Origin of the sequence: Kitasatospora setae KM-6054 (assembly GCF_000269985.1) — a bacterium.
Lineage (GTDB): Bacteria > Actinomycetota > Actinomycetes > Streptomycetales > Streptomycetaceae > Kitasatospora > Kitasatospora setae.
This window is the reverse complement of the sequence record NC_016109.1, coordinates 2,922,075-2,979,745: the sequence shown is the minus strand read 5'-3', so window position 1 is coordinate 2,979,745 and position 57,671 is coordinate 2,922,075. Positions and strand designations below refer to the sequence as shown.

At 72.7% G+C, this 57,671-nt stretch carries 47 protein-coding genes, 2 tRNA genes and 1 riboswitch (2 of these 50 cut by a window edge); of the genes, 36 read left to right on the top strand and 13 right to left on the bottom strand.

Annotated features, from left to right (window positions below):
* Together KSE_RS13110 and KSE_RS13105 are read left to right on the top strand one after the other, a co-directional pair.
* Positions 1–111 carry the final stretch of an ABC transporter ATP-binding protein gene (locus tag KSE_RS13110; protein WP_014135795.1) on the top strand. 831 nt of this gene lie to the left of the window's left edge, so only the last 111 of its 942 coding nucleotides appear in the window; its start codon lies off the left edge, out of view; it ends in the stop codon at positions 109–111.
* Between the two features lie 11 nt (positions 112–122).
* Positions 123–788, top strand: coding sequence for an ABC transporter ATP-binding protein (locus KSE_RS13105; protein ID WP_081539849.1), 666 nt, complete (start codon positions 123–125; stop codon positions 786–788).
* Positions 789–821: 33 nt separating this feature from the next.
* On the opposite strand, the gene KSE_RS13100 is transcribed toward KSE_RS13105, so the two are convergent.
* A complete protein-coding gene (locus KSE_RS13100) occupies positions 822–1,652 on the bottom strand; it encodes a patatin-like phospholipase family protein (protein ID WP_014135793.1) in 831 nt (276 codons plus the stop codon).
* 139 nt (positions 1,653–1,791) lie between these two features.
* Between KSE_RS13100 and KSE_RS13095 the strand changes: the two genes are divergently transcribed.
* The 4 genes from KSE_RS13095 to KSE_RS13080 all read left to right on the top strand — a co-directional run bounded on the left by KSE_RS13095 (position 1,792) and on the right by KSE_RS13080 (position 6,338).
* Positions 1,792–4,425, top strand: coding sequence for a sensor histidine kinase (locus tag KSE_RS13095; protein ID WP_014135792.1), 2,634 nt, complete (start codon positions 1,792–1,794; stop codon positions 4,423–4,425).
* The gene (locus KSE_RS13090; protein WP_014135791.1) at positions 4,422–5,102 is read left to right on the top strand and encodes a response regulator; all 681 of its coding nucleotides are present in this window, start codon (positions 4,422–4,424) and stop codon (positions 5,100–5,102) included. Before KSE_RS13095 ends, KSE_RS13090 begins: the two co-directional genes overlap by 4 nt.
* A gap of 88 nt (positions 5,103–5,190) precedes the next feature.
* Positions 5,191–5,601 (top strand): OB-fold nucleic acid binding domain-containing protein, encoded by a 411-nt coding sequence (locus KSE_RS13085; protein WP_014135790.1) that lies wholly within the window; start codon positions 5,191–5,193, stop codon positions 5,599–5,601.
* Entirely contained in the window at positions 5,598–6,338 is a 741-nt protein-coding gene (locus KSE_RS13080) for a DUF3159 domain-containing protein (protein WP_014135789.1), read from the top strand. Before KSE_RS13085 ends, KSE_RS13080 begins: the two co-directional genes overlap by 4 nt.
* A 66-nt stretch (positions 6,339–6,404) precedes the next feature.
* Here KSE_RS13080 and KSE_RS13075 read toward each other — a convergent pair whose 3' ends face one another.
* Entirely contained in the window at positions 6,405–7,061 is a 657-nt protein-coding gene (locus KSE_RS13075; RefSeq protein WP_014135788.1) for a potassium channel family protein, read from the bottom strand.
* A complete protein-coding gene (locus KSE_RS13070; RefSeq protein ID WP_014135787.1) occupies positions 7,061–7,729 on the bottom strand; it encodes a potassium channel family protein in 669 nt (222 codons plus the stop codon). The genes KSE_RS13075 and KSE_RS13070 overlap by 1 nt, the downstream gene beginning before the upstream one ends.
* 244 nt (positions 7,730–7,973) lie before the next feature.
* Here KSE_RS13070 and KSE_RS13065 point away from each other — a divergent pair, with 244 nt between their 5' ends.
* From KSE_RS13065 to KSE_RS42795, 9 genes are all read left to right on the top strand, one after another.
* Positions 7,974–10,067: an APC family permease gene (locus tag KSE_RS13065; RefSeq protein WP_014135786.1), complete on the top strand. Its 2,094-nt coding sequence runs from the start codon at positions 7,974–7,976 to the stop codon at positions 10,065–10,067.
* A gap of 569 nt (positions 10,068–10,636) precedes the next feature.
* Complete coding sequence (locus KSE_RS13060) at positions 10,637–11,950, top strand: class I SAM-dependent RNA methyltransferase (RefSeq protein WP_033258304.1); 1,314 nt, start codon at positions 10,637–10,639, stop codon at positions 11,948–11,950.
* Between the two features lie 137 nt (positions 11,951–12,087).
* Complete coding sequence (locus KSE_RS13055) at positions 12,088–13,941, top strand: TerD family protein (protein ID WP_014135784.1); 1,854 nt, start codon at positions 12,088–12,090, stop codon at positions 13,939–13,941.
* Positions 13,942–14,109: 168 nt separating this feature from the next.
* Positions 14,110–14,346 carry a toxin-antitoxin system HicB family antitoxin gene (locus KSE_RS13050; protein ID WP_014135783.1) on the top strand — a complete coding sequence of 79 codons (237 nt, stop codon included), beginning with the start codon at positions 14,110–14,112 and terminating at the stop codon, positions 14,344–14,346.
* A complete protein-coding gene (locus tag KSE_RS13045) occupies positions 14,343–14,756 on the top strand; it encodes a hypothetical protein (RefSeq protein WP_014135782.1) in 414 nt (137 codons plus the stop codon). Before KSE_RS13050 ends, KSE_RS13045 begins: the two co-directional genes overlap by 4 nt.
* Positions 14,757–14,891: 135 nt before the next feature.
* Positions 14,892–15,722 carry a putative RNA methyltransferase gene (locus KSE_RS13040; RefSeq protein WP_014135781.1) on the top strand — a complete coding sequence of 277 codons (831 nt, stop codon included), beginning with the start codon at positions 14,892–14,894 and terminating at the stop codon, positions 15,720–15,722.
* A gap of 180 nt (positions 15,723–15,902) precedes the next feature.
* Positions 15,903–17,279 carry an AAA family ATPase gene (locus KSE_RS13035; protein WP_148283093.1) on the top strand — a complete coding sequence of 459 codons (1,377 nt, stop codon included), beginning with the start codon at positions 15,903–15,905 and terminating at the stop codon, positions 17,277–17,279.
* Entirely contained in the window at positions 17,276–17,632 is a 357-nt protein-coding gene (locus tag KSE_RS13030; RefSeq protein ID WP_014135779.1) for a nucleotide pyrophosphohydrolase, read from the top strand. Before KSE_RS13035 ends, KSE_RS13030 begins: the two co-directional genes overlap by 4 nt.
* A gap of 301 nt (positions 17,633–17,933) precedes the next feature.
* Entirely contained in the window at positions 17,934–18,836 is a 903-nt protein-coding gene (locus KSE_RS42795) for a DUF6099 family protein (RefSeq protein ID WP_014135778.1), read from the top strand.
* Positions 18,837–19,133: 297 nt separating this feature from the next.
* Here KSE_RS42795 and dapD read toward each other — a convergent pair whose 3' ends face one another.
* Positions 19,134–20,123, bottom strand: a complete 990-nt coding sequence (gene dapD / locus KSE_RS13020) for a 2,3,4,5-tetrahydropyridine-2,6-dicarboxylate N-succinyltransferase (protein WP_014135777.1) — start codon at positions 20,121–20,123, stop codon at positions 19,134–19,136.
* Between the two features lie 101 nt (positions 20,124–20,224).
* On the opposite strand from dapD, the gene KSE_RS13015 reads away from it, so the two are divergent.
* From KSE_RS13015 to argF, 3 genes are all read left to right on the top strand, one after another.
* A complete protein-coding gene (locus KSE_RS13015) occupies positions 20,225–21,832 on the top strand; it encodes a 3' terminal RNA ribose 2'-O-methyltransferase Hen1 (RefSeq protein WP_014135776.1) in 1,608 nt (535 codons plus the stop codon).
* Positions 21,829–24,432 (top strand): polynucleotide kinase-phosphatase, encoded by a 2,604-nt coding sequence (locus KSE_RS13010; RefSeq protein WP_014135775.1) that lies wholly within the window; start codon positions 21,829–21,831, stop codon positions 24,430–24,432. Before KSE_RS13015 ends, KSE_RS13010 begins: the two co-directional genes overlap by 4 nt.
* A 163-nt stretch (positions 24,433–24,595) precedes the next feature.
* Positions 24,596–25,597, top strand: coding sequence for an ornithine carbamoyltransferase (gene argF / locus KSE_RS13005; protein WP_014135774.1), 1,002 nt, complete (start codon positions 24,596–24,598; stop codon positions 25,595–25,597).
* Positions 25,598–25,757: 160 nt separating this feature from the next.
* Here argF and KSE_RS13000 read toward each other — a convergent pair whose 3' ends face one another.
* The 4 genes from KSE_RS13000 to KSE_RS12985 form a co-directional block, all read right to left on the bottom strand.
* On the bottom strand, positions 25,758–26,312 hold the full coding sequence (locus KSE_RS13000; RefSeq protein WP_014135773.1) for a hypothetical protein: 555 nt from the start codon (positions 26,310–26,312) through the stop codon (positions 25,758–25,760).
* 183 nt (positions 26,313–26,495) lie between these two features.
* A complete protein-coding gene (locus KSE_RS12995; protein ID WP_014135772.1) occupies positions 26,496–26,900 on the bottom strand; it encodes a type II toxin-antitoxin system VapC family toxin in 405 nt (134 codons plus the stop codon).
* An 18-nt stretch (positions 26,901–26,918) separates the two neighbouring features.
* Complete coding sequence (locus KSE_RS45780; RefSeq protein ID WP_014135771.1) at positions 26,919–27,800, bottom strand: hypothetical protein; 882 nt, start codon at positions 27,798–27,800, stop codon at positions 26,919–26,921.
* Positions 27,801–27,862: 62 nt separating this feature from the next.
* A complete protein-coding gene (locus KSE_RS12985) occupies positions 27,863–28,384 on the bottom strand; it encodes a SigE family RNA polymerase sigma factor (RefSeq protein WP_014135770.1) in 522 nt (173 codons plus the stop codon).
* A gap of 403 nt (positions 28,385–28,787) precedes the next feature.
* On the opposite strand from KSE_RS12985, the gene acnA reads away from it, so the two are divergent.
* The 5 genes from acnA (at position 28,788) to KSE_RS12960 (ending at position 36,739) form a co-directional block, all read left to right on the top strand.
* Entirely contained in the window at positions 28,788–31,448 is a 2,661-nt protein-coding gene (gene acnA, locus KSE_RS12980; protein WP_014135769.1) for an aconitate hydratase AcnA, read from the top strand.
* 169 nt (positions 31,449–31,617) lie between these two features.
* Positions 31,618–32,949 (top strand): glycoside hydrolase family 18 protein, encoded by a 1,332-nt coding sequence (locus KSE_RS12975; RefSeq protein ID WP_014135768.1) that lies wholly within the window; start codon positions 31,618–31,620, stop codon positions 32,947–32,949.
* A 374-nt stretch (positions 32,950–33,323) separates the two neighbouring features.
* Positions 33,324–34,715: an N-acetylglucosamine/diacetylchitobiose ABC transporter substrate-binding protein gene (ngcE, locus tag KSE_RS12970; protein WP_014135767.1), complete on the top strand. Its 1,392-nt coding sequence runs from the start codon at positions 33,324–33,326 to the stop codon at positions 34,713–34,715.
* A 127-nt stretch (positions 34,716–34,842) separates the two neighbouring features.
* Entirely contained in the window at positions 34,843–35,775 is a 933-nt protein-coding gene (locus KSE_RS12965) for a carbohydrate ABC transporter permease (RefSeq protein WP_014135766.1), read from the top strand.
* A gap of 10 nt (positions 35,776–35,785) precedes the next feature.
* On the top strand, positions 35,786–36,739 hold the full coding sequence (locus KSE_RS12960; RefSeq protein WP_014135765.1) for a carbohydrate ABC transporter permease: 954 nt from the start codon (positions 35,786–35,788) through the stop codon (positions 36,737–36,739).
* 121 nt (positions 36,740–36,860) lie between these two features.
* Here the strand turns inward: KSE_RS12960 and pepN are convergent, their stop codons facing one another.
* Positions 36,861–39,446 carry an aminopeptidase N gene (gene pepN / locus KSE_RS12955; protein ID WP_014135764.1) on the bottom strand — a complete coding sequence of 862 codons (2,586 nt, stop codon included), beginning with the start codon at positions 39,444–39,446 and terminating at the stop codon, positions 36,861–36,863.
* Between the two features lie 180 nt (positions 39,447–39,626).
* Between pepN and KSE_RS12950 the strand changes: the two genes are divergently transcribed.
* Positions 39,627–40,262 (top strand): mycothiol-dependent nitroreductase Rv2466c family protein, encoded by a 636-nt coding sequence (locus KSE_RS12950; protein WP_014135763.1) that lies wholly within the window; start codon positions 39,627–39,629, stop codon positions 40,260–40,262.
* Between the two features lie 63 nt (positions 40,263–40,325).
* Here KSE_RS12950 and KSE_RS12945 read toward each other — a convergent pair whose 3' ends face one another.
* On the bottom strand, positions 40,326–41,711 hold the full coding sequence (locus KSE_RS12945; RefSeq protein WP_014135762.1) for an amino acid permease: 1,386 nt from the start codon (positions 41,709–41,711) through the stop codon (positions 40,326–40,328).
* 276 nt (positions 41,712–41,987) lie between these two features.
* Here KSE_RS12945 and KSE_RS12940 point away from each other — a divergent pair, with 276 nt between their 5' ends.
* The 5 genes from KSE_RS12940 (at position 41,988) to KSE_RS12920 (ending at position 46,882) form a co-directional block, all read left to right on the top strand.
* Positions 41,988–42,584, top strand: coding sequence for a biotin transporter BioY (locus tag KSE_RS12940; RefSeq protein WP_014135761.1), 597 nt, complete (start codon positions 41,988–41,990; stop codon positions 42,582–42,584).
* Between the two features lie 71 nt (positions 42,585–42,655).
* Positions 42,656–43,141 (top strand): ribose-5-phosphate isomerase, encoded by a 486-nt coding sequence (locus KSE_RS12935; RefSeq protein WP_033258263.1) that lies wholly within the window; start codon positions 42,656–42,658, stop codon positions 43,139–43,141.
* A gap of 326 nt (positions 43,142–43,467) precedes the next feature.
* Positions 43,468–44,679, top strand: a complete 1,212-nt coding sequence (locus KSE_RS12930) for a PP2C family protein-serine/threonine phosphatase (RefSeq protein WP_014135759.1) — start codon at positions 43,468–43,470, stop codon at positions 44,677–44,679.
* Between the two features lie 469 nt (positions 44,680–45,148).
* Positions 45,149–45,343 (top strand): hypothetical protein, encoded by a 195-nt coding sequence (locus KSE_RS12925; RefSeq protein ID WP_014135757.1) that lies wholly within the window; start codon positions 45,149–45,151, stop codon positions 45,341–45,343.
* A 361-nt stretch (positions 45,344–45,704) separates the two neighbouring features.
* Positions 45,705–45,857: riboswitch (cyclic di-AMP (ydaO/yuaA leader) on the top strand.
* A 5-nt stretch (positions 45,858–45,862) separates the two neighbouring features.
* Entirely contained in the window at positions 45,863–46,882 is a 1,020-nt protein-coding gene (locus KSE_RS12920; protein ID WP_014135756.1) for a M23 family metallopeptidase, read from the top strand.
* A gap of 151 nt (positions 46,883–47,033) precedes the next feature.
* On the opposite strand, the gene KSE_RS12915 is transcribed toward KSE_RS12920, so the two are convergent.
* Positions 47,034–47,107: transfer RNA gene (locus KSE_RS12915), tRNA-Gly, on the bottom strand.
* 151 nt (positions 47,108–47,258) lie between these two features.
* Here KSE_RS12915 and KSE_RS12910 point away from each other — a divergent pair.
* The 5 genes from KSE_RS12910 to clpX all read left to right on the top strand — a co-directional run bounded on the left by KSE_RS12910 (position 47,259) and on the right by clpX (position 52,141).
* Positions 47,259–47,332: transfer RNA gene (locus tag KSE_RS12910), tRNA-Pro, on the top strand.
* A 254-nt stretch (positions 47,333–47,586) separates the two neighbouring features.
* On the top strand, positions 47,587–48,981 hold the full coding sequence (gene tig / locus KSE_RS12905) for a trigger factor (RefSeq protein WP_014135755.1): 1,395 nt from the start codon (positions 47,587–47,589) through the stop codon (positions 48,979–48,981).
* A 268-nt stretch (positions 48,982–49,249) separates the two neighbouring features.
* Positions 49,250–49,867 carry an ATP-dependent Clp protease proteolytic subunit gene (locus tag KSE_RS12900; RefSeq protein WP_106437920.1) on the top strand — a complete coding sequence of 206 codons (618 nt, stop codon included), beginning with the start codon at positions 49,250–49,252 and terminating at the stop codon, positions 49,865–49,867.
* Between the two features lie 44 nt (positions 49,868–49,911).
* Entirely contained in the window at positions 49,912–50,574 is a 663-nt protein-coding gene (locus tag KSE_RS12895) for an ATP-dependent Clp protease proteolytic subunit (protein WP_014135753.1), read from the top strand.
* Between the two features lie 280 nt (positions 50,575–50,854).
* Complete coding sequence (clpX, locus tag KSE_RS12890; protein WP_014135752.1) at positions 50,855–52,141, top strand: ATP-dependent Clp protease ATP-binding subunit ClpX; 1,287 nt, start codon at positions 50,855–50,857, stop codon at positions 52,139–52,141.
* Positions 52,142–52,225: 84 nt separating this feature from the next.
* On the opposite strand, the gene KSE_RS12885 is transcribed toward clpX, so the two are convergent.
* Both KSE_RS12885 and KSE_RS12880 read right to left on the bottom strand, forming a co-directional pair.
* Entirely contained in the window at positions 52,226–53,044 is an 819-nt protein-coding gene (locus KSE_RS12885; protein WP_014135751.1) for a hypothetical protein, read from the bottom strand.
* Between the two features lie 81 nt (positions 53,045–53,125).
* The gene (locus KSE_RS12880) at positions 53,126–54,055 is read right to left on the bottom strand and encodes a hypothetical protein (RefSeq protein WP_014135750.1); all 930 of its coding nucleotides are present in this window, start codon (positions 54,053–54,055) and stop codon (positions 53,126–53,128) included.
* 159 nt (positions 54,056–54,214) lie between these two features.
* Here KSE_RS12880 and KSE_RS12875 point away from each other — a divergent pair, with 159 nt between their 5' ends.
* Entirely contained in the window at positions 54,215–56,854 is a 2,640-nt protein-coding gene (locus tag KSE_RS12875) for a valine--tRNA ligase (protein ID WP_014135749.1), read from the top strand.
* 278 nt (positions 56,855–57,132) lie between these two features.
* A protein-coding gene (locus tag KSE_RS12870; RefSeq protein WP_014135748.1) for a hypothetical protein crosses the window boundary here: on the top strand, positions 57,133–57,671 show its 5' portion. 16 nt of this gene lie beyond the right edge of the window; 539 of the gene's 555 nt are visible here — the first part of the coding sequence; the start codon lies at positions 57,133–57,135; its stop codon lies beyond the right edge, outside the window.

The window sequence follows — 57,671 nt, the reverse complement described above, 5'->3', positions numbered from 1 at the left end:
CAGCTGCCGCCGGACTTCACGGAGGCGCTGCGGTTGAGCCGCCGGGTGCGGTTGGCGCTGGAAGAGGACCACATCGGGGTGTGGCGGGCCGAGGAAGAGGTGCACGGGTGAGTGACGGCGCGATGGTGGTCGTGGAGGACGTGCACCGGACGTTCGGGGAGGGCGACCGGGCGGTGCACGCGGTGCGCGGGGTGTCGTTCACGGCGCGGGCCGGCGAGCTGACGGCGCTGCGGGGCCGGTCGGGCTCGGGCAAGACGACGCTGCTGAACCTGGTGGGCGGGCTGGACACGCCGTCCTCGGGGAGCATCAGCATCGCCGGGACGGACCTGGCGGGGCTGGACGAGGCGGGCCGGCTGGAGCTGCGGCGGGACCGGATCGGCTTCGTGTTCCAGTCGTTCGGGCTGATCTCGGTGCTGACGGCGGCGGAGAACGTCGGGGTGCCGATGCGGCTGCGCAAGGTCGCGGTGAAGGAGCGCGAGGAGCGGGTCCGGACGCTGCTGGCGATGGTGGGCCTGGCGGAGCACGCCGAGCAGCGGCCGACCGAGATGTCGGGCGGCCAGCAGCAGCGGGTGGCGGTGGCGCGGGCGCTGGCGAACGAGCCGGCGCTGCTGATCGCGGACGAGCCGACCGGCCAGCTGGACTCGGACACCGGGCTGGCGATCATGCAGCTGCTGCGCGCGGTGGTGCGCAGCGAGGGCGTGACGGCGCTGGTGGCGACGCACGACCCGCAGCTGATGGAGCTGGCGGACCGGGTCGTGGAGCTGCGGGACGGTCGGATCGTCGAGTAGGGCGCGGGCCGGGGGCGGGGGAGGCCGGGGCGGTCAGACCGTCCAGAGGTCGCGGACCAGGTCGGCGATCCGGTGGCCCTGGGCCCGGCCGGCCTCGGCGGAGGGGGTGCGGACGGCGGTGTCCAGCGGGTTGGGGCCGGCCGCGGCGAGCGAGTCCTCGTCGGGGCTGACGGCGAGGACCCGGCCGGTGGTTTCGAGCAGGGCCAGTTCGGCGGCGAGGAACGGGTCGGCCATCGGGGCGAGGACCAGGACGGCCTGCCGACCGGCCATCAGGTCGGCGTTGTTGGAGCTGCGGATGCCGCCGTCCATGTAGCGGCGGCCGTCGATCTCGACGGTGGGCCAGAGGCCGGGGACGGCGCAGCTGGCGGCGACGGCGTCGAGCAGCGGGACACCGCTGTGGCGGTCGAAGGTGCGGGGTTCGCCGCTGTCGGCATCGACGGCGGTGAGGGTGAGCGGCCAGGCGGGCCAGTCGCGGCCGGGGAGCCGGGCGGCGATCACGGCGAGCCGGTCGGCGGCCGGGACGGTGTCCGCGGCGAGCGCGAACTCGCCGACGCGGCGGCGGAGTTCGGCGGGGTCGGTGATCTCGGCGATCATGCGCTGGAAGGTCTCGAAGAGGGGGCCGACGACGTCGAGGGGCGGGACGATCTCGGGGTTCTGGGCGTCCGGGTCGGTCTGCCGCCGGTAGAGCTCGGCGAGCGGGAGGCCGGAGGCGAGCTGGCCGGCGACGGTGGCGCCGGCCGAGGTGCCGAGGACGTGGTCGGCGGTGCCGGGGACGTCGATCCCGGCTTCGGCGAGGCCGTGCAGCAGGCCGGTCTCCCAGGAGATGCCGGCGAGTCCGCCGCCGCCGAGTACGAGTCCGCGCATGGTGGTTGCCCTTCTGGTCCGTTCGATTCCCCGGCATTCTGGCCCAAAGGGCGGCGGGGGGCGTCAAGAACGCGACAATTCTCCACCAGGACCCGTCTGATCAGCGGATATTGCGATCGGTGGCCGTAGTCTCGGTGCCATGGTGCACACGGCCCGCGGCAGGCTGCGGATCTACCTCGGGGCGGCCCCGGGCGTCGGCAAGACCTACGCGATGCTGGCCGAGGCGCACCGCCGGATCGAGCGCGGCGCGGACGTGGCGGTCGGCTTCGTCGAGACCCACGGCCGGGCCCGCACCGCCGAACTGCTGACCGGCCTGGAGACCGTGCCGCGCCGGACGATGACCCACCGCGGCGCCGAGTTCACCGAGCTCGACCTGGACGCGGTGCTGGCCCGCGACCCGGCGGTGGCGCTGGTCGACGAGCTGGCCCACACCAACGTGCCGGGCGCGCGCAACGCCAAGCGCTGGCAGGACGTCGAGGAGCTGCTGGCCGCCGGGATCGACGTGGTCTCCACCGTCAACATCCAGCACCTGGAGTCGCTGGGCGACGTGGTCGAGGGGATCACCGGCGTCCGGCAGCGGGAGACCGTCCCGGACGAGGTGGTGCGCCGGGCGGACCAGATCGAGCTGGTCGACATGTCCCCGCAGGCGCTGCGCCGCCGGCTGGCGCACGGCAACGTGTACGCGCCGGAGAAGGTGGACGCGGCGCTCGCGCACTACTTCCGGCCCGGCAACCTGACCGCGCTGCGCGAGCTGGCGCTGCTGTGGACGGCCGACCGGGTCGACGAGTACCTCCAGCGCTACCGGGCCGAGCAGGGCATCCAGGGCACCTGGCAGGCCCGGGAGCGGATCGTGGTCGGCCTGACCGGCGGCCCCGAGGGCGCCACGCTGGTCCGCCGGGCGGCCCGGATCGCGGCCCGCAACAGCGCGGGCGAGCTGCTGGCGGTGCACATCTCCCGCTCCGACGGCCTGTCCGGCTCCTCCCCGCAGGCGCTGATCGAGCAGCGCGCCCTGGTGGAGAGCCTGGGCGGCAGCTTCCACACCGTGCTCGGCGACGACCCGGCGGCCGGCCTGTTGGACTTCGCGCGCGGCGTCAACGCCACCCAGATCGTGATCGGCACCAGCCGCCGCAAGGTCTGGCAGTACGTGTACGGGCCGGGCGTCGGCTACACGGTGACCCGGGACTCCGGCGACATCGACGTCCACATGGTCAACCACGAGCACGCGGCGCGCGGCCGCGGCCGGATCCCGATCCGCCGGGTGACCGACCTGGGCCGGACCAGGACGGTCGCGGGCTGGGTGATCGGGGTGGCCGGGCCCCCGCTGCTGGCGCTGCTGCTGACCCGGCTCGGCGGGCCCGGGCTCTCCACCGACATGCTGCTGTTCCTGGCGCTGACGGTGTGCGCGGCGCTGGTCGGCGGGCTGTTCCCGGCGATCGCCTCGGCGCTGGTCTCCTCCTCGGCGCTCAACTACTACTTCGCGCCCCCGATCCACACCTTCACCATCGCCCAGCCGGAGAACATCGTCGCGGTGGCGATCTTCGCGGCGGTCGGCATCGCGGTCGCCACCGTGGTCGACGTCGCGGCCCGGCGCAGCCACGTCGCGGCCCGGGCCCAGGCCGAGGCGCAGACGCTGTCCGCGCTGGCCGGCACCGTGCTGCGCGGCGCGCCCACCGGCGAGGGGGTGCTGACGGCGCTGCTGGAGCAGGTCCGGGAGACCTTCCAGCAGGAGGCGGTGGCGCTGCTGGAGCGCACCGACGCGCACGGCCCGTGGCAGGCCGCCGCCGCGGTCGGGCCGCGCCCGCCGGCCGGGCCCGAGCAGGCCGACGCGGACGTCCCGGTCGGCGAGCGCCTCGCGCTGGTGCTGCGCGGCCGGGTGCTGCCCGCCGCGGACCGGCGGATGCTCGGCGCGTTCGCCAACCAGGCGGCCGTCCTGCTGGAGCGCCGCCGGCTGGCCGGGGAGGCGGCCGCGGCCCGCCGGGAGGCCGAGGGCAACCGGATCCGCACCGCGCTGCTGGCCGCCGTCTCGCACGACCTGCGCACCCCGCTGGCCGGGATCAAGGCCGCGGTCTCCTCGCTGCGCGCCGAGGACGTCGAGTGGGACGAGGAGGACGAGGCCGAGCTGCTGGCCGGGATCGAGTCCGGCGCGGACCGGCTCGACCACCTGATCAACAACCTGTTGGACATGAGCCGCCTGCAGACCGGCACCGTCACCCCGCTGCTGCGGCCCACCGACCTGGACGAGGTGGTGCCGTTCGCGCTCGGCGGCGTGCCGCCCGGCAGCGTGCGCCTCGACGTGCCGGAGTCGCTGCCGATGGTCCGGGCCGACGCCGGGCTGCTGGAGCGGGTGCTGGCCAACCTGGTGGAGAACGCCGTCAAGTACGGACCGCCCGGTTCACCCGTCCTGGTGAAGGCGGATCTGCTGGAGCGCTCCGGACGGGTCGAGCTGCGGGTGGTCGACCGCGGCCCGGGCGTCCCCGAGGAGGCCCGGGAGCGGATCTTCGCCCCCTTCCAGCGCTACGGCGACGCCCCGCGCGGCGCCGGCGTCGGCCTCGGCCTGGCGGTGGCCCGCGGCTTCGCCGAGGCGATGGGCGGCGCCGTCACCGCCGAGGACACCCCCGGCGGCGGCCTGACCATGGTGGTCGCGCTGCCCGCCGCCCCGTCCGGGCCGCACCCCGACGAACGCACCGAACGCACCGAACGCACCGAACACGCCGAGCGCGCCGAGCAAGGCGGGCGCACCGAACGAGACGAGCGAAAGGCCGGTCCCGCATGACCCGGGTCCTGGTGGTGGACGACGAACCGCAGATCGTCCGCGCCCTGGTGATCAACCTCAAGGCCCGCAAGTACGAGGTCGACTCCGCGCACGACGGCGCGAGCGCCCTGGAGCTGGCCGCCGCCCGCCACCCCGACGTGGTGGTGCTCGACCTCGGCCTGCCCGACATGGACGGCGTCGAGGTGATCCGCGGCCTGCGCGGCTGGACCAGGGTGCCGATCATCGTGCTCTCCGCCCGGCACGCCTCCGACGAGAAGGTCGAGGCGCTGGACGCCGGCGCCGACGACTACGTCACCAAGCCGTTCGGCATGGACGAGCTGCTGGCCCGGATGCGGGCCGCCGTCCGCCGCGCCGAGCCGGTCACCGCGGAGGGCGAGTCGGTGGTCGCCACCGACAGCTTCACCGTCGACCTGGCCGCGAAGAAGGTCAACCGTCAGGGCGCCGACGTCCGGCTCACCCCCACCGAGTGGCACCTGCTGGAGGTGCTGGTGCGCAACTCCGGGCGGCTGGTCAGCCAGACCCAGCTGCTCCAGGAGGTGTGGGGCCCGGCCTACCGCAAGGAGACCAACTACCTGCGGGTCTACCTGGCGCAGCTGCGCCGCAAGCTGGAGGCCGACCCCTCGCACCCCCGGCACTTCATCACCGAACCGGGCATGGGCTACCGCTTCGAGCCCTGACCCGGCACCCCCGCGCGGCGGGCCGGAGCGTGACCCGGCCCACCTCGCGCCCTGCCGTCCGGCGCCGTCGAACCGGTACCCTTCCGGCATGAGTGGTGACAACGTCGGCGACCAGCCGCAAGGCCGTTTCCGCCGCATGCTGAACCGGCTGACCTCCTCCTCGGAGGAGCTGGAGGCCGAGGAGCTGCGGCAGGACACCGCGGAGGCGGGCTGCACCCCGATCGCCGCCTGCGGCGACCGCGAGATCGTCACCGTCGCGGGCACGCTGCGCACCGTCACGCTCCGCCCGCGTGCGGGGGTGCCCGCGCTGGAGGCCGAGCTGTTCGACGGCACCGAGGCACTGGACGTGGTCTGGCTCGGCCGGCGCTCGATCGTCGGCATCGAGCCGGGCCGCCGCCTGATCGCCAGCGGCCGGATCGGCCACGCACGCGGGCGCCGCGTGCTCTTCAACCCCCGCTACGAGCTGCGTCCGGTGGGACACGGGAGCGAGACCGCGTGAGCAACGAGGCGATCAGGGTGGGTGCGCACGGCCCGCAGGACGACGAGCGGCCCGCCCCCGGCGTGTACGAGCCGGCCGAGCCGGAGCGGGACGCCTCCAAGGAGGCCGCCGAGACGGTGCTGAAGGCCTTCGGCGGCGTGCGCGGCATGGTCGACATGACGCTGCCCGGCCTGGTGTACATCATCGCGTTCAACATCACCCACAAGGTGCCGGTGGCCGCCTGGTCGGCGCTGGCGCTGTGCGGGGTCTTCGTGGTGCTCCGGCTGGCCCGCCGGGAGACCATCCAGCACGCCTTCTCCGGCGTGTTCGGCGTGGCGATCGGCGCCTGGATCTCGATGAAGACCGGCAAGGCCGAGGACTTCTACCTGCCCGGCCTGCTCTGGAACGTCGGCTACTGCGTGGCGCTGGCGGTCTCCGCGCTGGTGCGCTGGCCGATGATCGGCGTGATGCTCGGTCCGATCACCGGCGAGATGTTCACCTGGCGCAAGCAGAACCCGGGCCGACTGGCCGCCTACACCAAGGCCACCTGGGCCTGGGTGCTGATCATGGGCCTGAAGCCGCTGATCCTGTTCCCGCTGTGGGCCGCCGGCCAGATCAACCTGCTGGGCTGGCTGAAGGTCGCGCTGGGCATCCCGCCGCTGCTGCTGGCGATGTACGTGACCTGGCGGATCCTGCTCACCGCGCCGCCGCCGATCAAGGCGGAGCCGGACGAGGACGAGGAAGAACCGCAGAAGTGACCGAAGGGCCCCGCGCGTCGCGCGGGGCCCTTCGCGGTGGAGCGGTGGAGCGGTGGAGCGGGCGGGTCAGCCGGCCAGCAGCGTCTCCAGCTCCTCCTCGCGCTCCTGGGCGGCGACGAACAGCAGCTCGTCACCGGCCTCCAGGGTGTCGCTGCCGCCCGGCACCAGCACCCGTCCGGCCCGGATGATGGTGACCAGCGCGGTGTCCACCGGCCAGGCGACGTCGCCCACCCGGGTGCCGACCAGTGCGGTGTCGGCGGCCAGGGTCAGCTCGACCAGGTTGGCGTTGCCCTGGGAGAAGCGCATCAGGCGGACCAGGTCGCCGACGCTCACCGCCTCCTCGACCAGCGCCGACATCAGGCGCGGGGTGGAGACCGCGACGTCCACGCCCCAGGACTCGTTGTACAGCCACTCGTTCTTCGGGTTGTTCACCCGGGCGACCACCCGCGGCACGCCGTACTCGGTCTTGGCGAGCAGCGAGACCACCAGGTTGACCTTGTCGTCACCGGTGGCGGCGATCACCACGTGGCAGCGCTGCAGGGCCGCCTCGTCCAGCGAGGTGATCTCGCAGGCGTCGGCGAGCAGCCACTCGGCGAGCGGGACCCGCTCCACCGAGATGGAGTTCGGGTTCTTGTCGATCAGCAGGACCTCGTGGCCGTTCTCCAGCAGCTCCCCGGCGATGGAACGGCCGACGGCCCCTGCTCCGGCGATGGCGACGCGCATCAGTGACCAGCCTCCTCGGGACCCTGGGCGAAGGCCGCCTCGACCGCGGTCAGTTCGTTGCGGCGCAGCATCACGTGCACCAGGTCGCCCTCCTGGACCACCATCTGCGGGTTGGGCAGCACGCCCTCGCCGACCCGGGTGACGAACGCCACCCGGACCCCGGCGGCCTCCTCCAGCTCGGCGAGCCGGTGGCCGATCCAGGCCGGGTTGAACGCGACCTCGGCGAGCTGGACGGCGCCCGACGGGTCCTGCCAGACCGGCTCGGCGCCGCTCGGCAGCAGCCGGCGCAGCATCTGGTCGGCCGTCCAGCGGACGGTGGCGACCGTCGGGATGCCCAGGCGCTGGTAGACCTCGGCGCGGCGCGGGTCGTAGATCCGGGCCGCGACGTGCTCGACGCCGAAGTTCTCCCGGGCCACCCGGGCCGCGATGATGTTGGAGTTGTCACCGCTGGAGACGGCGGCGAAGGCGCCCGCCTCCTCGATGCCGGCTTCCTTCAGGGTGTCCTGGTCGAAGCCGACGCCGGTGACCCGGCGGCCGTGGAAACCGGCCCCGAGCCGCCGGAAGGCGGTCGGGTCCTGGTCGATCACCGCGACCGAATGGCCTTGTTTCTCGAGCGTTCTGGCCAGGGCGGAGCCGACCCGTCCGCAGCCCATGATGACGATGTGCACGCGACTACCTCACCCGGTCCGTTGGGGTCGTGACCTGCGTAAACATCGCTCATCGTCCTTCCGTGCCCCCGATTTCGGGGGCAGTTCTCCGGCCGCGCCTGTGATCCGACGCGAGGGGCAACTCGGTGTTGCCCGCTAACCCTTCTGTCGACACGCTAGCCGGTCCACCGAACACAGTCGCGAGCAAGGGGCCCCGCGAGGCATCGAGTGCCAGCGGGAGCCCTTACGATTCCTTGCTGTGCCTATGCCTGCTGACCTACCGAAACGCATCCTGATCGGGCGTGCGCTGCGCAGCGACAAGCTGGGGGAGACGCTGCTCCCCAAGCGCATCGCGCTGCCGGTGTTCGCCTCGGACGCCCTCTCCTCCGTCGCGTACGCGCCCGAGGAGATCCTGCTGACGCTGTCGCTGGCCGGCGCCTCGGCCATCCACTTCTCCTGGCAGATCGGCGTCGTGGTCGCCATCGTGATGCTCGCGGTGGTCGCGTCGTACCGGCAGAACGTGCACGCCTACCCGAGCGGCGGCGGCGACTACGAGGTCGCCACCGTCAACCACGGGCCGAACTCCGGCCTGGTGGTGGCGAGTGCCCTGATGGTCGACTACATCCTGACCGTGGCGGTGTCGACCACCTCCGGCGTGGCCAACGTGGTCTCGGCGGTGCCCGCGCTGCGCGGGCACGAGATGGCGCTGTCGGTGTTCCTGGTCATCCTGCTGATGGGCATGAACCTGCGCGGCGTGCGCGAGTCCGGCTCGGCGTTCGCCGTCCCGACGTACGCCTTCATGGTCGGGGTCATCGGCATGGTGGTCTACGGCCTGGTCCGGCACTTCGGGTTCGGCGACTCGCTGCCCGCGGAGAGCTCCGCGTACCACCTGGCGGCGACGCCCGGGAACGACTCGCTGGCCGGGTTCGCGCTGGTGTTCCTGCTGCTGAAGGCGTTCTCCTCCGGCTGTGCGGCGCTGACCGGCGTCGAGGCGATCTCCAACGGCGTGCCGGCCTTCCGGAAGCCGAAGAGCAAGAACGCCGCCACCACGCTGCTGATGATGGCCAGCATCGCCGTGACGATGTTCATGGGCATCATCTACCTGGCCCACCTGACCGGCACGCAGATGGCCGAGAACCCGGCCGAGCAGCTGATCGGCGCGCCGGAGAACTACCACCAGAAGACCGTGCTGGCGCAGATCTCCGAGGCGGTGTTCTCCAACTTCACGCCCGGCTTCTACTTCATCGCGGCGACCACCGGCCTGATCCTGGTGCTGGCCGCGAACACCGCGTTCAACGGCTTCCCGGTGCTCGGCTCGATCCTCGCCCAGGACCGCTACCTGCCCCGGCAGCTGCACACCCGCGGCGACCGGCTCGCCTTCTCCAACGGCATCGTGCTGCTGGCCGGCGCGGCGATCCTGTTCATCGTGGCGTTCGGCGCCGACCCGAACCGGCTGATCCAGCTGTACATCGTCGGCGTCTTCGTGGCGTTCAACATGAGCCAGTCCGGCATGATCCGGCACTGGACCAGGCTCCTGCGCACCGAGACCGACCCGAAGAAGCGCGCCCACATGCAGCGCAGCCGGGCGATCAACACCTTCGGCCTGGTGATGACCATGGCCGTGCTGATCGTGGTGCTCGCCACCAAGATCGGCCACGCCTGGATCGCGATCGCCCTGATGGTCGTGCTGTTCGTGATGATGAAGGCGATCCACCGGCACTACGACCGGGTCAACGCCGAGCTCAAGGCCGCCGAGGAGCCCGACGACGCCGCCCCGCCGACCCGGGTGCACGCCATCGTGCTGGTCTCCAAGATCCACAAGCCCGCGCTGCGCGCCCTCGCCTACGCCCGCCTCGCCCGGGCCCAGACCCTGGAGGCCGTCACCGTCAACGTCGACCCGGCCGACACCGCGGCGCTCCGCCAGGACTGGGAGGAGCGCGGCCTCGACGTCCCGCTCAAGGTCCTCGACTCGCCGTACCGCGAGGTCACCGGGCCGGTGCTGGAGTACGTCAAGAACCTGCGCCGCTCCAGCCCGCGCGACGTCGTCGCGGTCTACATCCCCGAGTACGTGGTCGGCCACTGGTACGAGCACCTGCTGCACAACCAGAGCGCGCTGCGGCTCAAGGGACGACTGCTGTTCAAGCCCGGAGTGATGGTGACCTCCGTACCCTGGCAGTTGGAGTCCTCCGAGCGGCGCAAGGCGCCCAAGGCGTGGTCCGCGCCCGGCGCGGTCCGCCGCGGCGAGCCGCGGCGGCGGCCGCCGGTGTCGGCCGACGCTTCCGGTTCGGCCGGTTCAGCCGGTTCGGCCGGTTCGGGCGACGAGGGCCCGGGCGGGGCGGACGCCGCGCCGCGCGACTGAGCGGTCGCGCGACGCGTCCGACTCCCGGATGGCCTTCAATAGGGCCCGTGGCGGATCCTTCCCGGTCCGCCGCGGGCCGCCGTGTTTGCCGCACGGCGCGCTCCACCGCCCGACCCGCCCGACCCGATCGACCAGTTCCACCCGCTCGTGCTCCACCCGCTCGTGCTCCGCCGTCTCCCGCTGTCTCCCGTAAGGAAGCGACCCCCGTGACCCGCAACAACCCGCCCCGCTCCTCCGGTCGCCAGGGCGGCTCCGGCCGCACGTCCGGCGCCAAGCCGGGGCAGGTCGCGCACCCGCGCTGGAGCAACCGGCGCGCCCGGCCGGAGGCCACCGACCGGGAGGGCAACACCGCCCGCAGCCTGCCGCCGGTGCCGGGCGAGCAGCGTCCGGAGAAGCCGGTGAAGGCCGTGCAGCCCGCGAAGGCCGCGAAGGCCGCTCCGGCGAAGGGGGACAAGCCCGCGAAGGGCGCGGCGAAGGGTGCCCCGAAGGACGGGGGCCAGCCCGCCCGGCAGGGGCGCCGGCCCGGGGCGGTGCGCCCGCCGAAGGCGCTGCGGCCCGCGCAGCCGGTGCTGCGGCAGCCCTCCGGGGACCCGTTGGTCGGCGAGCGCTACGAGGTCGAGGTCGGTCCGGTCGCGCACGGCGGGCACTGCGTGGCCCGGCACGAGGGCCGGGTGCTGTTCGTCCGGCACGCGCTGCCCGGCGAGCGGGTGGTCGCGCTGGTCACCGAGGGCACCACCACCTCGCGCTTCCTGCGGGCCGACGCGGTGGAGGTGCTGGAGGCCGCCAAGGACCGGATCGAGGCGCCCTGCCCGTTCTCCGGCCCCGGCAGGTGCGGCGGCTGCGACTGGCAGCACGTCAGCCCCGGCGGGCAGCGCAAGCTGAAGGCCGCCGTCCTCACCGAGCAGCTCGCCAAGCTGGCCGGCCTCACCCCCGAGGAGGCCCGCTGGGACGGCTCGGTCGAGCCGGTCGGCGGCAAGCTCCCGGCCGGCGAGGTCCCGGCCTGGCGCAGCCGGGTGCAGTACGCGGTGGACGAGGAGGGCGTGGTCGGCCTGCGCAAGCACCGCTCGCACGACGTCCAGCCGGTCGACCGCTGCCTGATCGCCGCGCCCGGCGTCACCGAGCTCGGCATCGAGTCCCGTGACTGGACCGGCGTGGCCTCGGTCGAGGCGGTCGCCGCGACCGGCTCCTCGGACCGGCAGGTGATCCTGCGGCCGCGGCCCGGCGAGCAGCTGCCGCTGGTCGAGCTGGACCGCGAGACGTCCATCGCCCGGGTCGACGACCAGGACCTGTTCCACCGCGTCCACGGCCGCACCTTCGTCCGCGAGCGCGCCGCCGGCCGCACCTGGCGGGTCTCCAACGGCGGCTTCTGGCAGATCCACCCCGAGGCCCCCGACACCCTGGTCGACGCCGTCCTGACCGGCCTCGACCCGCAGTGGGGCGAGAGCGCGCTCGACCTGTACTGCGGCGTCGGCCTGTTCGCGGGCGCGCTCGCCGAGCGGGTCGGCGAGGAGGGCGCGGTGCTCGGCATCGAGTCCGGCAAGCAGGCCGTGCTCGACGCCCGGCACAACCTGGCCGCGCTGGAGCAGGTCCGGATCGAGTGCGACAAGGTCGAGACCCTGCTGCCCCGCACCGGCATCACCTCCACCGACCTGATCGTCCTCGACCCGCCGCGGGCCGGCGCCGGCCGCGAGACCGTCGCCCACCTCAGCTCCCTGGAGGCCCGCCGGATCGCCTACGTCGCCTGCGACCCGGCCGCCCTCGCCCGTGACCTCGCCTTCTTCCGCGAGGGCGGCTACCGCCTGGTCTCGCTGCGGGCCTTCGACCTGTTCCCGATGACCCAGCACTTCGAGTGCGTGGCGATCCTGGAGCCGGCCGCCGAGTAGCACCCCCGGCAGGTGGCACCCGGTGCACGGGCGCGGGATCCGTTCCCGCGCCCGTGCGGCGTTTCCCGGGGCCGGGGCGGAGGACAAAACGGCATTCCGCTTGAAGCGGCGAGCGGACCCGGCCCATCCTTGCCTCCATGCCGCTCGTGACCCCCGCCGACGTGTCCCACCTGCCCGACTACGCGTACGACTGGGCGCTGGTCGACGTCGAGACGTCCGGACTGGTCGCCCGGCGCGACCGGGTGCTCTCGATCGCGGTGCTGACCTTCGCGCCCGACGGGACGCAGACCGGCGAGTACACGACCCTGCTCGACCCGGGCTGCGACCCGGGGCCGGTGCACGTCCACGGCCTGACGGCGGAGCGGCTGCGCGGCGCCCCGGCCTTCGAGCAGGTGGCCGACCGGATCGGGGCGCTGCTCGACGGCCGCGTCATGGTGGCCCACAACGCCCAGTTCGACTACGACTTCCTCGCCCACGAGTTCGCCCGCGCCCGGCTCCACCTCCCGGTGGCGCGGCGCCTGTGCACGCTGGCCCTGAACCGGCGGGTGGAGCCGCCGGTGGCCGGCCTCAGCCTGGCGTCGCTCGCCGCCTACTACGGCGTCCCGCAGACCAGGGCGCACGACGCGCTGGACGACACCCGCGTCCTCGCCGGGATCTTCCGCTCCTCGCTGGCCGAGGCCGCCCGGCTCGGGGTCCCGCTGCCGCTGGTGGCCTGCCCGCCCCGGCAGGACGCGCGGTTCGCGCCGAAACCGCCGAAGACCCCGTGCGCCTACCGGAACCCGGGGCGGCCCGCGCCCGGCGAACCGCTGGTGCAGGGCGTGAAGATCGCGATCACCGGCGAGACCGCCGCCTCCCGGGCGGAACTGGTGGCCCGGGCCGTCGCCGCCGGTCTGAACGTCATGTCATCGGTCAGCCGGCACACCGGCGTCCTGGTCACCAACGACACCGCGTCCGGCTCGGCGAAGGCCCGGCGGGCGGCCGCGGAGGGCATCACGGTCGTCGACGAACCCACATTCCTCAAGCTGCTGGCGGACGTGCGGCCGGGGACGCCGCACGAGGCGGCGGCGGGGCGGCCGGCCGCGGTGCCCGCGCTGCCCGCCGCTGCCGAGCCCGTCGCGGCTGTCGCGGTTGTCGCCCCTCCGGCCGCCGCTGTCGCCGAGGCGCCCGTGCGGCGGCGGCCCGCCGTCCCGTACGCGGCCAGGCCGTTCGGGCGGCGGCGGGTGCTGGTCCTGGGCGGGACGCACGAAGAGGCGTCCGTGGTGCGGGCCAAGGTGGTCGAGCTGGGCGGGGCGGCCGCGATCAACCTCTCGGCCGGCGTCACCGACGTCGTCCTGCTCGCGGGCGGCGAACGCGACCGCCGGATGGCCCGGGTCACCGCGCTGGGGCTCCCGGTGCACCCGGACGGCTGGCTCGGGGCGTCCCCGGCGGAGCCCGCGGGGGCGGGGACGGCGGAGGCGGAGACGGAGGACGGGGCCGAAGTGCTGCCGCGCGGCGGGGTCATCGACCTGCCGGTCGCCGGTCAGTGGCACGTGGCCGCCTCCTGGGCGCAGCAGGCGTCCTGCGAGATCGACGTCGTCGCGTTCGTGCTGGACGAGGACGAGCAGGTCTCCTGCGACGAGGACTTCGTCTTCTACGGCGCGCCGGAGAGCCCCGACGGGTCCGTCCGGCTGCGCTGCGACGGCCCGACCGAGCAGCGCGTCGCGATCGACCTCGCGGCGCTGCCGCCCGCCGCCCACCGGATCGCGATCGCCGCGGCGATCGACGGCTCCGAGACCTTCGGGGACGTCGGGGCGGTCCAGATCACCCTGGCGCCGGGGGTCGACGCCCCGGCGGTCGCCCAGGCCGCGCTGGACGCCGCCACCAGCGAGCGCACCCTGCTGCTCGCCGAGATCTACCGCCGGGGCGCGCGCTGGCGCTTCCGCGCCGTCGGCCAGGGGTACGACCACGGCCTGGAGCCGCTGGTGCGCGGCTACGGCGTCGAGGTGGAGTAGGCCGGGCCCGCGGGTGTGGATTCGCTTGCGGCGCACGGTGGTCGGAGGTGTTGGCGGATCGAGACGGCCGGCCGGTTTTCGCGGGGGCGCGGGCGGACATGGTGGGGGAGCGGGGGAGCGGCCGGTTTGCGCCCTTGTTGTGCTAGCACCTCGGCGCTAGCTTGAAGTATGGCCAAGAAGCAGCTGAACGTCAGGGTGGACGCGACCACCGCCGAGATGGCCCGCGAGCGGGCGGAGCAGCAGGGGATCAGCATGAACCAGTACATCGAACGGCTGGTGCAGCAGGACATGGGCGAGGCCGGACGCAACTTCGTGGACGCCGCGGCGCAGTTCATGAAGGAGCACGAGGCGGTGTTCCTCGCCGAGTTCGGTTCGCCCAGCGAACTCCAGGACGTGCGCCGTTGAAACTTGAGGTCGACCTCTCGTGGCTGCTCATGACCGCCGAGCAGTACACGCCCGGTGACCCGCAGGTCACCGACTACGGGTCGCTGCTCGCGGCGATCACCAGGCACCAGGCCGAGGTCTTCGACATCGCGGTCTACCCCGAGCCGCAGGACCGGGCGGCGGCGCTGATGCACCAGCTGATCCGGGTGCCCGCGCTGGAGCGCAACAACGAGCTGTTCGCCACCGCCGTGGCCTACGCGTACCTGGTGGCCAGCGGCTGCCGGGTGGCGACCACCGCGCGCGAGGTGCGCAGCCTGGCCCGGGCGATCCGGGAGGGCAAGCTCGGCATCACCGGCGTCGCGGAGCGGCTGGCGATGTGGGTGGTCGACGAGGCCGAGGAGGAAGAGGTCGGCGACGACGGCGAGGAGTGAGGCGTCCCGCCGGGCCGGCCGCAGGCGTCAGGGGTCGGGAGAGCGACGAGGCACCCGCGCGCGGGATACCCTCGACGTTCCCCCGGCCCCTGACCGTTCCCGGGCGCCGACGATCTCCGCGAGGATGCGAGCGAGTTGCTGCAGGACATCGAGCCCTACCTGGTCTGCCCGCACTGCGCCCGCCCGCTGGCGCTGGACGCCCGCACCCTGCGCTGCCCGAACGGGCACGGCTTCGACCAGGCCCGGCAGGGCTACGTGAGCCTGCTGGCGGGCGACGCCAAGACCGGCACCGCCGACACCGCCGACATGGTCGCCGCCCGGGACGCCTTCCTGGCGGCCGGCCACTACGCCCCGCTGGAACGGGCGCTGGCCGCGGCCGCGGCCCCGGTCGCGGCGGCGAGCGGACTGGTCGCCGACCTCGGCGCGGGCACCGGCCACTACCTGGCCCGGGTGCTGGACGCCCGGCCCGGCGCGGCGGGCGCGGCCCTCGACCTGTCCAAGTACGCGCTGCGCCGCGCCGCCAAGGCCCACCCGCGGATCGGCGCCGTGGTCTGCGACGCCTGGCGCCCGCTCCCGCTCCGGGGCGCCGCCGCCGACGTGCTGCTGAACGTCTTCGCGCCGCGCAACGGCCCCGAGATGCGCCGCGTGCTGCGCCCCGGCGGCCGACTCCTGGTGGCCGCCCCGACCGCCCGCCACCTGCGGGAACTGGTCGGCGCGCTCGGCCTGCTCTCGGTCGACGAGGACAAGGAGCAGCGGATCGGACAGAAGCTCGGCCCCTGGTTCACCCCGGTCGACCGCACCGAGGTCGAGTTCACCCTGCGGCTGTCGCGGACGGACGCCGCCGCCGTGGTCGGCATGGGCCCGAGCGCCTGGCACACCGACCCGGCCGCGCTGGCCGCCGCGCTGGCGGAACTGCCCGAACCGGTCGAGGTCACCGGGTCGGTGCTGGTCACCGCCTACGAGTGAGGGCCGGGGCCCACCGAGCGGTCCGGCGCGGTCCGGTCCGGCCCGTACGGGTGAACGGCGCGGTTCCCGCGCGTACGGGTGACGTGCGGGAACGGTGGTGGCGACGGTTGGGACTCGAAGGGGTGAAAGGGCGCGCGGAGAGACGTTTCTGCAGCTCAGGGCGGACCTAGAGTGCTCCGGGTGACCAGCGAAGCCCCCGTGGCCCCACCCTTGGCAGCCGCCACCCGCGAGGTGCGGCCGACCTCCGTACCGGAGGTCAAGCGCCCCACCGTCGAGGAGCTGCGGCTGACCTCCTTCAAGTCCTACCGGCGGGCCGTCCTGCCGATGTCGCCGCTGACCGTGCTGTACGGGCCGTCCGGGGCGGGCAAGTCCAACGCGCTGGACGCGCTGGGCGTGCTCTCCCGGCTCGCCCACGGCGAGGAGATCAAGTCCTCGCTGGACGGCGTCGGCGGCCGCCGCGGCCCGCTCGCCGCCCCGGTCCGCGGCGGACTGGCCGGCTGCGTGCCGCACGGGCGCAACGCGATCATCCTGGGCTGCGCCGTGCGCTCCCGGGCCGGGACGGTCCGGCTCGACGTGGTGGTGCGCACCGACGAACGCGTCCGGATCGCCCGCGAGTCGCTCACCCTGGACGGCCAGACCCTGATGGCCACCGGCGAACAGGACCTCGCCCGCGGCCGGATCAACACCACCTGGCACAACGACTCCCGGCAGGGCGACATCCGCGCCCCGCTGCCCAACGGCAGCCTGATCACCGCCCAGCTCCCGCTGCGGGTCGCCGGGGCGTCCAAGGGCGAACGCAAGGTGCTGGACGCCGCCGAACAACTCCTCACCGCGCTGCGCGAGGTCTTCGCGCTGCACCCCGTGCCCGCCGCGATGCGCGGCTGGGTCCGGCCCGAACCGCAGGCCCGGCTGCACGCCAGCGCCGCCAACGTCTCCGCCGTCCTGCACCGGCTGGAACACGAGTGCCCGCGCCGCTGGGCCCGCCTGCTGCGCGCCGTCCAGGCCGCCGCCCCGCACCCGCTGCTCGGCCTCGGCGTCGCCCAGCGCGGCGAGGGCGAACGGCGGCGGCTGCTCGCCGTCTTCGACGAGGGCGTGCTCGGCCGCACCGGTGCCGACCAGGCCTCCGACGGCATGCTGCGGCTGCTCGCCTTCGCCGCCGTCCTGCTCACCGGCGCCGCCGTCCTCGACGTCGACCCCGCCATCGAAGTGCCCGACGCGCACCGGCAACTGGTGCTGCTCGCCGAGGACCTCGGCGCCGGCCTGGCCACCGAACAGGCCGGCGCCCTGCTGCGGGTGGCCCGCGAGGTCACCGGCAAGAGCGACATCCGGCTGCTCGCCACGCTCCAGGAACCCGGAGCGGCGCTCGGCCTGGACGGCGTCGAACTGGTCGAGTGCCGACGCGATCCGGCCACCGGGCACAGCCTGCTGCGCCGCATCGAACCGGTCGCCAGGGTGCCCGCGCAGGGGACGGCGGCCGGGGAGGCGGCGGGCCTGCCGACGGGCCCGCCGGCCGGGACGGTGCGCGGTGGCGGCGCGGTGGTAGACCTGGGGGAATGAGCGAGCACGAGAACCGGGCCGAGAACCCGGCCGAAGAGCTGACGGTGCCCGAACTGCAGCGGCGGCTGGCCGAGTTCGCGGCCGCCCGGGACTGGCAGCAGTACCACACCCCGAAGAACCTGGTCGCGGCGCTGACCGTGGAGGCCGGCGAACTGCTGGAGATCTTCCAGTGGTTGACGCCCGAACAGGCCGCTGGCGTGATGGCGGACGCGGAGGCGGCACACCGGGTCCACGACGAGGTGGCCGACGTGCTGGCCTACCTGCTCCAGCTCTGCACGGTGCTGGAGGTGGACCCGCTGCAGGCGCTGGCGGAGAAGATCGAGCGCAACGAGAGCAGGTTCCCGGCGCCGTAGCGGTCGGTCGGTTGGCCTGCTGGTTGGCCTGCTGGTTGGCCTGCTGGCTGGTCGGCTGGCTGGCTGGTCGGCTGGCTGGCTGGTCGGTCGGGGTGCCTGGTCGGCAGGGACTGTCCGGATCGATTCCCGGGGGAGCCGGAAATCAGCCGGAATTCCCCCTCCCGGGGGACCCCGGTTGTCCACAGGGCCGGGTTGTCCACAGGGTCGCCGAACTCGTTGGGAGCGGGCCGGGCACCGGCGGCACGCTGATCCCCGTGACCGACCGCCGAAGGACGGCGGCGGTGGACGAGGGGAGCGCTCCATGGACGCGCTGCGACTGATCAAGACCGTTCGGCACGCCCTGGCCGAGGCCCGGACGGCCGGCGACATCCTGCACGAGGCCTGGCAGGCCGGGCTGCTCACCGAGGCGGTCGGAGCCCGGATCGCCGACCACGACGAGGAGGTCTCCGCCACCCTCGGACAACTGCTCGGCGAGGCCGGCGCGCACACCGCGAGCTGCCTGCGCCAGCCGCCCGAACCCGGCCTGGACGACCTGCCCGGCGGCCCGGTCGGGGTGTACCCGGAGTGGACCGGCCCGACGCTGGTCGACCGGTTCGGCACGCTCGGCGAGCTGGAGCCGGTGCTCACCGAACTCGCCCTGCTGCTGGGGGAGATGAACGAGAGCCTGGTGGTGCTCGCCTGCGGGGCCGACACCGAGAGCCTGTACTGGAGCTGCATCGACGGACTGGACGCCGGCTCCGAGTGCCGCGACCTGGTCGCCGGGCTGCTGCGCGAGCAGCGCGGGCCGACCGGTGCGCGGGCCCCGGACGGTGAGCGGGGAGAGCGGGGCGGGCGGGAAGGACCGGAGGGGCCGGAGGAACCGGAGGAGCCGGGAGGAGCGGAGGTGGTGGGCGGGGCCCGGCGGGAGGAGCCGAGGCTCGTGATCCCGCTGGGCCCGCCGGTCCCGGTGGCGCGCGGCGCTCAGCTGCGGGGCGATCCGTCGACCGGGGCGTCCTGCCCGCCGCGGGAGGCGGAGGAGCGCAGGTCGGAGTCGAGTCCGGCCAGGTCGGTGTTGATCGAGGCGAGCAGCTCCTGCATCTGCTCCAGCAGCGACTTCGAGGTCGCGGGCGCGCCGCCCGCGGCGGTGTCCGCGGTGTCCGCGGCGGGCGGCTCGGTCCAGGGCTCGGACATGAGGGGGCCCCTTCAACTCGGTGGTGCGGTGTGAGGCGCCGGGGGTCGGCGCCGCCGGTCCAACGAGTTCCCGCCGCGCGCGGTCACCCCGGACCACCCGTTGAGGTCCAACCCGCGGGCCCGGTCAGCCCCAGGAGTGAGCCGAGTTTGCGGGGCCCGCCCCCGCTCGGCTACGGCACCCGGTCGGTCGACCACGCGTGCGTGCGTGTGCGTGCGTCGAGGCCCCGGCCGGGGCGGGAGTGGAGTCGGAGCGTCGGAAGCGGGAAAGCCGGACGGCCGGGCTGCTGGGGAGCAGGCACCGGCCGTCCGGGGAGAACCACCTGACAGGAGGTCAGTTGTGCGAGTGCAGGTCCGCGTTCAGACCGCCCCACGAACCGGAGCGGGCGATCACCTCGACCGCGCCGGTCTGCGAGTTGCGGCGGAACAGCAGGTTGTCCTGGCCGGACAGCTCCACCGCCTTGGCCACCGAGCCGTCCGGCGCGGTGACCCGGGTGCCGGCGGTGACGTACAGGCCGGCCTCGACCACGCAGTCGTTGCCGAGCGAGATGCCGATGCCCGCGTTGGCGCCCAGCAGGCAGCGCTCGCCCACCGAGACGACCTGCTTGCCGCCACCGGACAGGGTGCCCATGATCGAGGCGCCGCCGCCGATGTCGCTGTGGTCGCCCACGACGACACCCGCGCTGATCCGGCCCTCGACCATCGAGGTGCCCAGGGTGCCGGCGTTGAAGTTGACGAAGCCCTCGTGCATCACCGTGGTGCCCTCGGCCAGGTGCGCGCCCAGGCGCACCCGGTCGGCGTGGGCGATCCGGACGCCGGACGGCGCCACGTAGTCGGTCATCCGGGGGAACTTGTCGATGCCGTACAGGGCGAGCTGCCCGCCCTGGGCGCGCACCGCCAGCCGGGCCTGCTCCACGTTGGCGACCGGGGTCGGGCCGATCGACGTCCAGGCGACGTTCGCCAGCAGGCCGAAGAGGCCGTCCAGGTTCTGGCCGTGCGGCTTCACCAGGCGGGCGGAGAGCAGGTGCAGCCGGAGGTAGACGTCGTGCGCGTCCAGCGGCTTCTCGTCCAGGGAGGAGATCACGGTGCGCACCGCCACCACCTCGACGCCGCGCCGGGCGTCGGTGCGGAGCGCCTCGGCGGCGCCCGGGCCGAGCGCCCGCTCGGCCTCCTCGGCGCTCAGCCGGGCGGTGCCGGACGGGCCCGGAGCGGCGGCCAGCTCGGGCGCGGGGAACCAGGTGTCGAGGACGGTGCCGTCGGCGGCGATGGTCGCCAGGCCGGCGGCCACCGCGCCGCTTGCGGGAGTGGAGGTTTCAGCAGTCACATCCCGCACCGTAACCAATCGGGCCGAGGACTGACCAACACGCTCACCGGGCGGACGAAACCTGATGGCCCCGTACCGGCCCGCGAGTCATACTCGACCGGGTGTTCGTATCGATCTCCACTACCGGCACCGCCGAGAACCCCGCCTCCGACCTGGGCTTCCTGCTGCACAAGCATCCTGACAAGGTGCAGCGGTTCGCCACCACGCACGGCACCGCGCACGTCTTCTACCCCGAGAGCGGGGAGCAGGTCTGCACGGCCGCGCTGCTGCTGGAGGTCGACCCCGCCGCGCTGCTCCGCCAGGGGCGCGGCAAGGGCCGGTCCGGCTCGCCCGACCACGCGCTCGCCCAGTACGTCAACGACCGCCCGTACGCCGCCTCCTCGCTGCTCGCGGTGGCGCTGCGCACGGTCTACCGGTCCGCGATGAAGGGCGAGTGCGTGCACCGCCCCGAGCTGCCCGGTCGGGCCATCCCGCTGCGGATCGGACTGCCCGCCGTCCCGGTGGCCGGTGCGGAGGGACCCGAGCTGGTGGAGCGGCTGTTCGCCCCGTTGGGCTGGCAGGTCGACGCGCGGCCCGTCCCGCTCGACGAAGCCTTCCCCGAGTGGGGCGACTCCCGGTACGTCCGGCTCGAACTGACCGGCACCCTGCGGCTCGCCGACGCGCTGCAGCACCTCTACGTGCTGCTGCCCGTCCTCGACGGGTCCAAGCACTACTGGGTCGCCCCCGACGAGGTCGACAAGCTGCTCGCGGCCGGCCAGGGCTGGCTCGCCGACCACCCCGAACAGGCCCTGATCGCCCGCCGCTACCTCTCCCGCCGCTGGTCGCTGACCAGGCTCGCGATGGAACGCCTCGCCCTGGCCCGCCTGGCCGAGGCCGACGACCGCGAGGCCGAGGAGATCGACAACGCCGTCCCGGACGTCCCGGAGGCTCCGGAGGTCGGGGAGGCAGGGGAGGCCGGGGAGGCGGTGGAAGGCGTCGAGGGCGCGGAGGCCGGGCCGGCCGGGCCCGCCGAGACGGTCGGCCCGGCCGCGGACGCCGAGCGCGGCGGGTCGCTGGCCGCGCAGCGGCGGGCGGCGATCCTGGCGGCGCTGGCCCGCACCGGCGCGGCCAGGGTGCTCGACCTGGGCTGCGGGCAGGGCGAGTTGGTGGGCGCGCTGCTCAAGGAGCCGCGGGTCACCGAGGTGCTCGGTGTCGACGTGTCCTCCCGCGCGCTGACGATCGCCGCCCGCCGGCTCCGGCTGGACCGGCTGCCGGAGCGCCAGGCCCGCCGGGTCAAGCTGGTCCAGGGCGCGCTGACGTACACCGACGCCCGGTTGAAGGGGTACGACGCGGCGGTGCTGTGCGAGGTCGTCGAGCACCTGGACCTGCCCCGGCTGCCCGCGCTGGAGTACGCGGTGTTCGGTGCGGCCCGGCCCGCCGCGGTCGTGGTCACCACCCCGAACGCCGAGTACAACGTGCGCTGGGAGACCCTGCCCGCCGGGCGGATGCGGCACGACGACCACCGCTTCGAGTGGAGCCGCGCCGAGTTCGCGGCCTGGGCGCGCCAGGTCGCCGGGACGTACGGGTACACCGTCGACCTCGAACCGGTCGGCCCGCTCGACCCCGAGGTCGGGGCGCCCACCCAGCTCGCCCACTTCCGCCTCGCCGCCGAGGCGGCGGACACCCCTGAAGCCACCACCACCGCCCCGGAAGGGAGCGCCCACCGATGAGCACCGAAACCCCGGAGACGACCCCCGACCGGGCGGGTCGCCGACTGCCCGTCACCGACGTCTCGCTGGTGGTGCTGATCGGCAGCACCGGCTCCGGCAAGTCCAGCTTCGCCCGCAAGCACTTCAAGCCCACCGAGGTGGTCTCCTCCGACTTCTGCCGGGGCCTGGTCGCCGACGACGAGAACGACCAGTCCGCCTCCGCCGACGCCTTCGACGTGCTGCACTACATCGTCGGCAAGCGGCTCGCGGCGGGCCGGCGCACCGTGGTCGACGCCACCAACGTCCAGGACCACGCCCGCCGGGCGCTGGTCGCGATCGCCCGGGAGCACCACGTGCTGCCGATCGCCATCGTGCTGGACGTCCCGGCCGAGGTGTGCGCCGAGCGCAACCGGGCCCGGCCGGACCGGCAGCTGCCCGCGCACGTGATCCCCCGCCACCAGCGGGACCTGCGCCGTTCGCTGCGCGGGCTGGAGCGCGAGGGCTTCCGCAAGGTGCACGTGCTGCGCGGCGTCGAGGAGGTCGAGCACGCCGAGATCGTCCCGGAGAAGCGGTTCAACGACCTGCGGCACCTGACCGGCCCGTTCGACATCGTCGGCGACATCCACGGCTGCCGTTCCGAGCTGGAGACCCTGCTCGGCCGGCTCGGCTACGCGGTCACCCGCGACGAGCAGGGGCGCGCCGTCGACGCCGCGCACCCCGAGGGCCGCACCGCGGTGTTCGTCGGCGACCTGGTCGACCGCGGCCCGGACACGCCGGGCGTGCTGCGCCTGGTGATGGGCATGGTCGGGGCCGGCCACGCCCTCTGCGTCCCCGGCAACCACGAGAACAAGCTGGGCCGCTGGATGGGCGGCCGCAAGGTCACCGTCTCGCACGGCCTGCGGGAGTCGATCGACCAGCTGTCCGCCGAGAGCGACGAGTTCCGGGCCCGGGTCCGGGAGTTCATGCGCGGCCTGGTCAGCCACTACCTGCTGGACGGCGGCGCGCTGGTGGTCTGCCACGCCGGCCTGCCGGAGAAGTACCACGGCCGGGCCTCCGGCCGGGTCCGCTCGCACGCGCTGTACGGCGACACCACCGGCGAGACCGACGAGTACGGCCTGCCGGTGCGCTACCCGTGGGCCGAGGAGTACCGCGGCCGCGCCCTGGTGGTCTACGGCCACACCCCGGTGCCGGTGGCGAGCTTCCTCAACAACACCATCTGCCTGGACACCGGCTGCGTGTTCGGCGGCAGCCTGACCGCGCTGCGCTACCCGGAGCGGGAGGTCGTCGCCGTCCCGGCCGAGCGGGAGTGGTACGAGCCGGTCCGCCCGATGCGCACCGACGCGCCCGGCGGCCGCGAGGGCCGCCCGCTCGACCTGGCCGACGTGGCCGGCCGCCGGGTGGTGGAGACCGCCAGGCTCGGCAACGTCGCCGTCCGGGAGGAGAACGCCGCCGCCGCGCTGGAGGTGATGAGCCGCTTCGCGCTCGACCCGCGGCTGCTCGCCTACCTGCCGCCCACCATGGCCCCCTCGCCGACCGCCCGGCGCGAGGGCCTGCTGGAACACCCGGAGGAGGCGTTCCTCGCCTACCGGCAGGACGGGGTGCGGCAGTTGGTCTGCGAGGAGAAGCACATGGGCTCGCGGGCCGTCGTCCTGGTCGCCCGGGACGAGGCCGCCCTGGACAAGCGCTTCGGCCTGCCCGGCCCCGGCGCGATCTGGACCAGGACCGGCCGGGCCTTCCTCGACGACCGGCAGCTCACCGACGCGGTCCTCGACCGGGTCCGGGCCGCCGCCGAGGACACCGGCCTGTTCGACGAACTCGGCACCGGCTGGCTGCTGCTGGACGCCGAGCTGATGCCCTGGTCGCTCAAGGCGGTCGAGCTGCTGCGCCGCCAGTACGCCGCCGTCGGCGCGGCCGCCGGCGCCGCCCTGCCCACCGCGCTCGACGCCCTCTCCCGGGCCGCCGCCCGCGGGCTGGACGTGGCGGAGCTGACCGGCCTCCAGCAGGAGCGCGCCGCCGACGCCCGGGCCTTCGTCGAGGCGTACCAGCGCTACTGCTGGCCGACCGAGGGCCTCGACGGCATCCGGCTGGCCCCGTTCCAGCTGCTCGCCGCCGAGGGTGCCAACCTCGCGCTGCGCCCGCACACCGAGCACCTCGCGCTGATCGACCGGCTGGTCGACGCCGACCGGCGGCGCGCGGAGGAGGCGGGCGGCGCGCCGGTGCTGCACCGCACCGGGCGGATGGCGGTCGACACCGAGGACGAGGACTCGATCGCCGCCGCCGTCGCCTGGTGGGAGGAGCTGACCGCGGCCGGCGGCGAGGGCATGGTGGTCAAGCCGGTCGAGCCGATCCACCGGGACGGCTCCGGGCGGCTGGTCCAGCCCGGGTTGAAGGTCCGCGGCCGCGAGTACCTGCGGATCATCTACGGCCCGGACTACACCCGGCAGTTGGACCGGCTGCGCCAGCGCTCGCTCGGCCACAAGCGCTCGCTCGCCCTGCGCGAGTACGCGCTCGGCCTGGAAGCGCTGGACCGGCTGGCGGCCGGCGAGCCGCTGTGGCGGGTGCACGAGGCGGTGTTCGCGGTGCTGGCCCTGGAGTCCGAGCCGGTCGACCCCCGGCTCTGACGCCCGGGGCGCCCGGGACGCCCGGGACGTTCGGTGTCGAACCCCGGCACCGGACCCCGTGCCCGGGCCCGGGTCGCGTGTCGGCCATCAAAGTGTTGCATGAATATTCGACTACTCGTATACACTTCCTCTCTCAGTCCGTTGATCGACCCAGGAGACCGGTATGGCGTTCAACCTCCGGAACAGGCACTTCCTCAAGGAGCTCGACTTCACTCCCCAGGAGTTCCGGCACCTGGTCGACCTGGCGGCCCAGCTGAAGGCGGCCAAGTACGCGGGCACCGAGCAGCCCCGGCTGCGCGGCAAGAACATCGCGTTGATCTTCGCCAAGACCTCCACCCGGACCCGCTGCGCCTTCGAGGTGGCCGCCCACGACCAGGGCGCGTCCACCACCTACCTGGACCCGGCCGGGTCGCAGATGGGGCACAAGGAGTCGATCAAGGACACCGCGCGGGTGCTGGGCCGGATGTTCGACGGCATCGAGTACCGCGGCGACGGGCAGGAGATCATCGAGGAGCTGGCCGCGCACGCGGGCGTCCCGGTCTGGAACGGCCTGACCGACGAGTGGCACCCCACCCAGCTGCTGGCCGACGTGCTGACCATCCAGGAGCACTCCGCCAAGCCGCTGAGCGAGACCACCCTGGTCTACCTCGGCGACGCCCGCTTCAACATGGGCAACTCGATCCTGGTCACCGGCGCGCTGCTGGGCATGGACATCCGGATCGTCGCGCCGGCCTCGCTCTGGCCCGCCGAGGAGGTCCGCAAGGCGGCCGAGTCGCTGGCCGAGGCCAGCGGCGCCCGGATCACCCTCACCGAGGACGTGGCGGCCGGCGTCGCGGGGGCGGACTTCCTCTACACCGACGTCTGGGTCTCGATGGGCGAGCCCAAGGAGGTCTGGGCCGAGCGGATCGCGCTGCTCAAGCCCTACCAGGTCTCGATGGAGACGGTGCGCGCCACCGGGAACCCGGCGGTCAAGTTCCTGCACTGCCTGCCCGCGTTCCACGACCTGGGCACCGAGGTCGGCCGGCAGATGCACGAGCTCACCGGCATGTCCGAGCTGGAGTGCACCGACGAGCTGTTCGAGTCCGACCACTCCGTGGTCTTCGACCAGGCCGAGAACCGGCTGCACACCATCAAGGCCGTGATGGTGGCGACTCTCGGCTCCTGACCGCGGCCGGAGCGGGCCCGGAACACCGGCCTGCGGCACCGACCGCCGCAGCACCCACCACCACGGCCTGGTCACCGCGGTCCGGCCGCCGCAGCGGTCACGGACGCCCGCCGGGCCACCGCCCCGGCGGGCGTCCGCGCGCCCGCGCACGGGCGGGGCCTCAGAAGTCGACGTCCACGCAGGCCGCGCGGTCGCCCGGGGCGTGCGGCCCGGCCGGGTTGCCCGCGTGCAGCACCAGCGAGTGCGCCTCGCCGGGCCGGAACTCCCACGGGACGGTCGCCGAGGCGCTGCCGGCCCCGCCCGGGTCGGTCCGCAGCGTCATCCGCACCTCGTTGTCGGGGGCGTCCGACCCCGGCACCTGCTGGTAGTGCGGTCCGGAGGCCGCCGGGTCGGCGCCGCAGGAGCCGGTGTGCACGTGCGCCGGGAACTCGTGCGGGCCGGCCACCCCGGCGAGCTCCACCGTGACGGAGGTGTGCCCGGCCGCCCGGCCGACCGTCACCCGCACCTGCGAGCCGTACGGGACCAGGTCGGGCGCGTGGGTGATCGCCCGTGCCGGGACGATGCCGTCCGCCCGGTCGAAGCGGGCGTCCACCACCCGGTCGACCCCCGGCGCGACCGGGCCGCCGGACCCCGCCGGGAGCTGGGCGCCGGGCGGGCCGACCGGCAGCAGGGCGAGCGGCACCAACAGCGCACCGGCAGCGGAGGACAGGGGCATCGCGGACCTTCCGACGGACTGGCAGGACGACACCCGCCACGGTGGCCGCCCCCGCCCGCCCGCGCACGCCGCCGTGCCGCGCCGCCGCCCGCAGTCACCCGTACGGGAACCGCGTTCGAACGGGGTGCGGCCCGGCGGTGTGCGCGGGGCGCGGGGCGCGAACGGCGTGTGGGCGGTGCGGGTTCAGTCCGCCGCGGGGATGCCGCGGATCTCGCAGCGCGGTCCGCTGGCGCGCATCAGGCGGAGGTCGGCGGTGACCAGCGGGGCGCCGTGGAGTTCGGCGACCGCGACGTAGGCGGCGTCGTCCGGGGTCAGGTTGTCCTTGAGCTCCCAGATCCGGCCGAGCAGCGGGGCGACCTCCACCTTGCGGATGGCCAACCCGGGCAGCCGGCGGGTGAGTTCGGCGACCTCCTCGGCCGTCAGCTGCTTGGCGAGGTACAGGCCGCGCAGCGACTGCATCACCTCGATCACCACGTGCTCGGGCGCCACCCACTCGGGGTCGGCGGCCAGCAGCGCCCGGGCGGCGTCGCCCCGGGGTCCACGGTCGGAGAGCGACAGCACCACTGCGGAGGCATCCACCACGATCACCCGCCCACCGTAGCCCGGTCACCGCCCCGCGCCGCCGCCGGGGCCGACCCCGCTGGCGGTGGTGCCCGGCGGCAGGGTGAGGGCGGGGGAGGGGTGTGCGGACGACGGGACGGCGGTGGCCTCCGCGGCCTGTTTGCGGGCCCGGGCCCGGGCCCGGTCCTCCTCGGTGGGCGGCAGCGTGCAGAGGGACACCGCGATCTTGTGCAGGGCGTCCCGTTCCAGTGGCGGGGCGCCGTGGCCGTCCGGGCCGGTGGCGGTCAGGACGATCCGGGCGCCGTGCCGGTCGGCCAGGTCCGCCCGGTAGACGACCTGGTCGTCCTTGCCCGGCAGGGCGAGGATCACCCCGCTGACGTCCTGCTCGGTGACCGGGGCGCAGACCTCGGTGGCCGCGCGGTCGTCGCAGTCGCGCTCCCAGCCCTGGCCGGTGGGGAGTTCGGCGGGCCGGAGCAGTCGGACCTCGATCGTCCCGGCGTCCGTGCCGGACGCCCGGTGGAACCGGGCCCGGACCGAGGACTCGGGCGGGCCGTCCGGGCCGCTGCCGTCCTCGGACCAGTCGTCCAGCAGCAACTCGGCCGGCAGGTGCGCCAGCAGCGCGTCGAGCAGCGCGGGCCGGGCCGGGCCGGTCGGGCCGGTCGGGCCGGTGGAGGCGGCCGGGACGGCGGCCGGGGCGCCGGGTCCGGCCGCGGTGACGCCGGGCCGGCCGGGCGCGGCGGGCCGCAGCAGCAGCCCGCCGCCGACCGCCAGCACGGCGACCACGGCGACCGCCCCGCCGAGCGCGAACCGCCGCCGCAGCCGGATGGCCCGCCCCTCGGCGGTGGCCCCGGCGACCAGCAGGCCGAGGTCGGGCGCGCTGTCCCCGACCGCCCGCACGAAGACGTCGCTCAGCTCCTGCTCTGGCATCGGGGTCTCTCGCTTTCTCACGGGCGGTGCGGTGCGGTGCGGTGCGGTCGTTACGAGGGGGCTCACGGCACCAGGCTGTCCAGGTGCGGTGCGAGCTGCCGGCGCAGCCTGGTCAGGGCCCGCAGGGCGCGGACCCGGACGGTGCCGGGGGAGAGCTGGAGCTCGGCGGCGGTCTCGTCGACGCTCCGGTCCTCCCAGTAGCGCAGCACCAGCACGGCCCGGTCCCGGGGCGGCAGTTCGGCGAGCGCGGCGAGCAGGGCGACCCGCAGCGCGGGGTCGTGGTCGGGGGCGGCCTGCTCGGGGATGCTGTCCAGGACGGGCAGTTCGGTGCTGCGGCGCAGCCGCCGGTGCGAGAGGTAGCAGCGGACCAGCACGGTGCGGGCGTACGCGGCGGGGCTGTCGGCGTGCTTGACCCGGTTCCAGGAGGCGTAGATCCGGGCGAGGGCGGTCTGGGTGAGGTCCTCGGCGAGGTGCCAGTCGCCGCACAGCAGCAGTGCGGTGCGGAACAGCGCGGCGCCCCGGGAGTGCGCGAACTCCTCGAACTCGCGCCGCTCCTCGGCCGCCCTGCGCCGTCCCACCGCCACCCGCGCGCCCCTGTCGCCGTCCGTCGTCGCCCGCTGTCGGCGTCCGCTGTCGTCCGCGTGTCGCCCCGCTGTCGTCCGCCGCCGTGCCGGGTGTTCTCGGGCCCGGCCGTGCACGCGTCCCCGCCCACAAGGACAGACGCGCGAGGCGGCCGGTTGCGTTGCGCCCCGGTCGTGCGCGGGGGGTCGGGGGGTGCACCCTGGTGGGGCGAGCCGGTGGAGTGCGGGCGGACCCCATGCACTATGGTTTATCTCGACATCGAGATACATTCCGCGTTACGCTTTATCTTGACGTCAAGATACTTGCCGAGGGTTACAGGCCCCCATCACATCGGCTCGGTAAGCGACAGCAGGCAGGTTAGCTAAGGCTTACCTTATCACCGGGTGGACCAAGAAGGAGTCAGTCGTGTCCGCGAACAGCTTCGACGCCCGCAGCTCGCTGCAGGTGGGCGACGAGTCGTACGAGATCTTCAAGCTCTCCGCCGTCGAGGGTGCCGAGCGGCTGCCGTACAGCCTCAAGGTCCTGCTGGAGAACCTGCTCCGCACCGAGGACGGCGCCAACATCACCGCCGACCACATCCGCGCCCTCGGCGGCTGGGACCCGACGGCCGAGCCGTCCGAGGAGATCCAGTTCACCCCGGCGCGCGTGATCATGCAGGACTTCACCGGCGTGCCCTGCGTGGTCGACCTGGCCACCATGCGCGAGGCCGTGAAGGAGCTGGGCGGCGACCCGTCCAAGATCAACCCGCTTGCGCCGGCCGAGCTGGTCATCGACCACTCCGTCATCGCCGACAAGTTCGGCACCCCGGACGCCTTCGTCCAGAACGTCGAGATCGAGTACGGCCGCAACAAGGAGCGCTACCAGTTCCTGCGCTGGGGCCAGACCGCGTTCGACGAGTTCAAGGTCGTCCCGCCCGGCACCGGCATCGTCCACCAGGTCAACATCGAGCACCTGGCCCGCACCGTCATGGTCCGCAACGGCCAGGCGTACCCCGACACCTGCGTCGGCACCGACTCGCACACCACCATGGTCAACGGCCTGGGCGTGCTGGGCTGGGGCGTCGGCGGCATCGAGGCCGAGGCCGCGATGCTCGGCCAGCCGGTCTCGATGCTCATCCCGCGGGTGGTCGGCTTCAAGCTGAACGGCCAGCTCCCGGCCGGCACCACCGCCACCGACCTGGTGCTCACCATCACCGAGATGCTGCGCAAGCACGGTGTGGTCGGCAAGTTCGTCGAGTTCTACGGCGAGGGCGTCACCGCGATCCCGCTGGCGAACCGCGCCACCATCGGCAACATGTCGCCGGAGTTCGGCTCGACCTGCGCGATCTTCCCGATCGACGCCGAGACCATCAACTACCTCAAGCTCACCGGCCGCGACGAGCAGCAGCTCGCCCTGGTCGAGGCGTACGCCAAGGAGCAGGGCCTCTGGCACGACCCGTCGGTCGAGCCGGTCTACTCCGAGTACCTGGAGCTGGACGTCTCCACCGTCGTCCCGTCGATCTCCGGCCCGAAGCGCCCGCAGGACCGCGTGGTCCTGGCCGAGGCCGCGCAGAAGTTCGCCGAGGCGCTGCCGACCTACTCGGCCGAGGCGTCGAAGCCGACCACCGTCACCTCCCCCGACGGTTCGAGCTACCAGATCGACAACGGCGCGGTCGTGATCGCCTCGATCACCTCCTGCACCAACACCTCCAACCCCTCCGTCATGCTGGGCGCCGCCCTGCTGGCGAAGAAGGCCGTGGAGAAGGGCCTGCACGTCAAGCCCTGGGTCAAGACCACCCTGGCGCCCGGCTCCAAGGTCGTCATGGACTACTACGAGAAGGCCGGCCTGCTCCCGTACATGGAGAAGCTGGGCTTCAACCTGGTCGGCTACGGCTGCGTCACCTGCATCGGCAACTCGGGCCCGCTGCCCGAGGAGGTCTCCGCCGCGGTGAACGAGTCGGACCTCGCGGTCGTCTCGGTGCTCTCCGGCAACCGCAACTTCGAGGGCCGGATCAACCCGGACGTCAAGATGAACTACCTGGCCTCCCCGCCGCTGGTGGTCGCCTACGCCCTGGCCGGCAACATGAACGTCGACATCACCCGGGACGCCCTGGGTCAGGACGCGGACGGCAACGACGTGTTCCTCGCCGACATCTGGCCGTCCGAGCAGGAGGTCGCCGACACCGTCGCCGGCTCCATCGACGAGGCCATGTTCGACAAGGGCTACCAGGACGTCTTCGCCGGCGACCACCGCTGGCAGTCGCTCCCGGTCCCGACCGGCAACACCTTCGAGTGGGACGCCGAGTCGACCTACGTCCGCAAGCCCCCGTACTTCGAGGGCATGGCCAAGACCCCGAGCCCGGTGACCGACATCTCCGGCGCCCGCGTGCTGGCCAAGCTGGGCGACTCGGTCACCACCGACCACATCTCCCCGGCCGGCAACATCAAGCCGGGCACCCCGGCGGCGCAGTACCTCACCGAGCACGGGGTGGAGAAGCGCGACTTCAACTCCTACGGCTCGCGCCGCGGCAACCACGAGGTGATGATCCGCGGCACCTTCGCCAACATCCGCCTGCGCAACCAGATCGCGGAGGGCACCGAGGGCGGCTACACCCGCGACTTCACCCAGGCCGACGCGCCGGTGTCGTTCATCTACGACGCCTCGCAGAACTACCAGGCCGCGGGCATCCCGCTGGTGGTCCTGGCGGGCAAGGAGTACGGCTCCGGCTCGTCCCGCGACTGGGCGGCCAAGGGCACCGCGCTGCTCGGCGTGAAGGCCGTCATCGCCGAGTCCTACGAGCGCATCCACCGCTCGAACCTGATCGGCATGGGCGTCCTGCCGCTGCAGTTCCCGGCCGGCGAGAACGCCGACTCGCTGGGCCTGACCGGCGAGGAGACCTTCGACTTCACCGGTGTCACCGAGCTGAACGAGGGCCGCACGCCGAAGACCGTCAAGGTCAAGGCCGTCGCCGCGGCGGGCAACACCGTCGAGTTCGACGCCGTCGTGCGCATCGACACCCCCGGCGAGGCGGACTACTACCGCAACGGCGGCATCCTGCAGTACGTGCTGCGCAGCCTCATCGGCTGACGGAACGACACGTCACAGGCCGCACCACCCCCGCGCGGGGCGGTGCGGCCTTTGCCGTTCCTTGGCACGGATCCTGCCGTTCCCCTTGTGCGGGCCCCGCCGGGTGGACTAAACCTCTCCACAGCACATGGTCCATACCAATTGACGCTGAATCGGAGAGATTCACGGAATGACCAGACGCAGCTCCGCCGCACTCCTCGTCGCGGCCACGCTCGGCGCCCTGCTCGTCTCGCCGGCCGCCGCCCAGGCCCACGGGGACGACGACCACGGCAGGACCCACCGGCTGGAGGGCCAGCGGGTCGGCTACTTCACCCAGTGGGGCATCTACAGCGGCTTCTCCGCCAAGAACGTCCAGACCAGCGGTCAGGCGAGCAAGCTGACCGTCATCAACTACGCCTTCGGCAACGTCTCCGCCGACGGCACCTGCTTCGAGGCCAACGCGGCCGGGGTGGGCGACGCCTGGGCCGACTACCAGCGCCCGGTCGGCGCCGAGGAGTCGGTGGACGGCGTGGCCGACACCGCCGAGCAGGCGCTCAAGGGCAACTTCAACCAGATCCGCAAGCTCAAGGCGAAGAACCCGCAACTGCGCGCGGTGATCTCGCTGGGCGGCTGGAGCTGGTCCAAGCACTTCTCGGACGCGGCGCTCACCGACGCCTCGCGGAAGAAGTTCGTCTCCTCCTGCATCGACCTGTACCTCAAGGGCGACCTGCCGCAGCTGGGCTCCGCCGAGGGCGGCGCGGGCGCGGGCGCCGGGGTGTTCGACGGCATCGACATCGACTGGGAGTACCCGGGCGGCGGCGGTGACGGCGGCAACGTGGTGCGGCCGGAGGACGGGAAGAACTACACCCTGCTGATGCAGGAGTTCCGCCGTCAGCTGGACGCGCTGTCCGGCAAGAAGGGCCCGCACTACCTGCTCACCGCGGCGGTGCCGGCCGGCGAGTCGAAGATCGACCAGTTCGAGGTCAAGAAGGTCGCCAAGTCGGTCGACTGGCTGAACCTGATGACCTACGACCTGCACGGCCCGTGGGAGGCCCAGGGGCCGACCAACCACGACGCCAACCTCTACGCCGACCAGGCCGACGCCTCCGGGCTGAAGCTGAGCGTCGACCGGGTGGTGCGGGCCTACCTGGACCGCGGCCTGCCCGCGAAGAAGGCCGTGGTGGGCGTCCCGTTCTACGGCTACGGCTGGACGGGCGTGCCGGCCGGCCCGAAGAAGAACGGCCTGTACCAGTCCGCCACCGGCCTCTCCCGGGGCGGGAACCTGCCCTACAACCGGATCAAGGACCTACCGGGCACGGTCTTCACCGACCGGGCGCACGGCGCGACCTGGAAGTACGACGGCACCGAGTTCTGGACGTACGACACCCCGGACCTGCTGACCCGCAAGGCCCGGTACGTCGGGGAGAACGAGCTGGGCGGCGTGATGGCCTGGTCGCTGGACAACGACGACGCCCAGGGCACCCTGGTCGCGGCCCTGGACAAGGGCCTCCGGGACCACTGACCCCCGGTCGGGGGGAGGGTTCCGCGCGCGGCTTCGCGCAGCACGGTTCGGACACCGTGCTGCGCGAAGCTGCGCATTTCCATGCCCGAGCGCGCACGAACGTGCCGGATTCCGGCTCTTTCCTGGCGCGGACACGCAATAAGCAGGGTCCCTGCACATTGCACATGCTGCATCGCCGACAACGGTTCGACTGTCAGGTTTGTTATCAGACCCGCTGACTATTGCCGCTGGGTGAACAGTGGACTATACCTTTGCAGCATCATCACACCGCCTCTGACCGGCACCTTCGCCGCTGGGCACCTTTCGGGCTAAGGGAGTTGACGCGTCGTCAACTCCGGCTCCACTTCTTCTGGAACTGAGGGGTTAGGGCACTCATGGGCTCTGCAACCGAGTACAACCGTCGCGACCTGTTCAAGCGCGCGGCCGCGATCACCGTCCTCGCGGCCGGCGGCACCTCGCTGCTCGCGGCCTGCGCCGGCGGTTCCGGCAGCGGTGACAGCGCCTCGGCGTCCCCGACGCTCGGCGGTGACAACAAGAACCCGTTCGGCGTGAAGGCCACCGACAAGCTGGACGTCGTCATCTTCACGGGCGGCTACGGCGACGACTACGCCAAGCAGTTCGAGGAGTCGTACAAGAAGGCCTACGCCGGCGCCGTGGTCTCGCACCTGGGCACCCAGGAGATCAGCGGCAAGCTGCAGCCGCGCTTCAACGCCGGCAGCCCGCCGGACGTCTTCGACAACTCCGGCGCCCAGGCCATGAAGGCCGACGTCCTGGTCGGCGCCGACCAGCTGACCGACCTGACGGTCCTGCTGGACGCCCCGTACCTGGACGACCCGACCAAGAAGATCCGCGACGTGCTGCTGCCCGGCACCATCGAGGCGGGCACCATCAACGGCAAGATGTACTCGCTGAGCTACGTCTACACCGTGTTCGGCCTGTGGTACTCCGCCAAGCTCTTCAAGGACAAGGGCTGGGCCGTCCCGAAGACCTGGGACGAGTTCATCACCCTCTGCGGCACCATCAAGGCCGCCGGCGTCTCCCCGTTCGCGCACCAGGGCAAGTACCCCTACTACGCGAACTACGTCATCCTCAGCATGATCGCCAAGCAGGGCGGCCAGGACCTGGTCAAGCGGCTCAACGCCTGTGAGGCGGCGGCCTGGGACGACCCGGCCGTGCTCAAGGCCGTCACCGCCTTCTACCAGATCATGGAGAAGGACTACCTGCTCCCCGGTACCAACGGCATGACCCACACCGAGTCGCAGACCGCCTGGTGCCAGGGCAAGGCCGCCTTCATCCCGTCCGGCTCCTGGCTGGAGAACGAGATGCTGGCCGCCACCCCGGCCGACTTCGACATGGCCTTCCTGCCGATCCCGGCGCTGGCCGGGGACAAGCTGGCCGCCACCTCCCTGTGGGCCGGCGCCGGCGAGCCGTTCATGGTGCCGAGCAAGGCCGCGAACAAGGCCGGCGGCCTCGAGTTCCTGCGCATGATGCTGACCAAGGAGAGCTCCTCGACCTTCGTGAAGGCCGCGAACTCGCTCACCGTGCTCAAGGACGGCGTCAACCCGGACGTCCAGCTGAAGCCGGGCACCAAGTCCTCGGCCGCGGCGATCAAGGCGGCCGAGGCGACCTTCAGCTTCACCCTCCAGGAGCTGCAGACCGCGGCCGACGCCGAGATCCAGAACGCCACCAACGAGCTGGTCAACAAGCGCATCAGCCCGGCCGACTGGGTCGCCCGCGGCAAGGCCGCGACCTCCAAGAAGGTCTGACCCCCCGGTAGGCCGACGGCCTGACACCGCAAGGCCGGGGTCCGCGTGCGGACCCCGGCCGTTCCACGCGACACCGCAGTTCCGGGCCTGTCTGACCACAGGCCGTCGGCGGACAGGAGCAGCTCCCATGCGACACCGTAAAACACCGTTCATCTTCGGGTTCCTCGTGGTGCCCGTCGTGCTGTACATCTTCCTGGTCATCTGGCCCTACGCGCAGACCTTCGGCTACTCGCTGACCGACTGGCCCGGCGCCGCGCCGCCCAGGAAGTTCGTCGGGCTGGACAACTACGTCGCCCTGTTCAAGGACAGCGCCTTCCTGTCCGCGCTGCAGCACAACCTGCTGCTGCTGATCGTGCTGCCGCTGGTCACCATCCTGCTGGCGCTGTTCTTCGCCTTCATGCTCAACGTGGGCGGCAAGAGCGGCACCGGCGGCGTCCAGGGCGTGCGCGGCTCGGCCTTCTACAAGGTCGTCTTCTTCTTCCCGCAGGTGCTCTCGGTCGCCATCCTGTCGATGCTCTTCCAGGGCATGTACCGGACCGACAAGGGCGGCCTGCTCAACGGCATCGTGATCGCGCTCGGCCTCACCGACGAGCAGCACCCCTGGGACTGGACGACCAACCCGACCTTCGGCCTGTGGTGCGTCATGGCCGTGCTGATCTGGTCCAGCGTCGGCTTCTACCTGGTGCTGTTCTCGGCCGCCATGCAGAGCATCCCGAAGGACATCTACGAGGCCGCCATGCTGGACGGTGCCAAGCGCGGCACCACCTTCTTCAAGATCACGCTGCCGCTGCTCTGGGAGAGCATCCAGACCGCCTGGGTCTACCTCGCGATCGTCGCGATGGACGCCTTCGCCCTGGTCTCCACGATGACCCCGGGCTCGTACTACGGCGGTGGCCCGGACCACCACAGCGAGATCATGGCGACCTTGCTGATGCGCAACTTCATCACCTTCGGCAAGGCCGGCTACGCCTGCGCCATGGGCGTGGTGATCTTCTTCATCACTCTGGTCCTGTCCGTCGTCTCGCTCCGGGTCAGCCGGCGCGACAAGATCGAGTTCTGAGGTTCCCGCGATGAGCACCAACACCGACGCGACCACCGGCATCCCGGCCCAGCGCGCCAGCACGGCCGACAAGCCGCGCAAGCCCGGCAAGGAGCAGCGCTTCGCCGACGGCGGGGGAGTCCTCAACGTCTTCTCGCACGGCTTCCTGGCCCTGTGGGCGGTCCTGATCATCGGCCCGCTGGTCTGGATCATCCTCGGCTCGTTCAAGAACAACAAGGAGATCGGCGACAGCGCCTGGAGCTGGCCCTCGCACTGGGGCTTCGGCGCCTTCAGCCGGGCCTGGGACAAGGGCATCGGCGACTTCTTCCTCAACACCCTGATCGTGCTGGCGGGTTCGCTCACGCTGACCATGCTGCTCGGCTCGATGGCCGCCTACGTGCTGGCCCGCTACGAGTTCCGCGGCAACCGGATCATCTTCTACTTCTTCGTGGCCGGCGCGATGTTCCCGGTCTACCTGGCGCTCGTCCCGCTGTTCTTCATGATGAAGAACCTCGGCACCGTCATCCCGTGGCTCGGCCTGAACCAGTACGCCGGCCTGATCCTGGTCTACACGGCCTACTCGCTGCCGTTCACCGTGTTCTTCCTGCACTCGTTCTTCCGGTCGCTGCCCAGCGCCGTCCACGAGGCCGCGATGATCGACGGCTGCTCGCACACCCGGGCCTTCTTCCAGGTCATGGTGCCGATGGCGAAGTCCGGCCTGATCAGCGTGTTCATCTTCAACGTGCTCGGCCAGTGGAACCAGTACCTGCTGCCGCTGACCCTGATGCAGCAGAAGTCGAGCAGCGACCCGGACCACTCGATGCTGGCCCAGGGCCTGATGAACCTGGCCCAGCAGTCCGGCTACGCCAGCGACTTCCCAGGCCTGTTCGCCGGCATGACGATCGCGATGCTGCCGGTACTGGTGGTGTACCTGTCCTTCCAGCGCCAGGTCCAGGCCGGTCTGACCTCGGCCACCCTGAAGTAACCGCACCCCGAAGCAACCGCGGCACCCCTGCGCCTGGGGCAACTCCCTCTCCAGAGGAGGGAGTTGCCCCATTTCGCGCGTTCGGGACGGCCGTCAGCCGTCAGCCGTCAGCCGTCAGCCGTCAGCCGGCGTCGCACTCCTGCGCCCGCAGCGCCCGGGCCAGGTCGTCCCGGCACTCCAGCACCAGCCGGCGCAGCGCCGGGGCGGCGTCCGGGTGCCCGGCGAGCCAGGCGTCGGTGGCCGCCAGGGTCGCCGGGGTGGTCTGGTAGCGCGGGAAGAAGCCGGCCACGATCCGCATCGCGATCTCGATCGAGCGCTCGGCCCAGACCGACTCCAGCATCTCGAAGTACGGCCCGGCGTAGGCGGCGGTCAGCTCCCGCTGGCCGGGCTGGTTGAAGCCCGCGATCTGGGCCTCCACCAGGGCGTTGGGCAGCTCGTCGGAGTCGACCACGGCGCTCCAGGCGGCGGCCTTGGCGCCCGGGGTGGGCAGCGCGGCCAGGCAGTGGGTCTGCTGGCGGCGGCCGCTGGCGGTGTGGTCGCGCTCCAGCTCGGCGGCCAGCTCCGCGGTGGTGGCCCGGCCGTGCGCGGCCAGCGCCAGCCAGAACGTCCAGCGCAGTTCCTGGTCGACCGCCAGGCCGTCGATCCGGTCGGTGCCGTCGAGCAGGCCGCGCAGCAGCCGCAGGTGGTCGGCGCCGGTGGCGGTGTCGGCCAGGAAGCGGGCCCAGGCGAGCTGGTGGTCGCTGCCGGGGGCGGCCTGCGACAGCTCGCGCAGCGCGCACTCGGCCAGCGCGCTGCCGTAGTCGGCGCGGCGGGCCGGGTCGGCGTACAGCGCCAGCGCGCCGGCGGACTGCTGGTGCAGCGACTGCAGGACGCCGACGTCGGACTCCCGGCCGGCGAAGCGCAGCACCAGGTCGAGGTAGTCGCGGGTCGGCATCAGGCCGTCCCGGGTGAGGTTCCACACCGCGGACCAGGCCAGCGCCCGGGCCAGGCTGGGCCCGTCGGAGCCGGCCTCGTCGGCGAGGTCGCCGAGGCCGGCGCGCAGGGTCTCCAGCGAGCGCTCGTCGAAGCGGACCTTGCAGTACGTCAGGTCGTCGTCGTTGACCAGCACCAGCGCGGGCAGCGGGCGGCCGGCCGCCTCGGCGACCACGGTGCGCTCCCCGGTGGCGTCCAGCTCGAAGCGGTCGGTGCGCAGCAGCGCGCCGTCCGCGGCCCGGTCGTACAGGCCGACCGCGATCCGGTGCGGGCGCAGCGGGGAGCCGTCCTGGCGGACCGCCAGCTCGGTGATCCGGCCGTCGGCGTCGGCGGCCACCTCGGGGGTCAGCGTGTTGACGCCGGAGGTCTGCAGCCAGGAGGCGGCCCAGCTGCGCAGGTCGCGGCCGCTGGTCTCCTCCAGCGCGTCCAGCAGGTCGTCCAGCACGGTGTTCCCGAAGGCGTGCTTCCTGAAGTAGGCCCGGGCGCCCTCGAAGAATGACTCCGCCCCGACGTACGCCACCAGCTGCTTGAGGACGGAGGCGCCCTTGGCGTAGGTGATGCCGTCGAAGTTGAGCTTGGCGTCCTCGAGGTCGCGGATGTCCGCGGTGATCGGGTGGGTGGTGGGCAGCTGGTCCTGCCGGTAGGCCCACGCCTTGCGGCGGTTGGCGAAGGTGATCCAGGCGGAGCGGTACCTGGTGCCGGCGCCGATCTGCGCGTAGGAGCCCATGAAGTCGGCGAACGACTCCTTCAGCCAGAGGTCGTCCCACCACTTCATGGTGACCAGGTCGCCGAACCACATGTGGGCCATCTCGTGCAGGATCACGTTGGCCCGGGTCTCGTACGCGGCCTCGGTGACCTTCGAGCGGAAGACGAACTCCTCGCGGAAGGTCACGCAGCCCGGGTTCTCCATCGCGCCGATGTTGTACTCCGGGACGAAGCACTGGTCGTACTTGCCGAACGGGTACGGGTAGTCGAACTCCTGGTGGAAGTAGTCCAGGCCCTGCTTGGTGACGGTGAGGATCTCGTCGGCGTCGAAGTGCGCGGCCAGCGAGCGCCGACAGGTGGCGGCGAGCGGGATCTCCAGCACGGTGCCGTCGGGCAGTTCGCGGGAGTAGTGGTCGCGGACCACGTGGTACGGGCCGGCCACCACGGCGGTCAGGTAGGTGGAGATCGGCCGGGTCGGGGCGAACTCCCAGGTGCGGGCGGCGCCCCCGTCGGTGATCCGCTCGTGCACCGCGTTGGCGTACACGTCCCAGCCGGCCGGGGCGGTCACGGTGAAGGTGAACGGGGCCTTCAGGTCGGGCTGTTCGAAGTTCGCGAAGACCCGGCGGGCGTCGGCCGGCTCGTAGTGGGTGTACAGGTAGGTCTCGCCGTCCACCGGGTCGACGAAGCGGTGCAGGCCCTCGCCGGTGCGGCTGTACGCGCACTCGGCGACCACGGTCAGCTCGTTGTGCGCGGCCAGCACCGGCAGCGCCACCCGGGCGCCGTCGAACACCTCGGCCGGGTCCAGCGCGAGGCCGTTCAGCTCGACCGCGACCACCTCGGGGGCCAGCAGGTCGGCGAAGCTGGTCGCGCCGGGCTCGGCGCAGTCGAAGGAGATCCGGGTGGTGGAACGGAAGGTGGGCCGGCCGGGGTCGGCCGCCGCACTGACGTCCAGGTGGACGCGGTAGCTCTCCACCCGGATGATCGCGGCCCGGTCGCGGGCCTCCTCACGGCTCAGGTTCTTGCCCGGCACGTCGGCACTCCTCTGTACGGAACACACGGTTTTCGGAGTGTTCATGGCACCCCTTGCGGGGGCATCCTTTCACGCCGGGCCTTCTGTGCCATTGCACTGGGGGAGGAATCATCGGGGACCTTCCGCCGTTGCATCCCCGGGAAAGCCCCGACACCCGCCGACTCCTGAAGGACGCCGTCAGTGACGACCGCAGACTCCCGCAAGATCGCCGACTTCTGGTTCGACCCGATCTGCCCCTGGGCCTGGATGGCCTCCCGCTGGATGCAGGAGGTGGAGCAGCTCCGCCCGGTGGACACCCGCTGGCACGTGATGAGCCTGTCCGTCCTCAACGAGAACCGGGACGACCTGCCCGAGCAGTACCGCGACCTGCTGGCCGCGGGCTGGGGCCCGGTCCGGGTGCTGATCGCCGCCGCCCAGGCGCACGGCGAGAAGGTGCTCGGCCCGCTCTACACCGAGCTCGGCACCCGCTTCCACAACCAGGGCCTGCCCAACAACCGGGAGACCATCGTGGCCGCGCTGCGCGCCGCGAACCTCCCCGAGGAGCTCGCCGACGCCGCCGACACCGACGCGCACGACGAGGCCCTGCGCGCCTCGCACGCCGAGGGCATCGGCCTGGTCGGCGAGGACGTCGGCACCCCGGTGATCGCGGTCGACGGCCCGGACGGCGACCGCGTCGCCTTCTTCGGCCCGGTGGTCACCCCCACCCCGCGCGGCGAGGCCGCCGCCCGGCTCTGGGACGGCACCGTCCTGGTCGCCTCCACCCCCGGCTTCTACGAGATCAAGCGCACCCGCACCGCGGGCCCGTCCTTCGAGTAGCCGCCCGCACGCCGGAGCCCCGCCCCCCGTACGCACGGGGGGCGGGGCTCCGGCGTCCTCCGCTCAGCCGGCCCGCCGCCCGCGCAGGTACCCGGCCGCCGCCAGCACCGCGGTCAGCCCGGCGGTGAAGTACAGCTGGACGCGGTTCGCCGGGTCCAGCGTCATCAGCACCAGCACCGCCAGGATCGCCGCCAGCGCCAGGTAGGTCAGGTACGGGACCCACATCCGGACCGGCAGTTCGGCCGTCCGCAGGTGCCGCCGCATCCGCAGCTGGGCCGCGCAGATGAACGCCCAGACCACCAGCACCGCGGCGCCCACCATGTTCAGCAGCCAGGAGAACACCGTCTCCGGCCACCAGTACGACAGCAGCACCGCCAGGAACCCGAACCCGCAGGACGCCAGCACCGCCCGGCGCGGCACCCCGCCGGAGACCCGGGCCAGCGGGCGCGGGCCGTGGCCGCGGGCGACCAGCGAGTGCGCCATCCGCGAGGAGCCGTAGATGTTGGCGTTCATCGCGGACAGCAGCGCGATCAGCACCACCGCGTTCATCAGCTGCGCCGCGCCCGGGATGCCCAGCGCGTCCAGCACCGCCACGTACGGCCCGGGCTTCACCACCGCCGGGTCGTCCCACGGCACCAGCGTCACGATGACCGCCATCGAGCCGACGTAGAACAGCGCGATCCGCCACATCGCGGTCCGCACCGCCACCGCCACGCTGCGCCGCGGGTCCTCCGACTCGGCGGCGGCGATGGTGACGGTCTCCAGGCCGCCGTACGCGAAGACCGAGGCGAGCAGGCCGGTGATCAGGCCGCTCGCGCCGTTCGGCAGGAAGCCGCCGTGGCCGGTCAGGTTGGACAGCCCCGGCGCCGGGGTGCCGGGCAGCAGGCCGCAGATCGCCAGCACGCCGATCACCAGGAAGGCGGTGATCGCCAGCACCTTCACCGCGGCGAACCAGAACTCGAACTCGCCGAAGTTCCGCACGGCGGCCAGGTTGGTCAGGCAGAAGAAGGCCATGAACACCGCGACCCAGGCCCAGGACGGCACGGCCGGGAACCAGCCGGAGACGATGCCGGCCGCGCCGATCGCCTCCACCGCGACGCCCACGCAGAGCAGCACCCAGAACAGCCAGCCGACGGTGAACCCGGCCCACGGCCCGATCTCCCGGTCCGCGTGCACCGAGAACGAGCCGGAGGCCGGCCGGGCGGCCGACATCTCGCCGAGCATCCGCATCACCAGCATCACCAGCAGCCCGGAGGCGGCGAAGGCCAGCACCACGGCCGGCCCGGCCGCCGCGATCCCGGCCCCGGAGCCGACGAACAGCCCGGCGCCGATCACCCCGCCGAGCGCGATCATCGACAGGTGGCGCTGCTTGAGGCCGTGGGACAGGCCCGCGTCCTCGGGGGCCGGCGGCCGGGCGGGCGCGGTCTCGGGGGAGGGGGTGCGGGGCATGGCGGCGGATCCAGACTGTTCGACCGACGGATGTTTTGGCAGGGTCTGTCCACTATTCGGCATCCGGCGGGGCCCGCCCAGGCAGTACCGCCATCCGGACGGGACCCGCACGGACGGTCACCGGACCCGCACCGAGCGCACCGGTGAGGGCTCGGTCACAGGACGGACCCGACAAGCCCGGCCGGTCGGCTTTTGTCACGCCCGACGCGGCGGGAGGCACCTGACAGCGCGTAGGTTCACAGGTGATCACCCGCACCGGCACCCAAGGGAGCAGCCATGGCCATCGCCGCGCCGATACCGTCCACCGCCGTCCTCGCCGACCTGCTGCCGCAGGCCGCCACCCGCCTCGGCGCCCGGGCCCGCGACCTGGCCCTGGTGGCCGGCGGCGCCGCGCTGACCGGCCTGGCCGCCCAGCTCTCGGTGCCCGTCCCCGGCTCGCCCGTCCCGGTCACCGGGCAGACCTTCGCCGCGCTGCTGGTCGGCACCGCGCTCGGCGCCCGCCGCGGCGCCGCCGCGCTCGGCCTCTACCTGGCGGCCGGCATGGCCGGCCTGCCCTGGTTCGCCCAGGGCAGCTCGGGCGCCGGCCTGGCCACCCTCGGCTACGTGATCGGCTTCGTGGCCGCCGCCGCGCTGACCGGCGCGCTGGCCCGCCGCGGCGCCGACCGCAAGCCGCTGCACACCGCGGCCGCGATGGCCCTCGGCAGCCTGGCGATCTACGCCGTCGGCGTGCCCTACCTGGCCTTCGCCCTGGACGTCCCGCTGGCCACGGCCGCCCACCTCGGCCTCTACCCGTACCTGGTCGGCGACGCGCTCAAGGTGGTGCTCGCGATGGGTGCCCTGCCGCTCACCTGGAAACTGCTCGGCCGCCGCTGACCCGGCGTCACCGCCACCGGGCCCGCGCCCCTGTCGGGGAGCGGGCCCGGTGGCATGTCACACTCGTGGGCATGCGCGTCTACCTGGGCTCCGACCACGCCGGATACGAACTGAAGAACCACCTCGTCGAGTGGCTGAAGGGGGCCGGGCACGAACCGGTCGACTGCGGCCCGCACATCTACGACGCCGAGGACGACTACCCGCCGTTCTGCCTCCGGGCGGCCGAGCGCACCGCCGCCGACCCCGAGGCGCTGGGCGTCGTGATCGGCGGCTCCGGCAACGGCGAGGCGATCGCCGCCAACAAGGTCAAGGGCGTCCGGGCCGCGCTCGCCTGGAGCGAGCAGACCGCCGCCCTCGGCCGCGAGCACAACAACGCCAACGTCATCTCGGTCGGCGGCCGGATGCACTCCCTCGACGAGGCCACCAAGTTCGTCGAGATCTTCCTCAGCACCCCGTACAGCGGCGAGCCCCGGCACACCCGCCGGATCGAGATGCTCTCCGAGTACGAGACCACCGGCGAACTGCCGCCGATCCCGGCCCACCACCCGCAGGGCTGAGCGCAGCCGCACCGAGGGCGCCCCACCGGGCGCCCTCGGTCGTTCCCGGCGCCTCCCCGCCGCCCCCGAACGCGACACCGAACGCGACACCGACGCTCCGGCCCCCGCGCCCCCGCTCCTCGACGCCCAGCGCCGGCACGGTCAGTTCGGGCTGCCGAATCGTCATGACGCCTCGCCAACTGTCACTCCGCGACAGCCGCGAACCGATACGGACCGGACCCGGCATGTCCCCGGCGGCCGAAACCCACCGGGCCGACCGCCCCCGCTGCACTCGGTGCCACCCGGCCCGTCGACGCGGGCACCGGTGGTGGATAAGGTCGGTCCCCATGGCCGGCAGCGCGCGTCCCAGTGCGACGGGCCGGGGCGGCGCGCCGTCCCGCGAACCCGTGACGGCCCGGCTGCGCGGCGCGCTGTACCGGGCCCGACGCAGGCTGCGCCGGGCCGGCGTCGACTACTTCCGCGGCGACGGCGCCGACTGGGTGGCGTTCACCGCGCTCGCCCTGGCCGTCCCGCTGCTGGTGCTGCTCAACATCCTCGCCCCGGACTGGGCCCCGCCCACCGCCCTGGTGCTCCCGGTGCTGGCCGGCGCGCTGCTGCTGCGCCCCGGCACCCTGGTGCTGCTGTACGCCGTCGCGGCCCTCGGCCTGGTCACCGAGTCGGTGGTGCACACCGGCGAGCAGCTGGCCGCCGACCTCCCCACCGCCTACAGCCACGGCGTCAGCCCCGGCGCCGCCCTGGTGGTCGGCGCGGTCGGCGTCGCCGGGCTGCTGGTCGCCCAGTTCCGCCGTCGGATCGGCGTGCCCTGGCGCGGCGGCTCCACCATGCTGTTCGACCTGCGCGAACGGATCCGGGTCCAGGGCCGGTTCCCGCAGCTGCCCGACGGCTGGCACACCGACACCGCGCTCCGCCCGGCCGGCGGCCAGTCCTTCTCCGGCGACTTCATGGTCGCCGCCCGCACCGGCCCCGGCGGCCGGGTGCTGGAGACCGTGCTCGCCGACGTCTCCGGCAAGGGCATGGACGCGGGCAGCCGCGCCCTGCTGCTCTCCGGCGCCTTCGGCGGACTGCTCGGCTCGCTGCCCGCCCACGACTTCCTGCCCGCCGCCAACGGCTACCTGCTGCGCCAGGACTGGGCCGAGGGCTTCGCCACCGCCGTCCACCTGGTCATCGACCTGGACACTGGCGAGTACGAACTCCTCTCGGCCGGCCACCTGCCCGGCATGCACCGGCTGGCCGGGGCCGGCCGCTGGGAGGTCAAGGAGGCCGAGGGCCCGCTGCTCGGTGTCTACGACGGCGCCAAGTTCGAGGGCGTGCGCGGCGTCCTGGGCCCCGGCGACCTGCTGATGCTGTGCACCGACGGCATGGTCGAGATCCCCGGCCGCGACCTCGGCGAGGGCATGGACCGGCTGATGGGCGAGGCCGACCGGCTGGTCGCCACCACCCCGGTGAGCGGCCGCTCCGGCGCCGCGGTCCGGCTGATCGACAGCGTCGCCAAGCACGTCAACGACGACCGCGCCGTGCTGCTGGTCTGGCGCCGCTGAACCCCGGCCGCGCGCCGTCCGGACGCTCCCCGTACGCTCTCCGTACCCGCCCCGTACCCGCTCCGTCCGGCCGTGCGCCAACTGTGGTGGACCGGTGTGGAATCGCCCGGCACGGGGTGCCCACGGAGTGTCAAACCCGAACGTTGATCTTCGGCCAATTCCGTTGCCCCACCCGCCCCGTGGGCCACGGCCCGGCTGCCTGCCGGTTTGCCCCCGCGGGCCCCGCGGACGGCCTCCCGCCGACGCTCCGTCAGGACCCGTCCGCTATCGTCGCGGACGGCGAAAATCAGTCCCAGTACGCGGGTTGGGGCCCCCGGTGACGGGGCAAGTCCTTTACGCACTCCGCACGAGCGACCACACTGAGTCCGGATGGAGTGGTGGGGACACGGGGGGCAGGGGCCGGTTTCCGCCTGGAACCATCGCCGGTTCCGACCCGAATCCCCGCCACGAATCGAGGAAGTGAGTCCCCGTGGCCTTCTCCGTCTCCGCCCTTGTCCTGTTCGGCATCATCGTCTTCATCTTCATCCGCAACAAGCAGCTGAAGGGCGGGCACGCGGTCATCGCCGCGCTGTTCGGCTTCATGCTCAGCCAGTCGACGATGGCCGGGCCGATCCAGCAGTTCCTCCAGTCGGTCTCCAAGGCGATCGCGGGCATCGCCGGCTGACCCCCCCGAGACCCCTCCCGGACGGCCGCGGGACCTCCTGCCCCGTCCCGAAGTCCCGTCCGCGGGTGACCAGGGTCACCCGCCCCGTCACGCCTGGTCGGCGCCCGAACGCGCACGGTGACCGAAGTCGCCCGCTGTACGCCGTTCGTGGGCGCACCGTCATGATCCCGTACGCGCAGCGCGGCCTGCCGACGGCGGAGCGTGACCTGGCGGACCGTCAGCCCCCTCCCGGGTCCGGGAACGGGGCTTTTCGGCGCTTGCCAGCTCCGCGAGCCGTGGGTTTTGCTTCCTCCGCAGCCCGGACATCGGCCGGGTGGGCCACCGAGCGGAACGCCTAGTCCTGCCGTCGCTCGGTGCCGACCAGAACACCACGCCACGGCAGGAGCGGGGGAACCACAGGTAGTACGCCGGGCCCGGAACGCACGGGAACGGCTCGGGGTGAAGCCGCGGAGACGCGGCCGGGCAACTCTCGCCCGAACCCGACAGCTCACCTCGCAGGCGTCGGAGAGGAACAGCTTCATGTCCGCTCAGGGCAAGCACCGCAAGCCGCGCCTGGCCACCGTCGTCCGCATCGCCATCGCCACCGGCGTGGCCGGCGCCGCGATCGGCCTCCCGGCCACTGCCGCCTCCGCGCACGGCACCGCCGACCACCAGGACGGCGGCCGCTCGTGGGCCAACGTCTCCGTCGACGCGACCCCGGTCGCCGACACCGCCGCGGACAGCGCCTCCAGCGCCGCCCCGGCCGCCGACCAGACCTACCGGGTCGTCTCCGGCGACACCCTCTCCAAGATCGCCACCGCGAAGAACGTGGACGGCGGCTGGGAGAAGCTCTACCAGGACAACCGCTCGGTCATCGGCGGCAACCCGGACCTGATCCGCCCGGGCCAGCAGCTGACCCTCGGCGGCCAGGCCGCCGCCGCGTCCGCGCCCGCGTCCACCTCCTCGGACACCGCCGCCGCGGCCGCGCCGAAGACCTCGACCGGCACCGCCGCGAAGACCCAGGCCCAGACGAAGACCCAGACCCAGGTCCAGACCCAGACGAAGACCCAGACGAAGACCCAGACCCAGACCCAGAAGTCGACCTCGTCGTCGTCCTCCGCGGCCTCGTCCTCGTCGTCCGCCGCGACCGCCTCCTCCGGCTACGTCGCCCCGGCGCCGGGCAGCGTCACCACCGGCTACAAGGTGGCGGGCTCCAACTGGTCCAGCGGCTACCACACCGGCATCGACTTCCCGGTCTCCACCGGCACCAGCCTGAAGGCGATCGCCGGCGGCACCGTGGTCTCGGCCGGCAACGGCGGCGCCTACGGCAACCAGGTCGTCATCAAGCTGGCCGACGGCAAGTACGCCCAGTACGCGCACCTGTCCTCGATCTCGGTCTCGGCCGGCCAGGCCGTGACCGCGGGCCAGCAGATCGGCCTCTCCGGTGCCACCGGCAACGTGACCGGCCCGCACCTGCACTTCGAGATCCGCACCACCCCGGACTACGGCTCCGACATCGACCCGGTCGCCTACCTGGCCGCCCACGGCGTCAACGTCTGATCCCCGGCACCACTCCCCGGAGGCCCCGCGCGAGAACCACCGCGCGGGGCCTCCGGGCTTCGCCGGGGCGCCCGGCCCCGGAACGGCTCCGGCCCGGCTGCGGAACGGCGAACGGCCCCGACCACCTGGGTGGTCGGGGCCGTCGGCCTCGTGGAGCGGGTGACGAGAATCGAACTCGCGTGACCAGTTTGGAAGACTGGGGCTCTACCATTGAGCTACACCCGCAGGGGAACGCCCGGCACCGCCCCGGAGGCGGTGAGGACTGGCCTAGCGTACCTGGTCGGGTCGGTGGATTGCACACTCCTTCCGCCTCGTCGGCTCGTCGATATCGCCCCGGTCGGGGGCGGGTCGGCGTGTACTCTTCTGCTCGGCACCACGGGGTGTGGCGCAGGTTGGTAGCGCGTCCGCTTTGGGAGCGGAAGGCCGTCGGTTCGAATCCGGTCACCCCGACCGTGTGCGGCAGGGTCTCGTCGGTGGGCGGGGCCCTGTTGTCGTTGCGGCGTCGCCGTCGCCGTCGTCGCGGCCCGCGCCCGTCCCCGCTCTTCCCGTTCCCGCCTCCCGGCCCGGTCCGTCCGGCCGGACCCCGGTGCCGGGCACAGCCGCTTTCGTGGTACCGGTAGGATGGATCGCTGGCGGTAGTACGGACAGCATTGCAGCCCCAACCGCCTATCGCCCTGACCGCAAGCCCCCTAGGAGACCCAACCGTGAAGAGCGCCGTCGAGACTCTGAACCCGACCCGGGTTCGACTTATCGTCGAGGTGCCCTTCGAGGAGCTCAAGCCCAGCCTCGACGCGGCGTACAAGAAGATCAACCAGCAGGTCACCGTTCCGGGCTTCCGCAAGGGCAAGATCCCGAACAAGGTGATCGACCAGCGCTTCGGCCGGGGCGCGGTGCTGGAGGAGGCCGTCAACGACGCGCTTCCGCGCTTCTACACGCAGGCCGTCGACGAGGGCCAGATCGACGTGCTGGGCCAGCCCGACATCACCGAGATCGAGGGTGTCGAGAACCTGGCCGACGGCGGGGACCTCAAGTTCACCGCCGAGGTCGACGTGCGCCCCGAGGTCACGCTGCCCGAGTTCGCCGAGATCGCGGTCGTGGTCGACCCGATCGAGGTCAGCGACGAGGACGTCGAGAAGTCGCTGGAGCAGCTGCGCGAGCGCTTCGCCTCGGTGAAGGACGTCGAGCGCGCCGCCACCGAGAACGACATCGTCGTGATCGACCTCGAGGCCAAGGTCGACGGCGAGGTGCCGGAGGACGGCACCGCCACCGGCGTGAGCTACGAGATCGGCTCCGGCCGGCTGCTGGACGGCATCGACGAGGCCGTCGTCGGCCTGTCGGCCGGCGAGTCCAAGACCTTCACCACCACCCTCAAGGGCGGCACCCAGGTCGGCAAGGACTCCGAGGTCACCGTCACCGTGACCGCCGTCCAGGAGAAGGAACTCCCCGAGCTGGACGACGAGTTCGCGCAGCTGGCGAGCGAGTTCGACACCCTGGAGGAGCTCCGCGCCGACTCCGTCAAGCGCCTTGAGCGCATGAAGGAGTTCGACCAGGCCACCCAGGCCCAGGAGAAGGTCCTCGACGAGCTGCTCTCGCGGGTCGAGCTGGACTACCCGGAGAAGCTGCTCGCGGACGAGATCGGCACCCGCAAGCACAACCTGGAGCACCACCAGCTGGAGCCGATGGGCCTGACCCTCGACACCTACCTCGCCTCCCAGGACAAGTCCCACGAGGACTACGAGAAGGAGACCGAGGAGCAGGCGAAGAAGGGCATCAAGACCCAGTTCGTGCTGGACCAGATCGTCAAGAACGAGGAGCTGGGCGTCAACCAGGAGGAGCTCACCGAGCACCTCATCCGTCGCGCCGCCGGCTCCGGCCTGACCCCGGACCAGTTCGCCCAGCAGGTCGTCCAGGGCGGCCAGGTGCAGCTCCTGGTCGGCGAGGTCGCCCGCGGCAAGGCGCTGGCCCTGGTCGTCGAGGCCGCCAAGGTCACCGACACCAACGGTGAGACCGTCTCGTTCGAGGACGAGGAGGAGACCACCGAGGCCGCCGGGACCACCGACGCCGCCGCGGAGGCCACCGAGGAGTCCGCCGAGGCCTGAGCCTCCTGACCGTCGGCCCGCCGACGGGACCAGCCGGATCCGGACGGGCCCGGACACCGAGAGGTGTCCGGGCCCGTCCGCGTTCCCCCTTGCGGGCGGCGGGCGTTCGGCCGACCCGCCCCGCACACCCTGCGCTCACAGCGAACAGTTCTGCGTGGGGGATTCAGCGGCAGGGCCTGCGCGTTAGGGTCGGTGGACAGCGACACACACGCAGATCGACTGAGCAGGTGGCTAAGTGACGTTCCCGCAGATGCAGATGCCTGGCCCGATGGCACCGCACGCCGCCGGCGGCGACGTGGGCGGCGGCCTGGGCGACCAGGTCTACAACCGGCTGCTCAACGAGCGCATCATCTTCCTCGGCCAGCAGGTCGACGACGACATCGCCAACAAGATCACCGCCCAGCTGCTGCTGCTCGCGGCGGACCCCGAGAAGGACATCTACCTCTACATCAACTCCCCGGGTGGATCCATCTCGGCCGGCATGGCGATCTACGACACCATGCAGTACATCAAGAACGACGTGGTCACCATCGCGATGGGCATGGCGGCGTCGATGGGCCAGTTCCTGCTGACGGCGGGCGCCAAGGGCAAGCGCTTCTCGCTGCCGAACGCCAACATCCTGATGCACCAGCCCTCCGCGGGCCTCGGCGGCTCCGCCACCGACATCCGGATCCAGGCCGAGCAGCTGCTCCGCACCAAGAAGCGGATGTCCGAGCTGATCGCCCAGCACAGCGGCCAGTCCTTCGACCAGATCACCGCGGACTCCGACCGCGACCGCTGGTTCACCCCGGAGGAGGCCAAGGCGTACGGCCTGATCGACGAGATCATGCACAGCGCCGCGGACGTCCCCGGTGGCGGCGGCACCGGCGCCGGCCTGGTCGGCTGACCGGCATCGCAACCCTGACCGCACGCTTCGGAGGACCAGAAACCATGAACATCCCCAGCCTGTCCGGTGCCAAGGCCCGCCTGGAGGACATGCGCGCCGAGGGCCGCTACATCGTCCCGCGGTTCGTCGAGCGCACCTCGCAGGGCATCCGCGAGTACGACCCGTACGCCAAGCTGTTCGAGGAGCGCATCATCTTCCTCGGCTCGCAGGTGGACGACGTCTCGGCGAACGACATCATGGCGCAGCTGATCTGCCTGGAGTCGATGGACCCGGACCGGGACATCTCGCTCTACATCAACTCGCCCGGCGGCTCGTTCACCGCGCTCACCGCGATCTACGACACCATGCAGTTCGTGAAGCCGGACATCCAGACGGTCTGCATGGGCCAGGCCGCCTCGGCCGCCGCGGTGATCCTGGCCGCGGGCACCCCCGGCAAGCGCCTGGCGCTGCCGAACGCCCGGGTGCTGATCCACCAGCCGTACACCGAGACCGGCCGCGGCCAGGTGTCGGACCTGGAGATCCAGGCCAAGGAGATCTTCCGGATGCGCGAGCAGCTGGAGACCATGCTGGCCAAGCACTCCAGCCAGACCGTCGACAAGGTCCGCGAGGACATCGAGCGCGACAAGATCCTCACCGCCGAGGAGTCGCTGGAGTACGGGCTGATCGACCAGATCGTCTCGACCCGGAAGAACTCCGCCACCGACTGATCCCCGCGCCCCGGGGCGGAGCGTACGTGACGTACGCCCCGCCCCGGGGCGTTCCGGTCGGGGCCCCGGTCCCGCACAATGGGCAGTCGGGTCCATGCACCCGCGACGGCATCTGTTCGGTATCAATTCGCCCAGGGCGTAGGGCAGAGCGGTCGAAGTCGGCGGAAACAGCGGCTCGGCAGAGTACCGTCGGATACCAGACCGACCGCCGACGGCGAAGCCGGTCTCACAGCACCAGGCCCCGACCCCCGCGGGGCCCCTGGCGAAGGGGAAGCACCTCGTGGCACGCATCGGAGACGGTGGCGACCTGCTCAAGTGCTCGTTCTGCGGCAAGTCGCAGAAGCAGGTGAAGAAGCTGATCGCCGGGCCAGGCGTGTACATCTGCGACGAGTGCATCGACCTGTGCAACGAGATCATCGAGGAGGAGCTCGCCGAGAGCTCCGAGGTGCGCTTCGAGGAACTCCCGAAGCCCCGCGAGATCTACGAGTTCCTCGACCAGTACGTGGTCGGCCAGGACCTCGCCAAGAAGGCGCTGTCGGTCGCGGTCTACAACCACTACAAGCGCGTCCAGGCGGGCGAGGCGGGGCGTTCCGGCAGCGGCCGGGACGACGCGATCGAGCTGGCCAAGTCGAACATCCTGCTGCTGGGCCCGACCGGCTCCGGCAAGACGCTGCTCGCCCAGACCCTGGCCCGGATGCTGAACGTGCCGTTCGCGATCGCGGACGCCACGGCGCTGACCGAGGCCGGCTACGTCGGCGAGGACGTCGAGAACATCCTGCTGAAGCTGATCCAGGCGGCCGACTACGACGTCAAGAAGGCCGAGACCGGGATCATCTACATCGACGAGATCGACAAGGTCGCCCGCAAGAGCGAGAACCCGTCGATCACCCGGGACGTCTCCGGCGAGGGCGTGCAGCAGGCGCTGCTGAAGATCCTGGAGGGCACCACCGCCTCGGTGCCGCCGCAGGGCGGCCGCAAGCACCCGCACCAGGAGTTCATCCAGATCGACACCACCAACGTGCTGTTCATCGTGGGCGGCGCGTTCGCCGGCCTGGAGCGGATCATCGAGGGCCGGGCCGGCGCCAAGGGCATCGGCTTCGGCGCGACCATCCGCTCCAAGCGCGAGGTCGACTCGGCGGACCACTTCCGCCAGGTGATGCCGGAGGACCTGGTCAAGTTCGGCATGATCCCGGAGTTCATCGGCCGCCTCCCGGTCATCACCAGCGTGCACAACCTGGACCGCGAGGCGCTGCTGCAGATCCTCACCGAGCCGAAGAACGCGCTGGTGAAGCAGTACCGCAAGCTGTTCGAACTCGACGGCGTGGAGCTGGAGTTCACCCGGGACGCGCTGGAGGCGATCGCCGACCAGGCGATCCTGCGCGGTACCGGCGCGCGCGGTCTGCGGGCCATCATGGAGGAGGTGCTGATGTCCGTGATGTACGAGGTCCCGTCCCGGCAGGATGTCGCCCGCGTGGTGGTCACCGGGGACGTCGTCTCCAAGCACGCCATCCCGACCCTGGTCCCGCGCGACATGATCAAGCGCGAGCGCCGGGAGAAGAGCGCCTGAGGCGCCCGCCCGTTCGACGCGAGGGGCCCCGCACCGTCCGAGACGGTGCGGGGCCCCTTCCGTTCGACCGCCTTGCGGCGAGGGCTACTTGAGCACCTCGGAGATCTGGCGCAGCTCGCGGGTGTCGGCCGCGATCTTGTCGACGCCGGCCTGCTCGGCCTGCTCCATCACCATCATGACGCTGGAGTAGTCGGCCCAGACGCAGACCGAGAGGTCCGGGGTGCTGGAGTCCGCGCTCTTGACCAGCGCGCAGTCCATCGAGCCGCCGAGCGGGCCGGCGTCCACCGTCTTCCGCTGCGAGACGGTGTCGCCCTCCTTCTCCATGGACTTGAACTGCTCGTCGACCTGCTTGGACGGCCGGCTCACCTTGCCGTAGCCGCCGGCCGCGATCAGGATCCGGGACTCGTCCTCCGAGCGGTAGAGCGCGGCGACGGTCTTCTCGGGCTGCAGCGAGTCCGGGTCGGCGGCCGCGTCCTGCTTCATCTGGTCGGCCATCTGCTGGGCGGCGTCCGCGCCGGCCTCGCTGCTCATGTCCTGGAACTTCGCGGGCAGCGCGACCTTGTACTTGCCGGTCTTCGCGACGGTGTCGTACGCGAGGTAGGCGACCACGCCGCCGCCGCCGAGGATCACCGCGGACACGATGGACAGCGTGATCCACAGGCCCTTGCGGGACTTCTTCGGCGGGGCCGGGTACCCGGGCGGGAAGCCGGGGGCGCCGGCCGGGTAGCCCTGCTGCGGGACCGGGGCGCCGCCCCAGGACTGCGCGGGCTGCTGCGCCGGGCCGGGGTAGCCGTACCCGGGCTGCGGGGCCGGAGCGCCCTGCTGCGGCGGTATCGGGGCGCCGGCGCCCTGCTGCGGCGGCCCGAAGCCGGGCTGCGGCGGGCCGAACTGGTTGTCGGACACGGATGGGGCTCCGTTCGCACGTGAAGGTCTGGGGCGGGGTCCTGCGGGGGTGCTCGCTCGGCGGGGCCGACCGGGCGGCGGTTACTTCGCGACGGTGGACGCGTCGCGGAACTGCCGGGCCAGCGAGGCGAGTTCCTCGACCGAGAGCTGCTTGCCGGTCGGGTCCAGGTTGGTCGAGCCGACCGAGCCGATCGTCGAGTGGGTGGCGAACAGGCAGACCGGCATCGCCTGCGCCTGCGAGGAGGCCGAGCCGCCGGAGGAGCCGAGCAGGCCGCAGCGCAGCTTGCTGCCCGAGTCCTTGGAGTCGTTCGCGGGGTAGTCGGTCAGCTTCTGCTTCCAGACCGCCTTCTCCGAGTCGCCGCCGGAGCCCCCGTCCCCGCTCTTGAACGCCTCGTCGAGCTTGGCGCTGAGCGCGTCCAGCGCCTTGCCCGGGTCGTTCACGGTGCCCCAGCTGCCGCCGAAGGTCGCGATGTCCTTGGTGCTCTTCTGGTAGGTCACGTTCAGCGAGCCCTCGAAGGTGCCGACGTTCTCCAGGCCCTTCAGCTCGCCCTTCTCGTTGGACGACTTCTTCGTGTAGCCCGCGACGCTGTCCTGCACGGCCAGCTTGTACTTGCCCGCGGTGTCCGAGCCGGCCCCGCCGCCGCCCTTCAGGCCCCACCAGAGGCCGCCGCCGATCGCGCCCGCCGTGACGACCACCACCAGGGCGATGATCCAGCCCTTGCCGCCCGAGGACGGCGCCGGCGGCGGCGGGTAGCCGCCGTAGCCCGGCTGCTGCGGCGGGCCGCCCCACTGCTGCGGGGGTTGCTGGCCGTAGCCGGGCTGCGGGGCGGGCGGCTGCTGCGGGTAGCCGTACCCGGGCGGCTGCTGCTGCGGGGCGCCGTAGGCGGGCGGCTGGGGCGCGCCGTAGGGCGGCGGCTGCTGGCCGTAGCCGGGCTGCGGCGGCGGAGCGCCGTAAGGCTGCTGCGGCTGCCCCTGCGGATACTGCTGCGGTCCCTGCCCCTGGCCGTACATCGTCGTCAGTCTCCCCCGCCGCTTGCGAGTTCCGCGGCCCTGTGGTCGGTCGAGTGGTCGAGTATGCGGCACGCTATCGTACGGCCCCCCCGGTGCGCCCGAGTGGTCCGGACACAATCGGTTCGTAACCGCGGTCCGCGCTTCCGTAAACTATGTGTCGTGACCGACACGACGAACCAGCGCCCCACGAGCTCGCAGCCCGGGGCCGACGCAGCCACCCTCCCGACGACCTACGCCCCGGCCGAGGTAGAGGGCGAGCTGTACGAGCGCTGGGTGGAGCGCGGTTACTTCACGGCCGACGCGAAGAGCGAGAAGCCGGCGTACACCATCGTCATCCCGCCGCCGAACGTCACCGGCGCGCTGCACCTCGGCCACGCCTTCCAGCACACGCTGATGGACGCGCTGACCCGCCGCAAGCGGATGCTCGGCTTCGAGGCGCTCTGGCTCCCCGGCATGGACCACGCGGGCATCGCCACCCAGAACAAGGTGGAGCAGCAGCTCGCCGAGGCCGGCCTGTCCCGGCACGACCTGGGCCGGGCGGCCTTCGTCGACAAGGTCTGGGAGTGGAAGGAGAACTACGGCGGCCGGATCCTCGGCCAGATGCGCCGGCTCGGCGACGGCGTCGACTGGTCGCGCGAGCGGTTCACCATGGACGAGGGCCTCTCGCAGGCCGTCCAGACCATCTTCAAGAAGCTCTTCGACGACGGCCTGATCTACCGCGCCGAGCGCATCATCAACTGGTGTCCGCGCTGCCTGACCGCGCTCTCCGACGCCGAGGTCGACCACGAGGACCTCCCCGGCGAGCTGGTCTCGATCCGCTACGGCGACGGCGAGGACTCGATCGTGGTCGCCACCACCCGCGCCGAGACCCTGCTCGGCGACACCGCGGTCGCCGTCCACCCGTCCGACGAGCGCTACGCGCACCTGGTCGGCCGGACCATCAAGCTGCCGCTGACCGACCGGGAGATCCCGGTCGTCGCCGACGAGCACGTCGACCCGGAGTTCGGCACCGGCGCCGTCAAGGTGACCCCGGCGCACGACCCGAACGACTTCGCGATCGGCCAGCGCCACGACCTGCCCAACCTGACGGTCATGGACGAGCGCGGCGCGATCACGGTGCACGGCCCGTTCCTCGGCCTGGACCGGCTGGACGCCCGGGCCGCCGTGGTCGGCGCGCTGCGCGAGCAGGGGCGCATCGTCGCCGAGAAGCGCCCCTACGAGCACGCGGTCGGGCACTGCTCGCGCTGCCGGACGGTGGTCGAGCCGCGGCTGTCGCTGCAGTGGTGGGTCAAGGTCGAGCCGCTGGCGAAGGCCGCCGGCGACGCGGTCCGCGACGGCCGGGTCGAGATCCACCCGAAGGAGCTGGAGCGCCGCTACTTCGACTGGGTCGACAACATGCACGACTGGTGCATCTCGCGCCAGCTCTGGTGGGGCCACCAGATCCCGGTCTGGTACGGCCCGGACGGCGAGGTCGTCTGCGTCGGCCCGGACGAGCAGCCGCCCGCCGGCGAGGGCTGGCACCAGGACCCGGACGTCCTGGACACCTGGTTCTCCTCCGGCCTGTGGCCGTTCTCCACCCTCGGCTGGCCGGAGAAGACCCCGGAGCTGGAGAAGTTCTACCCGACCGACGTGCTGCTGACCGGCCACGACATCATCTTCTTCTGGGTCGCCCGGATGATGATGTTCGGCCTGTACGCGATGGACGGCGAGATCCCGTTCAAGACGGTCGCGCTGACCGGGCTGGTCCGCGACCAGTTCGGCAAGAAGATGTCGAAGTCCACCGGCAACGCGGTCGACCCGCTGGACTGGATGGACGCCTACGGCGCCGACGCGGTCCGCTTCACGCTGGCCCGCGGCGCCAACCCCGGCGCCGACGTGCCGATCGGCGAGGACTGGGTCAAGGGCTCCCGGAACTTCTGCAACAAGATCTGGAACGCCACCCGCTTCGCCCTGATGAACGGCGCCACCGTCCGGGGCCCGCTGCCCGCGCCGGAGGAGCTCACCGCCGCGGACCGCTGGATCCTGTCCCGGCTGAACTCCACCGTCACCGAAGTCGACGCGCTGTACGAGGACTTCGAGTTCGCCAAGGTCTCGGACACGCTGTTCCACTTCGCCTGGGACGAGGTCTTCGACTGGTACGTCGAGCTCTCCAAGACCACGCTGAACAAGGGCGGCGCGCAGGCCGACCACGCCCGCCGGATCCTCGGCGAGGTGCTGGACGTCACGCTGCGGCTGCTGCACCCGATCGTCCCGTTCGTCACCGACGCGCTCTGGACGGCGCTCACCGGTGCCGAGTCGGTGGTGGTCGCCGAGTGGCCGAAGGACTCCGGCTACCGGGACGCCGACGCCGAGTCGGAGATCGCCCTGCTGCAGCAGGTGGTCACCGAGGTCCGCCGGTTCCGCAACGACCAGGGCCTGCGCGACACCCAGAAGGTCCCGGCCCGGCTGGAGCTGGCCGGCCACCGGTTGGGGGTGCACGAGGCGGCGATCCGCTCGCTGCTGCGGCTGACCGTGCCGGAGGAGGGCTTCCACGCCACCGCCTCGCTGCCGGTGGCCGGCACCGCGGTCGAGCTCGACCTGTCCGGCACCATCGACGTCCCGGCCGAGCGCAAGCGCCTGCAGAAGGACCTGGCCGCGGCCGAGAAGGAGAAGGCGCAGTCCCAGGGCAAGCTCGGCAACGAGGCGTTCCTGGCCAAGGCGCCGGACGAGGTGGTCGCCAAGATCCGCACCCGGCTGTCCGCCGCCGAGGCCGACATCGAGCGGATCACCGCCCAGCTCGCGGCGCTGCCGCAGGGCTGACGCCGCGCCGGCGCGCGGCGAGGGCCGCCGCCCCCTCGGGGAGCGGCGGCCCTCCGCCATTTCCCGGGTTGTTCCGGACGGTTTGTCAATTCCCTTGCCCGCGCGTCGCGGTGCGGGTTCCGCGCCGCCTATTCGACGCCATTGCCGGGCAATTGGCCCCCCGCGCCAATTGGAATGCATTGCCCGGCCGATCCCCGCGCGTTCAGCGACCTTTGCACATCGGATGTGTACGGTGGGCGGAAGTTCCATTCGGGCGGGCGCGAACGGAGGGCACGCACATGATGGCGACCGGGGAGTTGGCCGACGAACTTCCGGACGGACTTCCGGGTGAACTCCCGGACGAACTCCCGCCGGAAGAGGTGGAGGCGGCCAAGTCCCGGGCGGCGACCCTGCTGTTGGCATTCCGGCACGGAAACCAGGTCGCCTTCGACGCCGAGCTGGACCGGCTGCTCGACGAGCACGTCGAGCGCGAGGTGGCCACCCTGCTGGTCTGGATCGCCGCCGAGGCGGTCCGCAAGGCGTACGCCCCCGAGGTCGCCGACCGGGTGCTGCGCGGCCTGGCCCGGCGCGCCCCGTACACCACCGACCAGGTGGCGGTGGACGAGGAGGCGGCCGGCGCCGCCCTGCTGCTGGAGGCCGTGGCCGGGGGCGACGTCGGCCGGGTCCGCGCGCTGGTGGCCGGCACGCCCGACACCACCTACCTGCTCGGCGGCCTGGTGCAGGCGGTGGCGATGATGCTGCCGCTGCTGCCGGAGGGCGAGGTCGAGGAGATCGCCGCCGAACTGCGCCGCCGGCACGCCGGCCGGCTGCCGATGCC

Bases quoted from the DNA above. Each gene is read 5' to 3' on its own strand.
- KSE_RS13105 (WP_081539849.1), top strand. From the start codon at position 123: ATGGTGGTCGTGGAGGACGTGCACCGGACGTTCGGGGAGGGCGACCGG.
- KSE_RS13100 (WP_014135793.1), bottom strand. From the start codon at position 1,652: ATGCGCGGACTCGTACTCGGCGGCGGCGGACTCGCCGGCATCTCCTGG.
- KSE_RS13095 (WP_014135792.1), top strand. From the start codon at position 1,792: ATGGTGCACACGGCCCGCGGCAGGCTGCGGATCTACCTCGGGGCGGCC.
- KSE_RS13090 (WP_014135791.1), top strand. From the start codon at position 4,422: ATGACCCGGGTCCTGGTGGTGGACGACGAACCGCAGATCGTCCGCGCC.
- KSE_RS13085 (WP_014135790.1), top strand. From the start codon at position 5,191: ATGAGTGGTGACAACGTCGGCGACCAGCCGCAAGGCCGTTTCCGCCGC.
- KSE_RS13075 (WP_014135788.1), bottom strand. From the start codon at position 7,061: ATGCGCGTCGCCATCGCCGGAGCAGGGGCCGTCGGCCGTTCCATCGCC.
- KSE_RS13065 (WP_014135786.1), top strand. From the start codon at position 7,974: ATGCCTGCTGACCTACCGAAACGCATCCTGATCGGGCGTGCGCTGCGC.
- KSE_RS13055 (WP_014135784.1), top strand. From the start codon at position 12,088: ATGCCGCTCGTGACCCCCGCCGACGTGTCCCACCTGCCCGACTACGCG.
- KSE_RS13050 (WP_014135783.1), top strand. From the start codon at position 14,110: ATGGCCAAGAAGCAGCTGAACGTCAGGGTGGACGCGACCACCGCCGAG.
- KSE_RS13030 (WP_014135779.1), top strand. From the start codon at position 17,276: ATGAGCGAGCACGAGAACCGGGCCGAGAACCCGGCCGAAGAGCTGACG.
- KSE_RS42795 (WP_014135778.1), top strand. From the start codon at position 17,934: ATGGACGCGCTGCGACTGATCAAGACCGTTCGGCACGCCCTGGCCGAG.
- KSE_RS13010 (WP_014135775.1), top strand. From the start codon at position 21,829: ATGAGCACCGAAACCCCGGAGACGACCCCCGACCGGGCGGGTCGCCGA.
- argF (WP_014135774.1), top strand. From the start codon at position 24,596: ATGGCGTTCAACCTCCGGAACAGGCACTTCCTCAAGGAGCTCGACTTC.
- KSE_RS13000 (WP_014135773.1), bottom strand. From the start codon at position 26,312: ATGCCCCTGTCCTCCGCTGCCGGTGCGCTGTTGGTGCCGCTCGCCCTG.
- KSE_RS45780 (WP_014135771.1), bottom strand. From the start codon at position 27,800: ATGCCAGAGCAGGAGCTGAGCGACGTCTTCGTGCGGGCGGTCGGGGAC.
- KSE_RS12975 (WP_014135768.1), top strand. From the start codon at position 31,618: ATGACCAGACGCAGCTCCGCCGCACTCCTCGTCGCGGCCACGCTCGGC.
- ngcE (WP_014135767.1), top strand. From the start codon at position 33,324: ATGGGCTCTGCAACCGAGTACAACCGTCGCGACCTGTTCAAGCGCGCG.
- KSE_RS12965 (WP_014135766.1), top strand. From the start codon at position 34,843: ATGCGACACCGTAAAACACCGTTCATCTTCGGGTTCCTCGTGGTGCCC.
- KSE_RS12960 (WP_014135765.1), top strand. From the start codon at position 35,786: ATGAGCACCAACACCGACGCGACCACCGGCATCCCGGCCCAGCGCGCC.
- KSE_RS12945 (WP_014135762.1), bottom strand. From the start codon at position 41,711: ATGCCCCGCACCCCCTCCCCCGAGACCGCGCCCGCCCGGCCGCCGGCC.
- KSE_RS12940 (WP_014135761.1), top strand. From the start codon at position 41,988: ATGGCCATCGCCGCGCCGATACCGTCCACCGCCGTCCTCGCCGACCTG.
- KSE_RS12935 (WP_033258263.1), top strand. From the start codon at position 42,656: ATGCGCGTCTACCTGGGCTCCGACCACGCCGGATACGAACTGAAGAAC.
- KSE_RS12930 (WP_014135759.1), top strand. From the start codon at position 43,468: ATGGCCGGCAGCGCGCGTCCCAGTGCGACGGGCCGGGGCGGCGCGCCG.
- KSE_RS12920 (WP_014135756.1), top strand. From the start codon at position 45,863: ATGTCCGCTCAGGGCAAGCACCGCAAGCCGCGCCTGGCCACCGTCGTC.
- KSE_RS12900 (WP_106437920.1), top strand. From the start codon at position 49,250: ATGGCACCGCACGCCGCCGGCGGCGACGTGGGCGGCGGCCTGGGCGAC.
- KSE_RS12895 (WP_014135753.1), top strand. From the start codon at position 49,912: ATGAACATCCCCAGCCTGTCCGGTGCCAAGGCCCGCCTGGAGGACATG.
- KSE_RS12880 (WP_014135750.1), bottom strand. From the start codon at position 54,055: ATGTACGGCCAGGGGCAGGGACCGCAGCAGTATCCGCAGGGGCAGCCG.